Origin of the sequence: Variovorax sp. ZS18.2.2 (genome assembly GCF_024701975.1) — a bacterium.
GTDB lineage: Bacteria > Pseudomonadota > Gammaproteobacteria > Burkholderiales > Burkholderiaceae_C > Variovorax.
The window spans coordinates 340622-396978 of the sequence record NZ_JANLNM010000005.1 but is presented as its reverse complement, the minus strand read 5'-3'; the positions used below and the strand labels follow the sequence as shown (position 1 = coordinate 396978).

Here is a 56357-nt window from a genome sequence, read left to right as displayed (position 1 = left end):
GCACGGCCGTTGCCCAGGTCGACCAGGTAGCGTGCGCCGATGTCGAAGCGGGTCCAGCCCGGAATCTGCTGCGTGTTGGTGGCGTTGGCGTACTGCTTGGAGGTGTAGAGCAGGCGCGCATTCAGCGACAGGTTGCGCACGCCGGTCACGTCCCATTCGGCGCCGAGGTTGAGCTGCTGCTTGGCCACGCCGATGGCGGTCAGGCCGTCGGTGGCGCCGCCTTGGGTGTTCTTCTGCTTGGCGTCGAGCAGCGTCAGGCCGCCGAGCAGGCGCAGGCCCTTCACGGGCTGCCCGAACACCGAGAACTCGAGGCCCTGGTTGCGCTGCTTGCCGTAGAGGCCGTAGGTCTGGCCCTGGTAGTAATAAGTGGGCTGGTCGGTGGTGAAGAACGCGGCGCTGGCGCCGAGCGTGCCGCCGTCGTACTTGACTCCGATTTCCTTCTGCTTGGCCTGGTACGGCGCGAACACGTCACCGGCATTGGTGACCGGACGGTTGTTCACCGTGCCGGGCGCCACGTTGCCCTTGACGAGGGCTTCGATGTAGTTGGCGTAGGCCGACACGGTCGGCGTGATCTTGAACACGACGCCGGCCACCGGCGTGGTCTTGCTCTTGTCGTAGGCGCTGGTTTGCTTGATCGTGTTGTAGGCGAAGCTGGTCTGCTTGATGGTCTGGCGGCGCGCGCCGAGGGTGACCAGCAGGCGGTCTTCCATGAAGGACATGGTGTCGGCGACGGCGATGCTCGACGTGTCGATCTTGTCGGTCAGGCGCGGATCGTCCAGTCGATTGCCCACGAAGCCGCCGGTGCCGTTGGCGACGGGATAGGGCGAAAAGAAAGGCGCATAGATGTTGTTGCGCACGCTGCCCGAGGAGATCGCGTAGGCGTTGTCGCGGTCGTTGCTGTACGTGGCGGCCGAGGCCACCACCGTGTGCTTCACGGGGCCGGTGGAGAAGTTGCCGCGCACGCCGATCTCGGCGGTGCCGATGCGGTCCTTGCGGGTGTTGCTGAAACGCGTGTTGCTGGTGTTGCCGAACGAGTTGACGAGGGTCGGGTTCGACAGCACGTTGTCTTCGTCGCTGCGGCGCACGCCGCCGGCGGCCCAGGCCGTGATGTTGTCGGTGATGTCGACTTCGCCGCGGAAGGTCGCGAACTTGTCCTTTTCCTTGGAGTAGGTCCAGGCCTGGGCGAAGTTGGACTTGGCATCGGGCACACGCGGAATCGGCAGCGTCGAGGAGGGCGTGAGGCTCGGGCGGCCGTCCTTCAGGTCGTAGTCCTGGTAGCCGAAGTCGGCCGACAGGCGCACGCTGCGGCTGTGCCAGTCGAGGCCGACGCCGAAGGCGCTGAGCTGCTGGCTCTCTTTGAACACACCCGTGCCGCCTTCGCGGCGCACGGCGTTCACGCGAACGCCCAGGCTGTCGTCGGGACCGAAGCGGCGTGCCAGGTCGAGGTTCACGAAGCCCTGGCCGCCGCTCTGCACGCCGAAGCCGACGCGGGTGAGCGGCTCGTTGGGCGCGCGCTTGGGCAGCAGGTTGATCGCGCCGCCGATGCCGCTGCCGCCGGGGGCCGCGCCGTTCAGGAAGGTGTTGGCGCCGCGGAACACTTCCACACGCTCGAAGAATTCGGAAGCGATGTACTGGCGCGGCAGCATGCCGTAGAGGCCGTTGTAGGAGACGTCGTCCGAGTACACGGGGAAGCCGCGCACCACGTAGAGCTCCTGGAAGTTGCCGAAGCCGCGCGCCTGGCGCACCGAAGGATCGTTGAGCAGCACGTCGGCGACGCTCTTGGCCTGCTGGTCCTGGATCAGTTCGTTGGTGTAGTTGGTGCTCGAGAACGGCGTGCTCATCATGTCCTGGTTGCCCAGGATCCCGACCCGCCCACCGCGCGCCACCTGGCCGCCGGCGTAGGGCTTGGTCAGCCCTTCGGCCGAGGCGTCGGCGCTGGCCTCGACGTTGACGGTGGCCAGGGTGCCGCTCGATGCTGCAGGCTCGGCAGCCGGGGTCTGCGCCATGGCGCCGAGAGCGTGGAGGGCAAGGAGCGAGGCCGCCACGGTCGGGCGAAGGCGAAGAGGGAAAACTGCGGGCATGAACGGTCCGATACGGTGCAAATGAGAACCGTTATTATTCTCCCGTGCAGACCCGCCATCGATACTTTCTTGCACTGTTGCAAAAAAGTGTCAGTCAAAAGGTTGCGTTGAAGCCTCAGCCGACCGACCTCTGCCCGTCCACGAACACATGCAGTTCGCCCGGCGCAAACGGCGTCCAGGTTTCGTTCGTGGTGAGCGGCGTGGTCACCACCACCGCCACGCGATCGGTCGGGGTGGTGTGCTGGGCGAAGTCGATTTCCAGGTCTTCGTCGGACAGGTGCGCCGTCACGAACGGATGCCGCCGCTCCACATACCAGAGATTGGTCGATGCATGCGCCCACAGCGCCTGTCCGTTCGACAGCATGAAGTTGAAGGTGCCGTGGCTCGCAAGCTGCGGCGCCAGTTCGCGCAGGGTGAGCGTCAGCTCCTCGATGCTCGGCACGCCCGCATGCGACTTCGCCAGCTCCTGCATCAGCCAGCAGAAAGCATGCTCGCTGTCGGTGTTGCCCACCGGGTGAAAGTTGCCATGCAGGCGCGGCCGAAAGTCTTTCAGGTCACCGTTGTGCGCAAACACCCAGTAGCGCCCCCACAGCTCCCGCACGAACGGATGGCAGTTCTGCAGGTTCACCTCGCCCTGCGTCGCCTTGCGGATGTGCGCGATGACGTTGCGGCTCTGGATCGGATAGCGCCGGATCAACTCCGCCACCGGCGACTCGCTGGCCGGCTGGTGGTCGACGAAATGGCGGAGGCCCCGGTCTTCGAAGAACGCGATGCCCCAGCCGTCGGCGTGGTGGTCGGTGCGGCCACCGCGCTGCGCGAACCCCGTGAAGCTGAAGGTCACGTCGGTCGGCGTGTTGCAGTTCATCCCTAGCAATTGACACATGTTGCCGATTAGACCGCGATTCCCGCCGGCCTCCGCCCGCCGCGCCGCTTACCCGACCGTGCGACTGTTGTTGCAGCTAGCGGATGAATTTGCCTTCCTTGGTCACGCGCACCATCTCGATGAAGCGCGAGCCCGTGTTGCTCGCGCCGGTGAAGTCGATCTCCATGCCGCCGATGCGCAGCTTCATCGCCTTCAGCGCGGCGTGCAGCTTCGCGCGCGTCAGGTCGCGGCCGGTGCGGCGCAGGCCCTCGATCATCACGAGCGCATTCACATAACCCTCGTAGCTCAGGTAACCCAAGTCCACCTTGGCGCGCTCGGCCAGCTGGCGGAATTCGCGCGCGGTGGCGTCGACCTCGCTCCACGGGTACGGCACGATCTGCGAGATCGCCAGCCCGCTGGTCTTGTCGCCCACGAGCTTGGCGGTGACGTCGCCCGGCACGATCGACATGCCGTAGTACATCTGGCGCCCGCCGGCCGCCCAGGCGGCTTTCATCACCTCGCCGCCGATGCCGCCGCCCAGATACATGATCACGGCCTGCGCCTTGCTGTCCGCCAGCGCCTTGCCGGCCGCCTCGTTGGTCGTGCCGTCGCCCTTGACCGCCACCGCGGCCTCGGGCTTCAACTTGAGCGTGTCCAGCGCGGCTTCGACCAACTTGGCGACTTCCGCGCCGCCGGGGTTGTCGAGGTACGCCACGGCGATGCGCGAAACGCCGATGGTCGTCAGGTGCTGTACCAGCGCCTGGGCCTCGCGCGCGAAGGTGGCGCGCACGAAGTAACCGGCACCACCCATCTTCTCGCGGGCCGAATCCGACACCGCATAGCCGCCCACCGTCGGCGCGCCGCTCTGGTTCACGACCTTGGCGCCCGCGGCGGTGGTGCCCGAGCCCACGCAGCCGAAGAAGGCGAAGACGCGATGCTCCGCCAGCAGCTTCTCGTAGTTGGCGAGGGCCTTCTCGGGCTTGAGTTCGTCGTCGAGCGAAACCAGCCGGATCTTGCGACCCGACAACCCGCCCTGCGCATTGACCGCGTCGAAGGCCAGCCCGGCCCCGGCCATCACCACCTTGACCGGCACGCCGAGCGGGCCGCTCAGGATGCCGGTGTGGCCGAGGACGATTTCGCTGTCGGTGACGCCGCTCTCGGCGGCAAAGGCTGGAAAGGAAAGAGGGCCGAGTCCGGCCGCTGCCGCAGCCGAGGCGGCGATGAAATTTCTGCGATGCATGGAACCGTTTCGTTATCAGATACAACTGATAACAATTGAAAGCGAAAGCGCCTTCCGGGTCCGCCGGTGTTTACCCCGTGTTGCGCGCCGTCCCGTCGGCCTGTTTCGGTCCTTCGCGCAACTGCCAAGCCGCACAGATTGCCAGCGCGCACAGCCCCGCCAGCATCGCGAACACCTCGTCGAAGGCCGCCAGCCGGGCCGGACTGCTCACCGGGTTGGCCAGCGAATCGCCGTGCGCGGCAAGACGCCACTCCAGCACGATCGCGCACAGGCTCACACCGGCGGCGCCGCCCAGCATGCGCACGAAGTTGATCGCGCTCGCGCCCTGCGGAATCAGCGGCTTGGCCAGCGGCCGCATCGAACCCAGGTTGAGCGACGGCAAAATGAACCCCAGCCCGATGCGCCCGATGATCGCGAACGCCACCAGCAGCCACAGCGCACTGTCGAGCCGCAGCACCATCATCAGCGCGAACGAAGCCGCCAGCAGCGCGAGGCCCACGGTCACCAGCACCCAGGTCGGATGCCGGTCGGCCAGTCGGCCGACGCCCGCGATGGTCACGGCCAGCACGATGCCGGCCGGCAGAAGAATGGTGCCCACGTGCGATGCCGACAGGCTCAGCCCCACCTGCATGTACACCGGCAGCAGGTAGGTCGAGCCGAACAGCGCCGTGCCGTAGATGAAGGCGACCACGCTGCCCATCGCGAACTGCCGGTACTTGAAGAGCGCGAGGTTCATCAACGGTGTGCCCCCCGAGGCCGCGAGCCGGCGCTGCCACCACACGAAGGCGACGAAGGACGCCAGCGCACCGGCCAGCAGCAACGCGGCCTGCAGCGGTGAATCCCCGCGCAGCTCGACCAGCCCGTTCAACAGGCACAGCGTGCCGACCGTGCCCAGCGCGAGGCCGCGCGCATCGAGCCCGCCGCCGCGCACGGCGGCCACGCCGCCCGGAGCCGTTTGGGGCACGAACTTGTAGGCCAGCCAGATCGAGGCCAGGCAGAACGGCACCACCATGAAGAAGATCGAGCGCCAGCCGAACAGGTCGACCAGCACCCCGCCGATGCTCGGCCCGATGGCTGGCGCCAGCACCACGCCCATGCCGAAGATGCCGCTCGCGCGCCCCTGCTCGTGCGGCTCGAAGGCGCGCAGGATGATGATGGCCGGAATGGGCTGCACCACGCCCGCCGCGAGCCCTTCGGCCACGCGCGCGAACAGCACAAGCGAGAAGTTGTTGGCCAGCCCGCCCGCGATGCCGCCCACGAGCAGCAGCAGCATCGTGCCGACGTAGGTGCGGCGATAGCCGTAGCGCGACAGCAGCCACGGCGTGGTGAGCATCGAGACGGTCATCGCGACCATGAAGCCCGAGCTCACCCACTGCGCGCGCTCCTGTCCGAGCGAGAAGTGATGGCTCATGCCGGGGATCGCCACGTTCACGATGGTCGACGACATGATCGAGGCCATCGTCCCCACCATCACCGACAGCAGCAGATACCAGCGATAGCGCTCGCCGTAGCGTTCGCGCAAGGTGCCCATGGAGGGCGGAGCCGGCGTGGGCGCGGCTTCGGGCGTGTGTGGGGAGGTCATGGGGCGGCGGAATGTCTCGGGGTCCGTCGTCCTACAAGCATATCGGTGTTTGCGCGGTGAAGGTCGTGGCGGGCGGTCGCACAATGCAGCGGCTGTCCCCATCGCGTCAAGCGCAAGAAGAGCACTCCATGGACTCCCCGATCAACGACCCCGTCAACGAACAGGCCGCCCCCACGCTCGCGACCGAACTCGCCGCGCCGACCGTGAGCCGTGCCTACCGCTGCCAGTGCGGCCGCCCCGTGTTCCTGCGCAACAGCGAGTGCCTGGCCTGCCACACGCCGCTCGGCTATGTGATCGATCGCCTCGGCGTCATGCCGCTGGCGCCGGCCGAAGGTGGCGGCGCGCTGCCCGACACCTTCACCGTCTTCGGCGATCCGCACGGCAAGACCTACCACCGTTGCGCGAACCTCATGACCCCGGCCGCCTGCAGCTGGATGGTGGCGGTGCCGCGTGAGGGCGAGACCATTCCCGCCGACACGCAGGGCCTCGCGCCCGGCTACTGTCTTGCGTGCAGCGTCACCCGCACCATTCCCGACCTCTCGATGGAGACCAACGGCGAACTCTGGCGCAAGCTCGAGACGGCCAAGCGCCGGCTCGTCTCGCAACTGCTGGCGCTTGGCCTGCCGGTGGTAAGCCGCCACGCCGATCCGGTGCATGGCCTGGCCTTCGATTTCCTCAGCAACATGCCCGGTGGCCCGCACGTGATGACCGGCCATGACGACGGCGTGATCACCCTCAACGCCGAGGAGGCCGAAGACGCGGTGCGCGAACGCATCCGTGCCGAAATGCGCGAGCCCTACCGCACGCTGCTGGGCCACTTCCGCCACGAGATCGGCCACTACTACTGGGACCTGCTGGTGCTGCCCACGCCGTGGATCGACGACTTCCGCGCGCTCTTCGGCGACGACCGCGCCGACTACGCCGCCGCATTGCAGACCCACTACGAGCAGGGCCCGCCGCCCGACTGGGCCGATCGCTTCGTGAGCAGCTACGCGAGCACGCATCCGTGGGAAGACTGGGCCGAGACCTGGGCCCACTACCTGCACATGGCCGACACCGCGGACACGGCGATGAGCTTCGGCGTCGATGCGACCACCGTCGAGCTGACGAGCGACCTCTTCACCACCGCCGACCTCTGGCAGCCCGACCATCCCGACGCCGCGACGTTTCTCGACTTCATCAATGGCTGGGTGCTGCTCACCAACGTGCTCAACGAGCTGTCGCGCAGCATGGGGCAGCCCGACTACTACCCCTTCGTGCTGCCGCGCGCGGCGGTGGGCAAGCTGCAGTTCATCCACCGCGTGATCACCGAGCAGCGGCCCGGGTCGGCGCCGACGATGGTGGTGGCTGGCGATGTGGCGGCGCTCGAGCCCGTCGAGGCTGCACCCGAGCAGGTGCAGTCGCAGACGCAATCTCAATCGCAATCCCAGGGCGGCGCTCAGTCCTGAGGCGGCGTCCCTGCCGCGCAACGCGCGCAGATACAGGCGAGGCCGCGCATCGACTCCGGCAGTCTGGCGAGTGGCGCGTTGCTGAAGTCGACCTGCATGCACCAGCACGGCGGTTGCGCCTCGCCCGTCTCGCGTTCGATCTCCATTGCGCAGCGGTTCGACTCGCCGCACAACGGGCAGCGCGAGACGTCGATGACCGCGGCGGTGGTCGTCATGCGAGTTCGAAGGCCGGCAGCTTCTTCGCCACCGCGACGTTCTGCAGCGTCACGTACACCGGCAAGCCGTCGCGGTACGCGGGGTAGTCCTCGCCCTCGATCAGCGGCAGCAGATAGCGCCTGCATTTCTCGGTGATGCCGTAGCCGTCGTCCGAGATGAAATCGCGCGGCATCGGCTTCTCGACGTTGGCCACCGATTCGAGCGGCGCGCTGCCGAGGGTGTACGCATACGGCACGTCGGAAGTGCGTTCGATCGTCGGCATCACCGCGTTGCGACCTTCGAGCGCGAGCTCGACCGCGCGCTGCCCGAGTTCGTAGGCCTGCTTCACGTCGGTGGCCGAGGCGATGTGCCGCGCCGCGCGCTGCAGGTAGTCGGCCACCGCCCAGTGGAACTTGTGGCCGTGCGCGTCCTTGATCATCTGCGCCACCACCGGCGCGGCGCCACCGAGCTGCGCGTGGCCGAACGCATCGCGCGTGCCCTGTTCCGCGAGGAAGGTGCCGTCGGGGTAATGGCAGCCCTCGGACACCACGACCGAGCAGTAGCCGTGCTGCTTCACCAGCGCATCGACGCGCGCGAGAAAACGCGCCTTGTCGAATTCGATCTCCGGGAACAGCACCACCACCGGAATGCCCTGGTCCGCAGCAAGCCCGCCGGCCGCGGCGATCCATCCCGCATGCCGCCCCATCACCTCGAGCACGAACACCTTGGTCGAGGTGGCGGCCATCGAGCGCACGTCGAACGAGGCTTCGAGCGTGGACACCGCCACGTACTTCGCGACCGAGCCGAAGCCCGGGCAGCAGTCGGTCAGCGGCAGGTCGTTGTCGATGGTCTTGGGCACATGGATCGCCTGCAGCGGATAGCCAAGCGACTGCGACAGCTGGCTCACCTTGAAGCAGGTGTCGGCCGAATCGCCGCCGCCGTTGTAGAAGAAATAGCCGATGCCGTGCGCCTTGAACACCTCGATCAGCCGCTCGTATTCGCGACGGTTCTTCTCGAGCGACTTGAGCTTGTAGCGGCACGAACCGAATGCGCCCGAAGGCGTGGTGCGCAAGGCCGCAATGGCTTCGGCGGATTCGGCGCCCGTGTCGATCAGTTCTTCCGTCAGCGCGCCGATGATGCCGTTGCGTCCGGCGTAGAGCTTGCCGATGCGGTCCGGGTGTTTTCGTGCCGTCTCGATCACGCCGCAGGCCGACGCATTGATGACCGAAGTGACGCCGCCCGACTGGGCGTAGAAGGCGTTGAGGATGGGCATGCGGGCATTCTCCCGCAGCCCCATGTCAGGCGCCAGTGCCCGCGTTTCGGGGTGTCAGCGGCTCTCGAACGCGGGTGGCCGCTTCTGCAGGAACGCGCTCACGCCTTCGCGGAAGGTCGGGCGATCGATCAGCTCGCGCTGGCGTTCGCTTTCGTAGTGCAGTTGTTCTTTCAGCGTGTGGCGCTCGGAGGCCTCGAAGGCTTCGCGCGCTTCGATCACCGCATGTGCGGGCAGACGTGCGAGGCGCTGCGCGATGGCGCGCGCATCGTCCATCAGTTGCTCGTCGTCGGCGCAGGCCCAGATCAGGCCCCACTGCACCGCGCGGCCGGCGCTCAGGCGTTCGTCGAGCAATGCCATGCCCATCGCGCGCGCCTTGCCGGCACGGCGCGGAATCGCCCAGGTGCAACCCAGGTCCGGCACGATGCCGAGCTTCGGGAGAAAGGGCAGATAGAAGTACGCGCTGCGTGCCGCGATCGTCACGTCCGCCGCGAGCGCCAGCCCGACGCCCGCACCGGCGGCCGGCCCGTTCACTGCAGCGACCACAGGAACAGGCAGCGTGCGCAGCGTCTCGATCAGCGGATTGCTCAGCGACTGCATCCACTCGGCCGTCTGCGTGCCGAGCGACTTGCCTACTTCGCCGGGCGCCATCGCGCTCAGGTCAGCGCCCACGCAAAACGCTTTGCCCGCGCCCGTCAGGATCACGGCGCGCACCGCGCGGTCATTGCGGATGCGCTCCAGCGTGTCGCGCAGTTCGATCTGCAGGTCGCGCGCGATGGGGTTCAGCTTGGCCGGCAGGTTCAGCGTGAGCGTCGCAATGCCGTCGGCCAGTTCGTAGAGGATCAGTGCTTGGGAGTCCATGGCATCGAGGTTCGATGCCGATGGCACCGGGGTCAAGCCGGGGACAACCCGTGGGGCCGAAGTCGCCAAGGCGACCATCCGCGCGCCGGCCGCGCAAGGGGCATCGCAGCGGGCTGCGCATCCGACACGGTGATGCACGACGCGGTCAGCGCCGACACCAGGATGCGCCGGTGCTCGGTGCCATCGAAGCGGTCGCCGGGCTCCAGCACGATGTCGCGCGGATCGCGGTCCAGCGTGACCCAGACCGTGCCGCTGCGGCATTCGATGCCCACGCCGGCGCCATCGGGCACCGAGAAGACGGCACGGGTCGGCAGGCTGACGTCGAAGCGGGAGGAGGAAGAAGACGGTTGGGTGCTCATGGCAAGCTCCATTGCATTCGGGGTACGAATGAATATAGTGAGTAGCTCTCCTCCTTACACGCGGTCATTCGGAACTCGTTGCATGCCTGTAGAGAATGCGAAAACCCCCAGAACCCCGAGCGGCGAGCTCCCGCCGCTGGATTTGCTGCGCAGTTTCGAGGCCGCCGCGCGCCAGCTCAGCTTCACGCTGGCGGCCGGCGAGCTGCACCTCACGCAGTCGGCCGTGAGCCGGCAGATCCAGCAGCTCGAAGCCAGCCTGGGCGTGCTGCTGTTCGAGCGCCGCCACCGCGCGCTGGCGCTCACCGAGGCCGGCGGCGTGCTGCAGCGCGCGGTCACCGACAGCCTGGAGCGGCTGCGCGACGCCACGGCCCGCGTGCGCGCCAGCGCCGCGCCGCGGCAGGTGGCGATCACCTGCACGCCGGGTTTTGCGTCGCTCTGGCTCATTCCGAAACTGGCGCGCTTCACCGGCACGCATCCGCAGGTCGATGTGCGCCTGTCGGCCACGCTCGACGTGCTCGACCTGGACGTGAGCCGCCTCGATCTCGCGGTGCGCTTCGTGCCCATCGGCCGTGGTGTCGGGCCGGCGCTGTTCGAGGAATCGGTGATCCCGCTGTGCGCGCCGCAGGTCGCCGCGTCGCTGCGCGAGCTGTCGGACTTTTCCAGACTCACGCTGCTCACCATCGAATACCCGGACCACAGCGAAGCCCCGACCGCCGACTGGGAGCCGTGGCTCAAGGTGATGGGGCTGGAAGACCTGCGCGTGAAGAGCACGCTGCGCTTCACGCAGTACGCCGATGCGGTGGCCGCCGCGGTGGCGGGGCAGGGCGTGGTGATCGGGCGCTTGCCGTTGCTGCGCGAACTGGTGCGCGACGGCCGGCTCGTGGCGCCGCTCGGCGAGGGCGCGGCATCGCACCGCGGCTACTTCATCGAGATGTCGAAGCGCGCCGCGAGCAACCGCGACGCGCAGGACTTCGCGCAATGGCTGCGCGACGAGGCCGAGGCGGCGCAACGGACCTGACGAAGGCCCGCCGCGCGGAGAACCATCAACCCGGCAGCAGCACCTTGTTCACGACGTGGATCACGCCGTTCGACTGGTACACGTTGGCGATCGTCACGGTCGCGGTGCCGCCCTTGGCATCGGTCACCAACACGTTGCTGCCGCTCATCGTGGCCGTGAGCGTGCCGCCGCTCGCGGTCTTCAGCACGGCCTTGCCGCCGCCTGCGTTGATCGCGCTCATGAGCGCGGGGCCGTCCATCTTGCCGGGCACTACGTGGTAGGTCAGCACCTTGGTCAGCGTGGGCTTGTTTTCGGGCTTGAGCAGCGTGTCGACCGTGCCGGCCGGCAGGGCCGCGAAGGCCGCGTTGGTCGGTGCGAAAACGGTGAACGGGCCCGCACTCTTGAGCGTGCCGACCAGGTCCGCGGCCTTGACGGCGGCGACCAGCGTCGTGTGGTCCTTCGAATTCACGGCGTTGTCGACGATGTCCTTCGTCGGGTACATCGCGGCGCCGCCGACCATCGGGTTCGATGCGCCGCTGCCGCTCATGCCCATGCCGCCCGCGCAAGCGCCGAGCAGGACCGAAACGCCGACTGCGATCACGAGTTTTTTCATGGAAGTCTCCTGGAAAGAAATGGTTGTCGAGGTTCTCTGTGGAAACCGCCAACAGCTCGGAGGCGCGATGCGCTTGAGATCAATACGGAGGGCGGATGCAACTGGATTCGTAGGACGACACCGCGGCGGTCTTGCGTCGGCTTTGCGCCACAGCGTTGCAAGCGGCGCTTGCGCATCGCGCATGGGCTCGACAGAATCCGCCCTTCGTTTTTCAGCAACAGTTTTTCCCCAACGCGCCTGGCGACTTGCAACCTCCCGGGCGACCAACCAATTCAATGAGCCGTTTCCTGAACACCTGACCCGCACACCGACCGCCCCGGCCGGATGTGCATCCATGCACCTGCCGAGGCCCGTCGACAAAGGCCCCGCGCAGCCATTCGCCGGGGCCTTTTTGTTTTTGGAGTGTGCGCACATGAGTGCTCAACGAAAGGCCCGCGACGACGAGAAACGTCTGGGCCGGTTTTACTTTTCGGTGCCGTCCACGGCACCTCGCAATCCCGTGGTGGCCGCGATGGCGCGCCGCGAATCGAGCCAGGGCGCAGGGCGGCACCTGCGCACGCACCGCGCGGAGCGGCGTGCGCAGAAGGTCGCGTTGCAGAAGGCTGCGCGCAGCCTCGGGCGGGAGGACTGACGATGCGCGAAGACATGGACAAGGTCATCGTCGAACGCCCGCGCCGCGGCGGTGGTGTGCAGGGCGAGGGGCGGGCCTTTCGCAACAGCAGGGACCGCGGTTCGCACCTCGGCATGAAGCGTGGCTACGACCGTCCGAAGGGGCTCAACGAAAACCTCGCACCGCTCAAGCGCTGGTTGCAGAAGCAGGTGCATCGGCCGTGGGACAAGGTGTATGCGGAACTCTGCAGCGGCATCGACCGGCGCAGCACGGTGCAGGCGCACATCTTCCTGCACATCGACGATTTCGTGGAGCGCCGTGCCGAGCTGCGGGACGGCGAGGTGTGCGTTCCGCCGCATCGTTGGGGCACGCATCGCAGCGTGCCGTTGCGCGAAGCGCCGAACGTCGAGCTGTTCGTGCATCCGGTCACCGGCATCCTGCTGCCCAACCGGCGGCTGGCCGAAGCAAAGGCAGCGCGAAGGGCTACTCGCAAGACGTGGGCCGAACAGCGCGGCGACAAGCCCTACGCGGTCTATCACGTGATCGACGAGAGCACACAGTGGCACCGCGTCGACGGCTGCTGGTTCGAGATCACGCTCGCGAAGTTTCCCGAGAGAGCGTGTGCGACGCAGGCGGAAGAGAAGCGCTACGACGTGCTGCGTCGTTGCCTGGTTACCCGCAGTGGCGCCGCCCAGCGCCCTGCGCCTGACCTGCCCACCCACCGTGCCATGTACGGTCGCAACGACGTCTACGCGGTCGCCAAGCGGCAACTGGGCCGTCGCGAAGTGCGGGCGCGTCTGGGCGACGACGCCTGAGCGATGCGTCCGTGGCCTTCCGCGCGCTCAGGACGGGCGTGCAGGCACCGGCGCACGCGGCAGCAGGGCGAACGCGAGCGTGCCCGCGGCCAGCATCCCTGCCACGGTAAGAAACACCGCACGGAACGGCTCGACGCCATGCGCCACGCCCCACGATGCAGCCACGCCGGTCGTCCATTGCATCAGCGACACGCCGAGGAACATCGCCATGTTCATCAGCGCCAGCGCGCGCCCCGTCATGGCGGCCGGGTAGGCGTTCTTGGTGTACGCGTACTGCAGCACGCTGTAGCCGGAGAGAAGGCCATAGATGATCGGCAGGCCGATGTCCACCGCGCGCGAATGCGTGAGCGCCATCGCACCGAACATCAGTGCGCCGATGGACGCGCACCCCATCATCCAGCGGGCGCGCCGCGCGCCGCCCGGGTCCATCCGGCCGAACAGCATCGGGCTGATCATGCCGGTGACGGTCATCACCAGCGCCACGTTGCCGCTTGCCACGAGCGAGAGGCCGTGCCGCTCGTGCAGCACCGGCCCCAGCCACAGGCCGCGCAGCGTGATGAAGGCCGCGTACGACACGCAGGCGAAGCACAAGAGGCCGAGCGTGTGGGGCATCGCGAACAGCGGCAGCAACTCGCGCACGGCCTTGCGCAACGACTGGCGTTCGGCCGGCTCCACCTGATCCACCGCACGCATCGGCTCACGCACGCGCCAGAAGATGACGATCCACGACAGCACAGCGAACGCGGCCAGCACCGCATAGCCGGCGCGCCACGAAGCGGCCTCGATCAGCAGCGCCAGCGGCGTGCCGGTGAACACGATGCCCAGGCCGGCCATGCTCATCACCAGCCCCGACATCGCGGTGAAGCGCGCGGCATCGAAATGCCGCGCGATGAACACCGTGCACGCGAGGAATGCCGGTGCGCAGCCGACGCCGATCAGCGCCTGCCCGAGCAGCAGCATGTGAAAGCTCGATGCCACCGCGCACAGCGCCGCGCCCGCGATGGCGAGCGGAAAAGCGGTGAGCACCGTGCGGCGCACGCCGAACATGTCGATCGACACGCCCATCGCGAGCTGCATGATCCCGAACATGAAATGGAAGGTGCCCGCCCATGTGCCCAGTTGCTGGGGCGAGAGGCCGAAGTGGCCGCTGAGCGGCGTGGCCATCATGGCGCCGACGGTGCGGAAGGCTTGGCTCAGCGCGAAGGCCGAGGCCAGTGCCACGAGCATGGCGGCCGCGGAGGTCGACCAGCGCGGCGGGAGCGGCGAGGCCGCGTTCGTGTTCATCGAGAAGGGAAGGGCTGAAGGAAGAAGGGAGCGGCACGAATGCTAATGGCATGCCGCCCCAGATGCAGAACGGCGCCCGAGGGCGCCGTCCGTTAGCTCAAGTCCGCAGTGCCGGACGCACGCCGATCAAGCTTCGCCCTTGACCTTCAAACGCCATGCATGCAGCAGCGGCTCCGTGTAGCCACTCGGCTGCTCGATGCCCTTGAACACCAGGTCCTGCGCCGCCTTGTACGCGGCCGAGGTCGCGAAGTTGCCGGCCATCGGCTGGTAGAGCGCGTCGCCCGCGTTCTGCTCGTCGACCACCTTGGCCATGCGCTGGAAGGTCTCGTCGACCTGCGCCTTGGTCACCACGCCGTGCAGCAGCCAGTTGGCGATGTGCTGGCTCGAGATGCGCAGCGTCGCGCGGTCTTCCATCAGGCCCACGTTGTGGATGTCGGGCACCTTGGAGCAGCCCACGCCCTGGTCGATCCAGCGCACCACGTAGCCGAGGATGCCCTGCACGTTGTTGTCGATTTCCTGCTGGCGCTCTTCGGCGGTCCACTTGGCTTCGGGTGCGATGGGCACCTGCAGCAGCGCGTTCAGGATGTTGTCGCGCTCGGCGTCGGCGTCGATCTTTTCCAGCTCCTGCTGCACCGCGGTCACGCTCACCTGGTGGTAGTGCAGCGCATGCAGCGTGGCGGCGGTGGGCGAGGGCACCCAGGCGGTGTTGGCGCCGGCCTTGGGGTGGCCGATCTTCTGTTCGAGCATCGCGGCCATGAGGTCGGGCATGGCCCACATGCCCTTGCCGATCTGCGCCTTGCCGCGCAGGCCGCACGAGAGGCCGACCAGCACGTTGTTCTTTTCGTAGGCGCCGATCCATGCGCTGGACTTCATGTCGCCCTTGCGGATCATCGGGCCGCCCTGCATGGCGGTGTGCATCTCGTCGCCGGTGCGGTCCAGGAAGCCGGTGTTGATGAAGGCCACGCGTGCGGCGGCTTCGGCGATGCAGGCCTTCAGGTTCACGCTGGTGCGGCGCTCCTCGTCCATGATGCCCAGCTTCACCGTGTTGGCGGGCAGACCCAGCAGTTGCTCGACGCGGCCGAACAGCTCGCTCGCGAAGGCCACTTCGGCCGGGCCGTGCATCTTGGGCTTGACGATGTAGATGCTGCCGGTGCGCGAGTTGCCCTTGCGCTTGAGGTCGATGGTGGCGATGGTGGTGGTCACCACGGCATCGAGGATGCCTTCCGGAATCTCCTTGCCGCCGGCATACAGGATGGCCGGGTTGGTCATCAGGTGGCCCACATTGCGCAGGAACATCAGCGAGCGGCCGTGCAGCTTGATAGTCTGGCTGCCATCGGGGGCGGTGTATTCGCGGTCAGGATTGAGGCCGCGCGTGAAAGTTTTGCCGCCCTTGGCGACTTCCTCGGTCAACGAGCCTTCGACGATGCCGAGCCAGTTCGAATAAGCGACGACCTTGTCGGCCGCGTCGACCACGGCCACCGAGTCTTCGAGATCGAGGATGGTCGAGAGCGCGGCTTCGAGCACCACGTCGCTGATGCCCGCGGGGTCGCTCTTGCCGATGGTGGTGTTGCGATCGATCCGGATGTCGATGTGAATACCGTTGTGCTTGAGCAAAATGGACGTGAACGTTTCGGCGTCGCAGTCATACCCGACAAACTGTGAAGGGTCGGCCAGGCCCGTGCTGCTGCTCTGCAGCGCAACGACCAGCTTGCCGTCCTTCACGCTGTAGCCGGTCGCCATCTTGTGCGAGCCGTTGGCCAGCGGTGCGGCCTGGTCGAGCACGTTGCGTGCGAATTCGATGACCTTGGCGCCGCGCACCGGGTTGTAGCCCTTGCCCTTTTCAGCGCCGCCGGCTTCGGAGATGGCGTCGGTGCCGTAGAGCGCGTCGTACAGCGAGCCCCAGCGCGCGTTGGCGGCGTTGAGCGCGTAGCGTGCGTTGAGGATCGGCACCACCAGCTGCGGGCCGGCCTGCAGCGCGAGTTCGGAGTCGACGTTCGCGGTCGTGGCCTTCGCGCCCTTGGGCTGCGGCAGCAGGTAGCCGATTTTTTCGAGGAAGGCGCGGTAGGCCGGCATGTCGGCGATCGGCCCGGGGTTCTTCTTGTGCCAGGCGTCGAGCTCGCTCTGCAGGCGGTCGCGCTCGGTGAGCAGCGCGATGTTCTTGGGCGCGAGGTCGCTCACGATGGCGTCGAAGCCCTTCCAGAAGACGTCGCTGGCGACGCCGGTGGCGGGCAGGACTTTTTCTTCGATGAAGCGGTGGAGCTCGGTCGCGACCTGGAGTCCGTGGGCGGTGGTGCGGGCGGTCATTTTTCTCTCCTGGAAATCGAAATACGGCGGAATACGGAATCGAAAGACGTGGGTGTCGCAATGACGTAGGTCAACTTTATTCGATACTTTACGAAGGAGTAAGAGCCGAAAGCGAGATTTATCAATGACAAAAATGAGGGTAATGGCGGTTCGGCGCCGCTTTTTACGCAAAGGGTAGGCACTGATGGAGGCGCTGCGGGCGCGGGATATATTTAATTTCTTAAATAAATCCAGCACGCGCCGAAATGATCCTCCTGGCTTCCAACGAAAACCCGCTCGGCATGCCCGAGTCGGCCCGCCGCGCCGCGGCCGCCGCCCTCGAAGGCGCAGGCAACTACCCCGACAGCAACGGCACCGCGCTCAAGAATGCACTGGCCGCCCGGCTCGACGTGTCGCCCGAGTGGCTCACGCTCGGCAGCGGATCGAGCGAAATCCTCGAACTCGCCGCACAGGTGAGCCTGAAACCGGGCGAGAACGTCGTCTATTCGCAGTACGGCTTCATCGTCTACGCGCAGGCCACGGCGCACGCCCACGCGCGCGCCACCGTCGTGCCCTCGCAAGATTTCGGCCACGACCTCGACGCGATGCGCGCCGCCATCGCCGAGGACACGAAGCTGGTCTTCGTCGCCAACCCGAACAACCCCACGGGCACCTTCATCGATGCTGCGCGGCTACTGGCCTTCCTGCAATCGGTGCCAGCGGATGTGACGGTGCTGCTCGACGAGGCGTACACCGAGTACCTCTCGCCTGCGCAGCGCTATGACAGCATCGAATGGGTGCGGCGCCTGCCGAACCTCATCGTGGCGCGCACCTTCTCCAAGGCCTTCGGCCTCGCCGGGATGCGCATCGGCTACGGCGTGTCGCAGCCGCCGCTGACTTCGCGCATGAACGCGCAGCGCCCGCGCTTCAACGTGACGACACCAGCCCAGCACGCGGCGGTGGCCGCGCTTGGCGACACGGAATTTCTTGCGCGCACCTACGAGCTCAATACCGCCGGACGCGACCAGCTCGCCGCGGGTTTCACCGAACTGGGTCTTGCGCACATCCCCTCGTCGGGCAACTTCGTGATGGTGCAGGTCGGCGATGCGCAGGCCGTGCACGCGCGCCTGCTGGCGGCCGGCATCGAGGTTTCGCTGCTCGGTCCCTACGGTCTGCCTCAATGGCTGCGCGTGAGCGTCGGCCTGCCCGAACAGAACAAGGCCCTGCTCGCCGCGCTGCGCTGAGCGCGATCCCGATTCCAACCACGACCCCCGAGGAGCCAGAAGCATGAAACGCCGCCAGTTCGCAGCGCAGGCCGCTGCCGTCATTGCCGCCGCGGCCACCGCGCCGATGGCCTTTGCGCAGGAGCGCACCACGCGCATCCTGGTCGGGTTTCCGCCGGGCGGATCGGCGGACGTGGTGGCGCGCCTCCTGGCCGACAAGATGCGTGTCTCGCTCGGGCAGAACGTCATCATCGACAACAAGCCCGGCGCGGCAGGGCGACTTGCGCTGGGCGAACTCAAGCGCTCGCCGCCCGACGGCAGCGTGTTGGTCTTCTCGCCGAGCGGCGCGATGGTGATTCACCCATGGCTCTATTCGAACCTCGGCTACGACCCGGCGAAGGACTTCACGCCGATCGCGCTCGGCAGCACCTTCGACTTTGCAGTGACCGCCGGCCCGGGCGCGCCGCCCGGCGACCTGAAGACGGTGCTGGCCTGGATGAAGGCCAACCCCGCCAAGGCCAACTACGCGACCTCGGGCGCGGGCACGGTGCCGCACTTCGCCGGACAGTTGCTGGCGCAGGCGGCAGGCGTGCCGATGACGCACGTCGCCTACCGCGGCGGCGCACCGGCCGCGCAGGACCTGATCGGTGGCCAGGTGCCGCTGATGGTCGACACCGCATCCGAAACCATCGAGCACCACCGCGCCGGCAAGGTGCGCATCCTCGCGGTGACGGGCGAGCAGCGCAGCCGCGCGCTGCCCGATGTGCCGACGTTGAAGGAGGCCGGCATCAACGTGACCGCCGATGCATTCTTCGGGCTCTACGGCCCGCCGGGGATGTCGCCCGAAGTCGTCGCGCGGATCGACAAGGCCGTGGCCGATGCGCTGCGCATGCCCGATGTGCAGGACAGGATCTACGCGCTGGGGCTCGTGCCGGCGCATGCGGGGCCGGCAGAACTGGCCGCGATCCAGGCGGCGCATCTGAAGCGCTGGGAGATGCCGATCAAGAACTCGGGCTTCAAAGCCGAGTCCTGAAGGACCCGTATTTCTCCCTCCCCTTTCGGGGGAGGGCCGGGGTGAGGGCACGCGGCCGTCGATCAGGCGTCGCGATATTGCAAACGCCGCTTGCCCCCATCCCAACCTTCCCCCGGGAGGGGAAGGAGCAAGACCCTCAGGTCACACCTGCCCGCTGAGTTCCTTCGCTGCCGCACGCACGGGCTCGATGTAGCCCTCGTCGTAGCGGTGCGTCGGCATCGTCAGCGTGACTGCCGCGGCGAGGCTGCCGTCCGCATGGAACACCGGCGCCGAGATGCCCGCGAGCTCGGCCGTGCGGTCGCCCACCAACGCACAGAAGCCCTGCGCGCGGATCGCGTCGTAGAGCTTGCGTTCCTTCGCGCCGCGAGGCCGCTCGGCTTCGGGCCCGAAGGCGATCAGCACGCGCGCACCGGCGCCGCGGTCGTTGGGCAAGAGGTCGCCCGCGCGCACGTGGTCGCGCACCACATGCGATGAGTCGACGCGGAACTGGCACAGGCGCGCCCAGCTCTCGCCCTGGTCCTGCCGCACGTGGTACGCCGCGCTTTCGCCGGTGGCGGCGACCAGCGCGCGCAGCACCGGCAACACGATGCGGTCGAGCGATTGCGACGCGGCGTAGAGCCCGTGCAGCCGCGCGATCTCCATGCCCAGCGCGTAGCGGCCGTCGTCCTGCCGGCGGATCAACCGCGCGTGTTCGAGCGACGCCAGGAGGCGCAGCACCGTGCTCTTGTAGAGCTGCGTGCGCTCGGCGAATTGCGCGAGCGACAGCGCCTCGTCCCCCGGCTGGAACGCCGACAGCAGGCTCAGCGCGCGATCGACCGCGGCGGCACCGCCAGGTGCGGCGTTGAGGTCGGAAACCGATTCGGTCTGGGCTTTGCGGGGCATGGGCGTGACTTGACAGGGAAAGTCGATCGGCGGTCTAATTCTGTTTAACGGAATTTAGTTCTGTCTAATAGAACTGTCAAGCGATCCGCCCCAGATCGCTCCAAGGAGACGAAGTCGATGACACCCCCCGACGTCCTCATCAGCGAGGTCGGCCCGCGCGACGGCCTGCAATCGGTCCGGGCCACCATGCCGACGGCAGACAAGCTGCGCTGGATCGACGCGCTCTACGCTGCCGGCGTGCGCGAGATTGAGGTCGCTTCCTTCGTGCCCGCGAAGCTGCTGCCCCAGATGGCCGATGCCGCCGACGTGGTGCGCCATGCGATCACGCTGCCCGGCCTCACCGTGATGGCGCTGGTGCCCAACCGAAAGGGCGCGGAGGCCGCGCTCGAAGCGGGCGTGCACAAGCTCACGATGCCGGTGTCGGCGAGCGTGGCGCATTCGCTCGCCAATGTGCGCAAGACGCCGACGGAAATGGTCGAGGAGGTGCGCGCCATCTCCGACCTGCGCCGCGCGATCGCGCCGCAAGTGAAGCTCGAAGCCGGCATCTCCACGGCTTTCGGCTGCACGCTGCAGGGGCTGGTGCCGGAAGACGACGTGATCCGCCTTGCCGCGCAATGCATCGAAGCCGGTGCTGATGAGTCGGGGCTTTCCGACACCGTGGGCTACGCCAATCCCGCACAGGTGCGCCGTCTCTTCAAGCGCCTGCGCGCGGAGCTCGGCATGCACGCCGGCGCGGCCCACATGCACAACACGCGCGGTCTCGGCATCGCGAACTGCCTGGCTGCGTGGGACGAGGGCGTGCGCACCTTCGACGCCTCGCTCGGCGGCCTCGGCGGCTGCCCCTACGCGCCCGGCGCCTCGGGCAATGCCGTGACTGAAGACCTCGTCTTCATGTTCGAGGCCATGGGCGTCCGCACCGGCATCGACATCGAGAAACTCATCGCGGCGCGCGCGCCGCTCATGGCCGGCCTGCCCGGCGAACCCGTCTACGGCATGACGCCCGAAGCCGGTTTGCCCAAGGGCTTTGTCCAGGAACACATCGCACATGTCTGAAGCCAATCCTCTGCCGTATGCCGGCATCCGCGTCGTCGAGTTCACCCACATGGTCATGGGCCCGACCTGCGGCCTGCTGCTGGCCGACCTCGGCGCAGAGGTCATCAAGGTCGAGCCCATCGAGGGTGACAACACGCGCCGGCTGCTCGGCTCGGGCTCGGGCTTCTTCCCGACCTTCAACCGCAACAAGAAGAGCATCGCGCTCGACCTGAAGCAGCCCGAAGGCGTGGAGGCCGCGCTGCGCCTGATCGCCACCGCCGACATCGTGAGCGAGAACTTCAAGCCCGGCACGATGAAGAAGCTGGGGCTCGACTACGACACGCTTTCCAAGCTCAACCCACGCCTCATCTATGTGAGCCACAAGGGCTTCCTGCCCGGCCCGTACGACCACCGCACTGCGCTGGACGAAGTGGTGCAGATGATGGGCGGCCTCGCCTACATGACCGGCCGCTCGGGCGACCCGCTGCGCGCGGGCACCAGCGTGAACGACATCATGGGCGGCATGTTCGGCGCCATCGGCGCGATGGCCGCGCTGCGCCAGCGCGACGCGACCGGCAAGGGCTGCGAGGTGCAGGCGGCGCTCTTCGAGAACAACGTGTTCCTCGTCGCGCAGCACATGATGCAGTTCGCCGCCACCGGCAAGGCGGCCGACCCGATGCCCAGCCGCATCTCGGCCTGGGCCGTGTACGACGTCTTCACCGTGAAGGACGGCGAGCAGATCTTCCTGGCAGCCGTCAGCGACAAGCAGTGGGCCATCTTCTGCAAGGCCTTCGGCCTCGAAGACATGCTGGCCGATCCGCGCCTGAAGACCAACAACGACCGCGTGCGCGCGCGCGAATGGATGATGCCGATCCTGCGTTCGCACCTGGCCGACCGCAGCGCGGCGGAGCTGGCCGCGGTGTTCGAGCAGAACGAGCTGCCCTTCGCGCCCATCACCAAGCCGCAGGAGCTGTTCGACGATCCGCACCTGAACGCCACCGGCGGCCTCGCGCCCGTGCGCATGAACGACGGCCACATGGCCAAGGTGCCGCTCGCGCCGTTCACGCTGGGCGGCCAGCGCCCCGGCATCCGGTTGCAGCCGCCGCACATCGGCGAGCATGGCGACGAACTTCTGCGGGAAGTGGGCTATGGCGATGCGGAAATCGCTGCGCTCCGGACGCGGGGCGTCACGGGCGGCGGCTGATCGATTCCAGGCGGCAGTCGCTATCTATATAGTTCCCGCCCCATGGACCGCCTGAAGCAACTCGAATCCTTCGTCTCGGTCGCTGCGCGCGGCAGCCTCACGGCCGCGGCCAAGGCCGAGGGCGTGGCGCCCGCGATCATGGGGCGGCGGCTCGATGCGCTGGAGGAGCGGCTGGGCGTCAAGCTGCTGGTGCGCACCACGCGGCGCATCACGCTCACGCACGAGGGCAGCGCGTTTCTCGAAGACTGCCAGCGGCTGCTTACGGAATTCCAGAACGCCGAGGCCAGCGTGAGCGCGGGCGGCGTCAAGGCGAGCGGGCACCTGCGCGTGACGGCGCCGGCCGGCTTCGGGCGCCGGCACGTCGCGCCGCTGGTGCCGCGCTTTCATGCAATGCACCCGGAAGTGACGATCTCGCTCAACCTCAGCGACCGCGTGGTCGACGTGACCGGCGAGAGCTTCGATTGCGCGGTGCGCGTGGGCGACCTCCCCGATTCATCGCTCGTGAGCGTGCGGCTTGCCGACAACCGCCGCCGCTGCGTGGCGACGCCCGATTTCCTGCGTCGCCACGGCACACCGAAGCACCCTGGCGATCTGTCGCGCTTTGCCTGCCTCACGCTGTCGAGCGATGCCTCGCAGACGCGCGGCTGGGCCTTTCGCATCACCACCGAGGCCGGCGTGGAAGAACTGATCCACCTGCGCCCGAGTGGCCCGCTCGATTGCTCGGACGGGCAGGTGCTGCACGACTGGTGCCTGGCCGGCCACGGCATCGCCTGGCGCAGCACCTGGGAGGTCGAGGCCGAGATCGACGCGGGCCTCCTGGTGGCGGTGCTCGATGAATTCGCCGCGCCGCCCAACGGCATCTACGCGGTGTTCGCGGGCGCCAAGCACCTGCCGCTGCGGGTGCGACTGTGGCTTGATTTCCTCAAGGACCAGTACGGACAACCGGAATTCTGGGGACGAACGGCCTGAAGAGGCAGGAGCGGGGTCACAATCAGTTTGCATTTGCTACCCCACTGAGAAGAAAGCCATCGATGACGCTCGAAGCCATCCTCGCCTACCTGCACTTGTTGGCCATCCTCACGATGGTGGTGTTCATTTCCAGTGAAGCGGCGCTGTGCCGCGTGCAGTGGCTCAACGCCGCCGTCGTCGAACGGCTCGCCAAGGTCGACATGGTCTACGGCATCGCGGCCATCGCGGTGCTCGCGACCGGCATCGCGCGCACCTGGTGGGGCGTGAAGGGCACGGCCTGGTACTGGACCAACCCGCTGCTGCATGTGAAGCTGGGGCTCTTCATCATCGTGGGCGTGCTCTCGATCTTTCCGACGCTCACCTATTTCCGCTGGCGCAAGACGCTGCGTTCCACCGGCAAGCTGCCGGTCGAGGACGACATCAGGAAGACGCGCAAGCTGGTGATGGTGCAGGCCCACCTGATCGCGCTGATTCCGCTGGTCGCCGTGTTCCTCGCGCGCGGCTTCGGCAAGTAAGCAAGCCGGCATGGGACCCGCCGGCATCCAGCTTCTGTTTGCCGGCACGATCTTCAGCAGCGCATTCCTGCTGTTCTTGGTCCAGCCGCTCATCGCCAAGCAGATCCTGCCGTGGTTCGGCGGCTCGGCCGCGGTGTGGTCGATCTGCATGGTGTTCTTCCAGGTCGTGCTGCTCGCGGGCTACGCGTATTCGGACTGGATCACGCGCCATCTGCGGGTGCGCGCCCAGGCGGCGCTGCACATTGTGCTGCTGCTCGCGAGCCTGGCTTTCCTGCCGATCGTGACCAGTGCGCGCTGGAAGCCGACCGGCGCCGAAGACCCGACGCTGTGGATTCTGGGCCTCCTGCTCGGCACCATCGGCCTGCCGTACTTCCTGCTCTCGACCACCGGGCCGCTGGTGCAGTCGTGGGTGGCGCGCACGCCGTGGGGTGCGCAGGTGTACCGCTATTTCTCGCTGTCGAACCTGGCGTCGCTGCTGTCGCTGCTGAGCTATCCGGTGCTGATCGAGCCGCGCAGTTCGCTGCTGCAGCAGGCGCACGGATGGTCGTGGGGCTATGGGGCGTTCGTGGCGCTGTGCTGCGGCACCACGCTGTATGTGGCGCGCCGCTGGGCCGACGTGCCGCTGCAGCAAGCTTCCGGCGATACGGCTGCGGTTCCCGAGAAACCGCCGCGCACCGCCGACTATCTGCTGTGGCTCGCACTGCCCGCGCTGGGCTCCTGGCTGCTGCTGGCCGTGACCAACCACATCACCCAGAACGTGGCGGCCGTTCCCTTCCTGTGGGTGCTGCCGCTCTCCCTCTACCTGCTGACCTTCGTGCTGTGCTTCGAGAGCGACCGCTGGTACCGCCGCGGCGTGTTCCTGACGCTCGCGGCCGCGATGCTGCTGCTGTGCGCCTTCGGGCTGCAGGACCGCATCGGCGTCTACGTCAAGACCGCGCTGCCGATCTATGTGATCGGGCTCTTCGCCCTGTGCATGTTCCTGCACGGCGAGATGGCCCGGCTGCGGCCCGGGCCGCGCTATCTCACGCGCTTCTACCTGATGCTGTCACTCGGCGGCGCGCTGGGCGGCGTCGCGGTGGGGCTGGTCGCGCCGCATGTGCTGCCCGCCTACTACGAGCTGGGCATCGGCCTGGTGCTGACGGCGCTGGTGGCCGCGGTCGTGCTGCGCGGGCGGCGCTGGCTGTCGGTGGCCAGCGTGGCGGTTGCGGGTTGCTGCGCGTGGTTCCTGCTGCTGCAGGTGCGCGACGACACGGTCGATGCACGCACCCTGCAGCGCAACTTCTACGGCACGCTGGTCACGCTCGATCGGCAGAAAGACGACCCGGCCGACAGCGTGCGGCGCATGTTCCACGGCTCGGTGAAGCACGGCGAGCAGTTCCTCTTGCCGGCGCGCCGCAGCGAGCCGACGTCGTACTACGGCCGCACCTCTGGCATCGGCCGCGCGATCGCCGCTGCGCCCGCGGGGCCGCGCCGCGTCGGGCTGATCGGGCTGGGCGCGGGAACGCTCGCAGGCTACGGGCGGGCCGGCGACGTCTACCGGGTCTACGAGATCAATCCGCAGGTGTTCGATCTGGCCGACACCGAATTCAGCTTCCTGCGCGACAGCCCGGCCCGCATCGAGCGCGTGCTGGGCGACGCGCGCCTCGCGCTGGAGCGCGAGCCCGCGCAGGGTTTCGACGTGCTGGCTGTCGACGCGTTTTCGGGCGACTCGGTGCCGATCCACCTGGTCACCGCCGAGGCGATGGAGGTCTACCTGCGGCATCTGCGGCCGGGCGGCATCGTCGCCTTCCATGTGACCAACCGCTTCCTGGCGCTGGCCCCGGTGGTCGCGAAGATCGCCGAATCGAAGGGGCTGCACGCGGTGCTGGTGCACGACGACACGGCCGACACCGCGTGGCTCCTGGACACCGACTGGGTGCTGGTCGCACGCGAGGCCGAGGCCCTGGCGCGCGAACCGGTGGGCGCTGCCGCATCCGCCATTGCGCCAGTGGCCGGCGCCCGGCCCTGGACCGACGACTTCAACAACCTGCTGGGCATACTGAAGTAGCACCGGCGGCCGCGCCATGAAAAAAGCCCGCACGCGGCGGGCTCTTCTTTTCTTGCGCTGTTCTCTTCTATCAGCGCGACGCGGGCCTCATCAGGCCTTGGCGTCCTTCTCGCACTTCTTGATGAAGCTGTTCTTGGCGGCGCCGGCCAGCGGCTTGCCGTTCTTGTCGATGGCCTTGGCGGCGCAAGCAGGGGCGGCAGCGGCCTTGGTGTCCTTTTCGCACTTCTTGATGGAGCTGGCCTTGGCGGCGCCGGCCAGGGGCTTGCCATTCTTGTCGATGGCCTTGGCATCGCAGGTGGCGCCGGCGGCGGGTGCTGCTGCAGCGGGAGCGGCGGCGGCCGGGGCGACAGCAGGCGCGGGGGCCTTGTCTTGTGCCTGTGCGGCGCCGAAGGAAAGGCAGGCGCCCAGGGCGACCAGGGAAAGGAACTTCTTCATGGTGATATGTCCTTGCAAGGTTGGGTTGTGACAGGTGCCCCGCCCCGGGGCCGCCCATCCTAACGGCCGGAGGCAACGATCGGATGACGATGGTCAACTGCGTCGGGGTTTGCCCCCGGTAAAATTCACAGATGCTATTGGTCAAACAGGAGCTGCTCGCGGCGCTCGCGAACACGCTCGAATCCCTCTCCCCCGGCGCTGGCGCCAAAGCCGCGTTCGAATCGCCCAAGGTGGCCGCGCATGGCGATTTCGCCAGCACGGCCGCCATGCAGCTGGCCAAACCGCTCGCGAAGAAGCCCCGCGAACTGGCCGAGCAACTGAGCGCTGCGCTGCTCGCCACCCCCGCTTTCGGCCAATGGGTCGAGGCCATCGAGATCGCCGGGCCCGGCTTCCTCAACATCCGCCTGAAGACCGCCGCCAAGCAGCAGATCGTGCGCGAAGTGCTGTCCGCAGGTAACACTTTCGGCCAGCAGCCCGCCACCGGCGAGAAGGTGCTGGTCGAATTCGTCTCGGCCAACCCGACCGGCCCGCTGCACGTCGGCCACGGCCGCCAGGCGGCGCTGGGCGATGCCATCTGCAACCTGCGCGCCTCGCAGGGCGACAGCGTCTGGCGCGAGTTCTATTACAACGACGCCGGCGTGCAGATCCAGACGCTGGCCAACAGCACGCAGCTGCGTGCCCGCGGCTTCAAGCCCGGCGACGCCGAATGGCCGAGCGGCGAAAAGGCTCCGGCCTACAACGGCGACTACATCGCCGACATCGCCGAGGACTTCAAGGCGAAGAAGACCGTCAAGTCGGATGACCGCGAATACACCGCGAGCGGCGACATCGACGACATCGACTCGATCCGCGAATTCGCCGTGGCGTACCTGCGCCGCGAACAGGACCTGGACCTGCAGGCCTTCCGCGTGCGTTTCGACAACTACTACCTGGAGTCCAGCCTGTACACCAGCGGCCGCGTCGAAGCCGCCGTGGGCAAGCTCGTGGCCGCCGGCAAGACCTACGAGGAAGACGGCGCGCTCTGGCTCAAGTCGACCGACTACGGCGACGACAAGGACCGGGTGATGAAGAAGAAGGACGGCACGTACACGTACTTCGTGCCCGACGTCGCCTATCACATCGCCAAGTGGGAGCGCGGCTTTCACAAGGTGGTGAACATCCAGGGCACCGACCACCACGGCACGATCGCGCGGGTGCGCGCCGGGCTGCAGGCGGCGGGCGAAGGCATTCCCGAGGGCTATCCGGACTACGTGCTGCACACCATGGTGCGCGTGATGAAGGGCGGCGAAGAGGTCAAGATCAGCAAGCGCGCCGGCAGCTACGTCACGCTGCGCGACCTGATCGAGTGGACCAGCACCGATGCCGTGCGCTTCTTCCTCCTGAGCCGCAAGCCCGACACCGAGTACACCTTCGACGTCGACCTCGCGGTGACGAAAAACAACGACAACCCGGTCTATTACGTGCAGTACGCGCATGCGCGCATCTGCTCGGTGCTGGCCGGCTGGGGTGGCGACGCCGCCACGCTGAAGGATGTGGACCTGTCGCCGCTCGAGAGCCCGGCAGCGCAGGCGCTGATGCTGCTGCTGGCCAGGTACCCGGCCATGCTCACGGCGGCGTCCAAGGATTTCGCGCCGCACGACGTCACTTTCTACCTGCGCGAACTGGCCGCCAGCTACCACAGCTACTACGACGCCGAGCGCATTTTGGTGGACGACGAAAAGGTCAAGCTGGCCCGCCTGGCGCTTGTCGCCGCGACCGCGCAGGTGCTGCACAATGGCCTCGCGATTCTCGGCGTCAGTGCGCCGAACAAGATGTGAACCTCACTCCCATGAAGAAGACAACCAGACAACGCGGCAACATCGTCATCGGCCTGATCATCGGGCTGGTGATCGGCCTGGGCGTGGCGCTGGGCATCGCGGTCTACGTGACCAAGGTGCCGATCCCGTTCGTGACCAAGACACAGAAGGGCGGCGCCGAGCAGGACGAAGCCGAAGCCCGCAAGAACCGCGACTGGGACCCCAACGCACCGCTGGCCGGCAAGGCCGGCGCCGCCAGGCCGACGCCGCCGGCCGCCACCGGTCCGGTCAACCCGGTCACCGGCGAACCCGCCACCAGCACCACCGCCGTCGCACCCGGCACGCCGCCCCCGGCCACCGCGCCGGTGCCCGTCGTGGTCGCGCCCAAGCCGACGCGCGCCGCGCCGGTGCCGGCCGAGGCCAATGCGCTGCCCGCATCGAACGATCCGCTGGGCGACCTCGCCCGCGCGCGAGCGGGTTCCAGTTCGGGCAGCACGACTGTGGCATCCGCCGCGCCGAGCAGCAACAACAACGCCGCAGCGGCATCCTCGGGCGCCGACCCGTTCATGTACTTCGTGCAGGCCGGCGCCTTCCGCACCACCGACGACGCCGAGGCGCAGCGCGCCAAGCTGTCGCTGATGGGCGTCGAGGCCCGGGTCACCGAGCGCGAACAGGCCGGCCGCACGGTCTACCGCGTGCGCGCCGGTCCGTTCAACAAGAAGGACGACGCCGACCGCCTCAAGGAGCGGCTCGACGGCGGCGGCCTCGAATCGGCCCTGGTCCGCGTGCAGCGCTGACCGGCTGCGGCTGCCACAAATAGCCTTTAAGCTTCGCCGCGCGGCGTTTGCCGCCACCATTCAGCGCCCCGGGCGTGCCGTGTGACCGCTTGCGAGGAACTCCTCGCCGCGCCCCGGCTCAGTCTGCCGTACCAACAGGAGAACCCTTTCAATGAAACGTCGTGACTTTTCGCTGGCCGCCACTTCGCTCGGGCTGCTTTCGCTGGCCGCCAACCCTGCCCACGCCCAGGCCAAGGTGCCCCAGGCCGGCTCCCAGTACCTTGTGCTCGACAAGCGCGTGCCGGTCGATGCACCGGCCGGCAAGGTCGAGGTGGTCGAGTTCTTCTCGTACAACTGCCCCCATTGCAACGACTTCGAGCCGTCGCTCGAAGCCTGGGCCAAGACGGCACCGAAGGACGTGGTTCTGCGCCGCATCCCCGTGCCTTTCGTGGGCAACGACGTCGAAGCCAAGCAGCGCCTGTACTACGCGCTCGAGGCGATGGGCAAGGTCGACGAGTTCCAGCCGAAGGTCTTCAACGCGATCCACAAGCAGCGCCAGAACGTGAATGGCGATGCCAACATCATTGCCTGGGTCGGGGCCAACGGCATCGACGGCGCCAAGTTCAAGGAAGTCTTCACCTCGTTCGGCGTGGCCAGCAAGGCCAAGCGCGCCTCGCAGATGACCGATGCCTACAAGGTGGCCGGCGTGCCGGCGATGGCCGTGGCCGGCCGCTGGTATGTGGATGGCGAGACCGCCGGCAACATGACCAATGTGCTGCAGGTCGTCAATTTCCTGGTCGGCGAAGCAAAGAAGGGCTGAACCCCCCAGGCTGCGCGGCACTTCGTGTCCGCTGCGCCTTCCCCCTTGCAGGGGCGACACCTGCGGCCCGGCGGAGCCGGTTCCGCGGTGTCTCCCCGAGGGAACACTGGCCCGCTTCGGCGGGCCTTTTTCATCGGGCTTGGTAACTGATGTTAATCCGCCGCATACAATGGTTCAGAGCAAGTTTCGTGCCTCTATGACATTGCCCTCCTACCCAAACAACACCCCCCTCATTCGTCGCATCGGCCGCCTGGCCATCGGCGCGCTGTTGCTGGCCGGCCTCGCCTCGGGCGCCCTGGCCGAGACCGCCGACCGCAGCAAGCCGATGAACATCGAGTCGGACGCCATGCGCTACGACGACCTGAAACAGACCAGCGTGTTCACCGGCAACGTGCTCGTCACGAAGGGCACGATCATCATCCGCGGCGCGCGCCTCGATGTGCGCCAGGATGCCGAGGGCTACCAGTACGGCGTGGTCACCGCCGCACCCGGCAAGCGTGCCTATTACAAGCAGAAGCGCAATGCGCCCGACGAGTGGATCGAGGGCGAATCCGAAGTCATCGAGTACGACAGCCGCGCCGACAACGTCAAGTTCATCCGCAACGCCACCATGCGCCGCCTGCTCGGCGCCACGCCGAACGACGAAAGCCAGGGCGCGCTGATCGTGTACGACCAGAGCAACGACACCTACACCGTCAACGGCTCCACCGTGCCGCCGAACACCGCCGTGAACGCGTCGACCCCCTCGGGCCGCGTCAAGACCATCCTCACCCCGAAGGCCGCCACCGCGCCGAAGCCCGGTGCCTCGGCCCCGGCCGGCGCGAAGCCAGCGCCACCGGCTCCCACCCCTGCGCCCGGCACCGGCCTGCGCCCGACCACCACGCTGAGTGGAGAGGGAGAAGGGCGCAAGTGATCGAAACCGCCGGAATCCAGGAAGCCAACAACGTCCCGGGCAGCCGCCTGGTCGCGCGCGGCCTGCAGAAAAGCTATGGCAGCCGCACCGTCGTGAAGGACGTCTCGCTCGACGTGCAGAAGGGCGAAGTCGTCGGTCTGCTCGGCCCCAACGGCGCCGGCAAGACCACGTCGTTCTACATGATCGTCGGGCTGGTGCGTGCCGACGCGGGCGAGATCACCATCGACGGCGAGCCGATCGCCCACATGCCGATCCACCGCCGCGCGCGCATGGGCCTGAGCTACCTGCCGCAGGAAGCGTCGATCTTCCGCAAGCTCACGGTCGAGGAAAACGTGCGCGCCGTGCTCGAGCTGCAGCGCGAGCCCGACGAGAACGGCAAGGTGGTGGCGCTGTCCAAGAAGCACATCGAGGAGCGCCTGTCCGAACTGCTGACCGACCTGCGCGTGGATCACCTGCGCGATTCGCCCGCGCTCGCCCTCTCGGGTGGCGAGCGCCGCCGCGTCGAAATTGCACGTGCGCTGGCGACCCAGCCGCGCTTCATCCTGCTGGACGAGCCCTTCGCCGGTATCGACCCGATCGCGGTGATCGAGATCCAGCGGATCATCAGTTTCCTGAAGGAACGTGGCATCGGCGTGCTCATCACCGACCACAACGTGCGTGAAACGCTGGGCATCTGCGATCACGCTTTCATCATCAGCGACGGGCACGTGCTGGCACAAGGCACACCCTCGGAGATCGTCGACAACGCCGAGGTACGCAGGGTGTACTTGGGCGAACACTTTCGGATGTGATCGTGCCGCGAGGGTCAAGGATGGACGTGGCCTTCATCCGCGCGGAGTTCCTTCGCGGGGGCCGCCGCGCACGGCCGCCCGAAGCGGTCGGCCCGCCCCCGGCAGGGGGTAGGCGAAGCGCGCAGCGCGCGGCCTGGGGGGGAGCCGTTTTTTCATGAAGCAAGGGCTGTCCCTTCGCGTCTCGCAGCATCTGGCGCTCACGCCACAGCTGCAGCAGTCGATCCGCCTGCTGCAGCTCTCCACGCTCGAACTGAGCCAGGAGGTCGAGCAGATGCTGGACGAGAACCCGTTCCTCGAGCGCACCGCGGAAGAAGCCGCGCGCGAGGAATTCGGGCTCGACGCCGTCGACACGCCTGTGCCGCGCGACGATGGTGGCGAAACCGGCGAAGGTGATTTCGCCCCGGTCCCGACCAGCAGCGCGACGACCACGACCGAGACCTCCTCGACCCCCGACACCGACGGCCCCGCCGCCGAGATCGCCGAGCGCGAGCCCGACTGGGAAGGCGACGGCACCGTCGACATGGCGCCCGACGACAGCGAGTGGGGCAGCGACGCGCCCGCGCGCCAGAACAACCTGGGCGACGACGAACGCGCCGACGCCACCGAGCTCGCGCGCAGCCAGGAGTCGCTGCAATCGTTCCTGCACCGCCAGGCGCTGAGCCTGCGCCTGAACGAGAACGACTGCGCCGCGCTGCGCTTTTTGATCGAATCGCTCAACGACGACGGCTATCTCGAAGACTCGCTGCCCGCGCTGGCTTCGGGCCTCGCGGGCGACGACAACGACCAGTTCGACGAGCTCGTGCACCACTTCCAGGTGGCGCTCGGCCTGCTGCAGAGCCTGGAGCCTGCCGGCGTCGGGGCGCGCGACCTGGGCGAGTGCCTGGGCATCCAGCTGCGTGCGCTCGCCAGCGAAGACGAGACCGACGAAGCGGAGCTCATCCGCAAGACCGCCATCGCGATCTGCAAGCAGCCGATGGAGCTGCTCGCGCGGCGCGACTTCAAGCGCCTGGCCACGCTCACGCGCACCAACGAAGAGCTGGTGCGCTCGGCGCTGCAGATCATTGCGCGCCTGGAGCCCAAGCCGGGCCGCCGTTTTGTCGACGTCGAACGCAACATCGTCATTCCCGACGTGATCGTCACCAAGACCGGGCGCGGCACCAACATCAAGTTCCGCGTCATGCTCAACCCCGAGGTGATGCCGCGCCTGCGCGTGCACGACATCTACGCCGGTGCGCTCAAGGCGCACAAGGGCGAGGGCAGCCAGGCGCTGTCGCAGCGGCTGCAGGAGGCGCGCTGGTTCATCAAGAACATCCAGCAGCGCTTCGACACCATCCTGCGCGTGAGCAACGCCATCGTCGAGCGGCAGAAGAGCTACTTCGTGCACGGCGAGCTCGCGATGCGTCCGCTGGTGCTGCGCGAGATCGCCGACGAGCTGGGCCTGCACGAGTCGACCATCTCGCGCGTGACCACCGCCAAGTACATGTCCACGCCGTTCGGCACGGTCGAACTCAAGTACTTCTTTGGCTCGGCACTCGGCACCGAGACGGGCGGCAACGCATCGAGCACCGCGGTGCGCGCGCTCATCAAGCAGTTCGTGAGTTCCGAGAGCATCAAGAAGCCGCTGTCGGACAGCCAGATCTCCGAGATGCTCAAGGAGCAGGGCATCGAGTGCGCACGCCGCACCGTGGCCAAGTACCGCGAGGCGCTGCGCATCGCGCCCGCCAACCTGCGCAAGGCCCTCTAGAAAGCCCCGATGACCCGTCGCCTGCTGTCGCGCTGTGGGCATTGGGTCTTCGTCATGGCGGCGGTGCTGCTGTTCGCCGGCTGCGCCACTCTGCCCGACGAAGCGCCGCGCCCGCCCACCAAGGCCATCGCCGTCTCGGCCGACACCGCGCTCGGCAGGATCGCGCTGGCCTCTCAGCCCGACGCCGACCTCAGCGGTTTCCGCCTGATGCCCGGCGGCGACTTCGCCTTCGACACCCGCATCCAGCTCGCGCGTCGCGCCCAGCGCACGCTCGACGTGCAGTACTACCAGATCGAGAACGACGAGACCGGCCGCTACCTGCTGCGCACCCTGCGCGATGCAGCCCAGCGCGGCGTGCGCGTGCGCCTCTTGATGGACGACCTGTACACGTCCGGCGAAGACGAGCTGCTGCTCGGCCTGGCCGCCACGCCGAACGTCGAGCTGCGCCTCTTCAATCCGTTCCCGGCCGGACGCGGCAGTTTGCTCAAGCGCTTTGCCGCCTCGCTCTTCGACTTCAGCCGCGTCAACCGCCGCATGCACAACAAGCTCTTCATCGCCGACGGAGCGATGGCGGTGGCGGGCGGCCGCAACATCGGCAACCAGTACTTCACACGGACCTCGGGCGAGAACTTCATCGACCTCGACACCTTCGTCGCCGGCGCGCTGATCCCGCGCCTGGGCGTGCTGTTCGACCAGTACTGGAACAGCGTCTACGTGCGGCCGGTCCAGTCGATCATCGCGAGCGACCTCTCGCGCGAAGAACTGCAGAAGCGCTTCGATGCCGCCACTGGCCCCGACACCACACCCCCGCCGCCGAAGCCCGCGCCCAACGACCTGCTCGGCTACAGCCCGATCGCCGACGACCTGAACGCCGGCAAGCTCGGCCTGATCTGGACCCTTGCCGAGGCCTATGCCGATTCACCCGACCGCGTGATCGGCAAGACCGCGTCGTACGGCGGCGTGCCGCTGCTCGACGTCGACAGCGTGCGCTACAACGTGGTCGAGCAAATGCGCCGCGCGCGCAGCGAGGTGACCATCGTCTCGCCTTACCTCATCCCGGGCGCCGCGGGGCTCGAGGTGATGAAGGAGATCCGCCAGCGCAACGTGAAGATCAGCGTGGTCACCAACTCGCTCGCCGCCACCGACGAGCCGCTGGTGCACACCGCCTACCGCCGTTACCGGCCCGAGATGCTCAAGCTCGGCGCCGATCTCTACGAGCTGAGCACCACGCGCACGCGGCGCAGCGTGCGGCTCGGGTTGTTCGGCACCTCGGTGGGCCGGTTGCATGCCAAGTCGGCGGTGATCGACCGGAGCATCCTCTTCGTCGGCTCGATGAATTTCGATCCGCGCTCGGAGACCTACAACACCGAGATCGGCCTCTTCATCCGCAGCCCCGAGATGGCGCAGCAAGCGCTCAAGCTCATCGATGTGCTGAAGCAGCAGGGCGCCTACCGGCTGCGCTTCGTCGAAGGCAGCGGCGAATCGCACATCGAGTGGATCAGCGAGGACGCAGGCAAGACCACGGTGCTGAACGAGGAGCCCGACTCCGGTTTCTGGGACCGCACGATGCTCGAACTGCTGGCGCCGCTGACGCCGGAGAGCCTGCTCTAGACGCTCAGTTGCCGCGCACGGCCGACCACACGAGCCGCAGCCCGAGCAGCCCCATCACGCCACCCGCCGCGCGATCAATCCAGGTCTTGTAGCGCAGGTAGGCCGAACGCGGCGCCGCCGACGACAGCGCGAGCGCGACGATCGCGTACCACCCCGTCTCGATGCAGAAGATGACCACCGGCACCGCGAGCGCCAGCACCAGCGGCACCTCGCGAGGGAGGAACGCCGCGAAGATGCTCGCGTACACCACGGCAGTCTTCGGGTTGCTGACCTGCGTCGCCAACCCGAGCAGGAAGGTGCGCCCGCCGCGGCCCTGTTGCCGGGGCGATGCATCCGTGTCCTGCGTCATCGCGAGCGGCTGCCGCGCACCGCGCCAGATGCGAAAGCCCAGGTAGATCAGGTACGCGCCGCCGAAGCCCTTGATCGCGAGGTAGAGCCCCGGCACCGCAAGGAACGCCGCCTGCAACCCGGCCAGCGCCGCAATCGCGAACACGAGGCCGCCCGCGCCCATGCCCAGCGCCGCCGCCAGGCCGTCGCTGCGCGAAGCCACGGCCGTGCGCGCGACCATGACGAAGCTCGGGCCGGGGCTCATCGCGCCGACCGTCATGGCACCGGCAATGCCGAGCAGGGAGAGTGTGGTGTCCATCATTTCCTGGTTCCTTGCGTCGTCATTGCTGCACGTTCACCGCTTCGACCTGCACCAGCAGCTTCACCTTGTTCTCGAAGCCGAAATTCAGCCCCCAGTTGATGCCCCAGTCGCTGCGCTGCACGGTGGTTTCGAAGTCGCCGCCGCAGACCTGGCGGTTGATCAGCGGGTTCAGGTAGCAGTTGAAGCGCACGGCCTTCAGCGTCACCGGCTTGGTCTGGCCCATCAGCGTGAGAGTGCCCGGCACGTCGACCACCTTGTCGCCGCTGAAGTCGATGCGGTCGGCCACGAAGCGGCCGGTCGGGAATTCGGCGACGTTGAAGAAGTCCTTGCTCTGCACGTGGCGGTTGAGCAGGTCGACACCGGTGTTGATGGTGCCGATGTCCATCGTGATGTCGACCTTGCCGCTGGCGCCCGTGCCGTCGATCTGCACCGAGCCGTCCTTGGTGCTGAAGCGGCCGCGGTTGGTGGTGGTGCCGTAGTGGCCCATCTCGTACATGACGAAGGTGTGCGTGGGGTCGATCACGTAGTTGCCATTCTTCACGGGGCCGCCCGCGGGCTTGGCGGCCACTGCGGGGGCCGTGTATTCCTGCGCGATGGCGGCGAACGGGAGTGCCGTGGCCGACAGCGCTGTGGCGAGGAGGAGCTTCTTCATGGCTGTAGGAATGAGGGACATGGGATGCAATCGAAAAAAGAGAGCGGACTCAGAGCGGCCCGAGGCCCGCGAGCGTGAGCTTGAAGCGCACCTGCACGTCGTTGCCGACCACCGAGGTGTCGGTCCATTCGCCGTCGCCCACCTTGTAGTCGAGCCGCTGGATGGTGAAGTAGCCGGTGGCCACCGCGTAGTTGCCGCCGGCCGGCGCGATGGTGACGGGCACCGTCACGTACTTCGACGTGCCCTTGATGGTGAGCTTGCCCGCCATCTCGAACTTGCCGTCGCCCAGCGCCTTGATGGCGCTCGACTGGAAGCTCGCCTGCGGAAACTTCGCGGCGTCGAACCACGGCGCCTTGGGCAGCTCGGCATCGCTCATCGGCACGCCGAAGCCGGCGCTCGCGGTGTCGATCTGCAGCGCGACGCTGCCGCCTTCGGGCTTCTTCGGATCGAAGGCGATCTGCGCGTCGAACTTCTTGAAGGCGCCTTCCATCGGCACGCCCATCTGCTTGCTGACGAAGGCGATCTGGCTCTTGTCGGCCACCAGCCTCGCGGCGGGGTCGGCCGCGGCGGGCATTGCGGCAGCAAGGGTCAGCAGGATCGGGAGAAAGAGACGCGGCATCCGGCAGATTCCTTCAGTGGCGTGGGTGGCGAGGCTCGCGGGGTTCGGGCCACATGCGTTTCAAGAGACCGTCGCGGTCGATCCAGTGGTGCTTCAGGGCGGCCGCCACGTGCAGCAGCGCAATCGCCGCCAGCGTAAAGGCGCTGCCCTTGTGCAGCGGCTTGAGTATGGCTTCGGCAAGGTCCTTGTCGACCGGCATGAAGTCGGGCAGCGGCAGCACGCCGAACCACACGACCGGAATGCCCAGTGCCGAGGTGTAGGCCCAGCCGAACAGCGGCACCGCGAAGAACAGCAGGTACATCGCCGCATGGCTGGCCCGGTAGCCGGCGATCTGCCAGCGCGGCATGGCGGCCAGCACCTGCGCCGGCATGGCGGGCGGGCGGTGCGCAAGCCGCCACAGGAGCCGCAGCGCCGACAGCAGCAGGATCGTGACGCCGGCCCACTTGTGCCAGTTGTAGAGCTTGATGCGCTGCGGCGAGAACGGCAGGCCCGTCATGTAGAGCCCCACGCCGAGCGAGCCGACGATCATGGCCGCGAGCAGCCAGTGCAGCACGATGGCCACGGTGCCATAGCGCTGGCCGTGCGGGATGGCGGCAGGGGGATGAAGAGGGGTGTCGGCAGACATCGGGGGCAGGGCGGGCGGCCTGTGCGCGGAGCATATCCCGGAAGGCGTGGCCTCCGGTGATGCATGGGTCGTGCCAGTCGGCCGCTCAGGAACGCTGCCGGGCCCGCAGCAGCACGCCACGCAGCTCGTCCGGCTGCACGGGCTTGCGCAGCGCATGCCAGCCGCGCTCGGTGGCCAGGCGCTGGGTGGCCTCGTTGATGTCGGCCGAGATCAGCGCGATGGTGAGCGCGGGGTTCTGCTGCTGCAGCCGTTCCGCCAGCGCGATGCCGTCGAGCGCGCCCGGCAGGCGGATGTCGCACAGCGCCACGTCGAGCGCCTGCAAGTCGGCCAGCGCGAGCGCCTCGGCGGCGCTCGCATAGACGCGCGGCGCCGCCTCCCACTGCCGCAGCAGCGCGAACAGGCTGTCGGCCACCACCGCGTTGTCTTCCACCACCAGCACCGCGAGCCCCGGCCGCAGCGCGGGCGCGGCGCCCGGCGTGACCAACGGCGCGGGGGCGGCCTGCGTGGCCGCGGCCCCATAGCCCAAGGCCGCGGGCAGCTCGAAGCTGAACACCGAGCCCCGGCCCGGCGCCGAGCGCAGCGACACCTCGATGCCCAGCTGCGCCGCCAGCCGCCGCACGATCGCAAGGCCCAGGCCATGCCCGTGCTGCAGGTTGCGCTCGACATTGCCGATCTGCTCGAAGTCGTTGAACACGCGCTGCTGCGCATCCGCTGCGATGCCGATGCCGCTGTCGCGCACCTCGACGCGCCAGGCCCGTTCCGTGCCCCGGCGCCGCGTCCGCACCGCCAGCAGCACGCGGCCGCGCGGCGTGAACTTGACGGCGTTGTCGACCAGGTTGGCCAGCACCCGGCGCAGCGACACCGCATCGGTCCACGCGACGGCCCCGGCCGGGCAGCGCACCGTCACGCGGCCGTCGCCGGCCTGGCGTGCCAGGTCCTGCAGCAACGGCGCCAGCGCCACCGCCACGGGCCGCAGTGGATCGACGGCCGCTTCGATGCGGCCGATTTCGAGCAACTGGTTGGTGAGCCCTTCGAGCGCCTGCTGCGCCCGCGCGAGCGAGACCACGGTGTGCTGGACGGCAGCGGTGTCCGCACCGGTGTCCAGCTGCTGGCGCAGCACCTCCGCCTGCAGGCCAATGGCCATCACCGGCTGGCGCAGGTCGTGGTTGGCGGCCGAGAAGAAGCGCAAGCGTTCGGCCTGCGCATGCTCGGAGGCCCGCAGGCCCGCGAGCGCCTGTTCGCGCAGCGTGCGCTCGTTCAGGCGCAGGCCGATGTTCTCCTCGAGCTGGCGCGAGCGCTCGGCCACCAGCTTCCACATCATGGCCGTGAGGCCGATGCCGATCACCGAGACGGCCATCATGGTCGGCGCACCCAGCGTGAGGCCGGTCACGATCACCGGCGCGAGCAGCAGCGTGATCGCCAGCTGCGTGGCCGGCGTGTAGAACGACACCGAGAACGCCGACGACAGCGTCATGCCCATCAGCATCAGGCCGAGCAGCAGTTGCTGGTCGGGCCGTTCGGGGTTGAAGAGCAGCACGCCGGCCAGGCCGTGCGCCAGTTCCCAGACGGCCGTGCGCAGCGTGTGCACGCGCTGGGCGTGGCGCAGGCTCCCGGGCGTGAAGGGATCGGGCAGCGGCTGGGGGAAGAAGCCGCGCATCACCGTCACCCCGGTGATGAGCGCGATCCACACCAGCGCGCGAGAGAGCGAGTACTGCCAGGCGAAGAGCGCCGCCACGCCGCAATTGAGCAGGTATTGCACCAGCAGCACCGGCCCGATGGGCCGGATCGAGAGCCGCAGCACCTCGCACTGGATCGCGAAGCGGTCGCTGCTGGCGTCGGCGGCCGGGGCGACCGAAGGTGCGGGGGTGGGAGTCATCGGCAAATCGACTATATAGAGAAGGTTCGTGACGCGGCGACAATGGAGTCCCCTAGTCGGGCTTCCCGATGGCCAACTTTCCGTGAACGATCTTTCCTTTTTCCTGCCTTGCGCCGCCGGCGTCGAGGAATTCCTCGCTCAAGAGGTGCACGCCTTGACGGGCCGCGTCGGGCAAGACCTGCTCACGCTGCGCGGCGGCGTGCGGGTGCGCGCCGACTGGCGCGACGCCCTGAAGCTCAACCTGCACAGCCGCCTTGCGCAGCGCGTGCTGGTCGAGTTGGCCCATGCGCCCTACCGCAACGAGAACGACCTCTACGCCATCGCGAGCGGCGTGGCCTGGGAGATCTGGTTCACGCCCAAGCAGACCTTCAAGATCGAGACCACCGCCCAGCACAGCCCGCTGCAGAGCCTGAACTTCGCCACCTTGCGCATCAAGGACGCGATTGCCGACCGCTTCCGCGCCAAGGCCAACGGCGTGCGCCCGAGCATCGAGACCCAGTGGCCCGACACCCGCGTGTTCGCCCACCTGACCACCGACAGCTGCACCCTCTACATCGACACTTCGGGCGAGCCGCTCTTCAAGCGCGGCTGGCGCCAGGACAAGGGCGATGCCCCGCTGAAGGAAACCCTGGCCGCCGCCATGCTGGCCGCCAGCGGCTGGTGGAACCCCGAGACCGGCACCGTGTCGGAGCAGTCGCTGTACGACCCCTGCTGCGGCAGCGGCACCATCCCCATCGAGGCGGCGCAGATCGCGCGCGGCATCGCGGCCGGATCGCTGCGCCGCTTCGGCTTCGAGAAGCTGCTGCCGTTCCAGGCGCACGTGTGGGATGCGATCAAGAAGGAATCGGAATCGGCCGTGAAACCGGGCAGCGTCGCGATCTTCGGCTCGGACGTGTCGCACCGCATGGTCGACTTTGCCGAGCGCAACGCGGAGCGCGCCGGTGTGGCCGATGCCATCGAGTTCCGCGGTGGTGATGCGCTGCAGCGCATGCCGCCGGCCGAGGGTGGGGTGGTCATGCTCAATCCGCCCTATGGCGAACGGATCGAAGTCGGTGGCGTGGCTGGTACGGGACGTGCCGGGGCGCGCGAATCCGCGCAGACCGAAGAGGGCGATGGCAGCGAGTTCTTCCCCCAACTGGCCACCCACTGGAAGAAGAACTATGCCGGGTGGACGGCCTGGGTCCTCACGCCGGACCTGAAGCTGCCCAAGCAGATGCGGCTGAAGGAATCGCGCCGCGTGCCGATGTGGAACGGTCCTATCGAGTGCCGGCTCTTCCGCTTCGACATGGTCGCAGGCTCCGCACGAAAGTAGGGCCGTCGTTCAGGACGGCACCCGCCCCGAATGAACCAGCCTGCCCAGCGCAACACTTGGCCTAGTCATTTAGACAAATAGACGCGCCCTCCCGCGAGTTTCACCATGCGTCCCGCGGCCCGTCACGGCCGCATGAAGGGGAAGGCATGGACATCCTGATGAGCAAAGGCAGCGTCGGCGAAGACGTCGAACGCCTGCGCAAGGCCCTCGCAACGGCACTCGGCACCGACGCGGATCTGTTCGCGTCGCTCCATCAATCCGGCACACCGATCGACGACGACTTCGACGCCGCCATCCGCCGATGGCAGGCCGGCGTGGGGCTCATCGGCGATGGCGTCGTCGGGCCGCGCTGCCAGGTGCTGCTCGAGCTCATCGCACTGGACAAGCGCGATTTCGAACTGGCGCTCGACGTGGCGCATGTGAGCAAGCTGTTCCCCGCCACCAAGGCGGCGAACATCGCGCGCTACCTGCCGTACATCGAGGCCGCGCTCGGCGTTGCGAAGCTCACCGACCGGTCGATGATCCTCGGCGCGCTCGGCACCATCCGGTCCGAGACCGAGGGCTTCGTGCCGATTGCCGAAGGCATCTCCAAATTCAACACGCCACCCGGCGGTGCGCCCTTCAGCCTCTACGACACGCGCACGGACCTGGGCAACGGCCAGCCCGGCGACGGCGAACGCTACCGCGGCCGGGGCTTCGTGCAGCTGACCGGCAAGGACAACTACCGGCGCTACGGCCAGCGCGTGGGCCTGCCGCTCGAGGCGACGCCCGACCGCGCGAATGCGCCGGAGATCGCGGCGGTGCTGCTTGCGCTGTTCCTCGCCGACAAGGCGGTCAAGTTCCGCGACGCGATCCGCAACGACGGCGTCGGCGGGCGCGATGGCCTGCGCGAAGCACGCCGGCTGGTCAACGGCGGCGCGCACGGCCTCGACCGGTTCCGCGATGTGTTCGAGCGCGCGAAGACGGTGTGGAGCGATGTCCCTGTGGTCGCACGCGCCGGCGCCGCAGCAGCGGCCAAGCCGAAGGCCCCCGCGCGCCGCACCACCGACCTGCGCACCCGCAAGGACGCCGCCGACCTGCGCGACCGCCTCTACCTGCCCGCCGCGATCAGCCTGCCCGACGAATACCCGCCGGTGGAGGAAATGCGCAAGTACCTGCCCGCCTACGACAAGGCCGGGCTCATCCTCGACCAGGGCCAGGAGGGCGCGTGCACCGGCTTTGGCCTCAGCTGCGTCGTCAACTACCTGCGTTGGGTCAAGTCGGGCCTGCCCGCGAAGATGGACTCGGTGAGCCCGCGCATGCTCTACACGCTGGCGCGCCGGCATGACGAGTACGAGGGCGAGAACTACGAAGGCTCCAGTTGTCGCGGCGCGCTCAAGGGCTGGTTCAACAACGGCGTGTGCCTCGAACCCGACTGGCCCTATTCGAGCGAGAAGTCGAGCGCCGCGACCTACGGCTTCGCCGCGCGCGCGGCGAACGTCACCCTCGGCGTGTACTACCGCATCGAGACCTCGTCGATCACCGACATGCAGGCTGCGATCGCGCAGCACCGCGCGGTGTTCGTCTCCTCTTTCACGCACGCGGGCTGGAGCGCGGTGAAGCTCTCGAAAACGCCGAAGACGCATGCCGACCTTCCGCTCATTCCGTTCGACGGCCGGCGTTCGGAAGAAGGCGGCCATGCCTTCGCGCTCATCGGCTTCAACGCGCAGGGCTTCATCCTGCAGAACTCCTGGGGCAACCGGTGGGGCGCGGGCGGCTTCGCGGTGATCGGGTATCTCGACTGGCTGGCGCACGCGATGGACGCCTGGGTGGTCTCGCTCGGCGTGCCGGGCGTGGTGGCCGGCCGGCTCGCGGTGAACGGCGCCGCCGCCACCGAGGCGCGCGGCAGCGCATCGGCCGCGGACCGCAACAAGTGGTGGGACACGGGCCTGGCCTACCAGCACAGCGTGGTGCTGGGCAACGACGGCCGCGTGAGCCGCTACCTCACCGAGGACGAGCAGCCGCGCAAGCTGCAGCAGCAGGCCTGCGTGCTGCCCGACGACTGGTTCCGCCGCCAGCCTTCGTCGCAGCGCAAGCGCCTGGTGATCTATGTGCACGGCGGCCTCAACAGCGAAGACAAGGCCATCGAGCGCGCCTCTGCCATGGGGCGCTACTTCGTGGGCAATGGCTGCTATCCGCTGTTCCTGGTGTGGAAGACGGGGCTCTTCGAATCGATCGGCGGAATCATCTCGGGCAAGCTGCCGTCGTTGCCCGCGGGCGGCGGCATTGGAGAGCGGATCACCGACAAGACCGACCTGCTGATCGAAAAAGGCATCGGCCGCCCGCTCGCGCGCCCGATCTGGAGCGAGATGAAGGAGAACGCCGAGCTCGCCTTCGCCGACCGCCGCGGCGGCGACCTGCTGCTCGATGCGATCCAGGCGCTGGCCTCCAACTGGAAGGACCAGTTCGAGCTGCACCTGGTCGGCCATTCGGCGGGCTCGATCGCCATCGGTCATCTGCTGAGCGCATTGAGCGCACGCAAGCGCGCCGGGCGCGATGGCGGCCTGAGCGAGCGGCTCGCCTCGGTGAATCTCTATGCGCCTGCCTGCACCGTCGCCTTCGCGAACCGCCATTACGCGAGCAACGCGGCCGTGATGGAGCGCCTGCATCTGGACGTGCTCTCGGAAAAGATCGAGTCCGACGACAACGTCGGCAAGGTCTACCGCAAGTCGCTGCTCTACCTCGTGTCGAACGCGCTGGAGGCCGACCTGCACACGCCCATCCTCGGCCTGGACCGGGTGAACGACGAGGCCTATTCGGGATGGGATGGCTCGTCGGACACCGGCGAGGCGCTCTCCGTCTGGCGCAGTTCGGCCAAGGCCTCGAAGCTGGACAGGCGCACCCAGCGGGTGAAGGACGACCGCATCCTGGTCGCGCTCGACGCCAATGGCAAGCCGGTCATGGACGTGGCGGGGCACGGCGGTTTCGACAACGACATCGGCGTCATCGGCCGCACGCTGGAGCGCATCACGGGAGCGAGCCTCGCGCTGCCGGTGGACGACCTGCGCGGGTTCTGACTATTTGCTGCTGCCGACGCTGCAGGCCGCGTTGACGGTGCGCGCGGCCAGCTCGGGCGGGGCGCCGGGCAGCGTCATGGGGCGGATGTCGTCGTCTTCGAACTGCTTGACCGCCACCGGCTCGCCGACGAAGTTCGGTTGGCCGTAGTAAATAGCGCTCACATAGCGCGCGGTGCGCGCCTCGCAATCGACGGTGGCCCGGGCCTCGAATGAGCGCAGCTTGAATCCATCCTTGCCGATCACGTCCTGCGCCAGGCTCATGCGCAGGGTCACGCCGCGGCGCGCGCCGTCGATCTCGATGCGGGTCGGGTCGACCTGCACGTAGCTGCCGGCCGCATCGCCGGGCGTGCCGCTCAGGGTCAGCCATTCGGCCCGCGCGACCGCGCAGGCGAGCAGGGCGAGGCACAGCAGCGGGAGTCGTTTCATGAGAGAGGAGGGCGGCGTGACTGGAAGAGCGCGCGGTGCGCGCCGCAGCATTGTGGGGCGTCGCGCCCGACCCACGGCTGACCAGGGTCGCGCATGGTGCAACATCGGCGCTCATCTCTTCGCCGCCATGACCCTTCCAGAACCCGGCCCTGTCGTCATCGACACCAACATCGCGCTCGACCTGCTCGTGTTCGACAACCCCGACTGCCTGCCACTGGCCGCCGCGCTCGCGTCCGGCGAACTGCGCTGGATCGCCACCGCGCCGATGCGCACCGAACTCGCGCGGGTGCTCGGCTATCCGCTGATCGCGCGGCGACTGGGCCAGCGGCAGATGGAAGCGGCCCGCGTGCTCGAGGCCTTCGATGCACGCGTGCAACTTTTGGCTGACACGCCGCCGCGCGCGCCCTGCGTGTGCAAGGACCCCGACGACCAGGTCTTCATCGACCTCGCGGTGGCGCAGCGCGCGCGCCTCTTCAGCAAGGACCAGGCGGTGCTGACGATGCGCAAACGTTTGGCAGCGCAAGGCGTGGTCGTGGCGACGGTGCTGGCCGCGGCCTGAGGGCCTGAAGGCCGTCTGGCTAGACAGGCATCCCGATCAACCGCCTGGGCGATGGCCGCACTGGCGCGCCAGCGTGGAAAGCGGTTGTCTAGACAGCACTGGCGACATGAATCCGGCGCTTGCCGTGCGCGCATACGAATCTTCGTAGTCCGCATAGGGTCTGGCAATTGCAAGGCCCAACCAATATCTTCCGCCCCGCGAACCCGGTCCCTGCGCTCGCCGTGACGTGCCAGCGCGCCGCAGACCTGTTTGCCCCCGAAGATGCCACTTCATCGCCGCGTCGCCCGCGAACCTCAGGATCGCAGGCGTGTTGTCTCCTGTCAGCCCAACAAAAAGCCATGACGAGTTCCAGCCAACGATCCCCGCGCCAATTGCTCCCCGAACTGGAGGTCGAGCGCAACCGTTCGACCGAGCTCGGCTACGAGCCATCGACCGAGGTGGGGCTGGTGCGCTGCCTCGAGCACGGCTTTCCCACGCCGCTTGCGCGCTGGCATTGCCACGAGGAGTACGAGCTGCACCTGATCGTCGCCACCTCGGGCCAGGCCTTCGTGGGCGACTGGATCGGCTCGTTCGAGCCGGGGCACCTCGTGCTGTGCGGCCCGAAGCTGCCGCACAACTGGATCTCGCTCGACGTGCCGCCCGAAGGCGTGCCGCAGCGCGACCTGGTGATCCAGTTCCTGCACGACCCGATCTTCGAAGCGGCCGAGCGCATTCCCGAACTGCAGGAGGCGGTGCGCATGCTGGAGCGCGCGCGCTACGGCATCGAGTTCTTCGGCATGGCGGCCAGCGCCGAGGCGCACTGGCACCGCGTGAAGGACGCGCGCGGCCTCAAGCGCTTCAGCCTGTTCTGCGACTTTCTCGCCGACCTGGCGCTGTGCACCGACTACCGACTGCTGTCAGGCATGCAGACCGACGGCGACCACGGCATCGAGGCCATCAACGACGTGGTGACGCGCATCACCAACGAACCCGCGAAGGACATCAGCGCGGCCGACATCGCGGCCGAACTCGGCATGAACGCGGGGCGCTTCAGCCGGCTCTTCCGGCGCGCCACGGGCCACAGTTTTCTGGGCTATGTGAACGAGGTGCGGGTCAACAAGGCGTGCCTTCTGCTGATGCAGAGCGAGCGCTACGTCACCTCGATTTGTTACGAAGTTGGTTTCAATAACGTCTCGAATTTCAATCGCCGGTTTCTCGAGATCAAAGGCGTGACGCCGACCGAATTTCGCAGGCAAAGCCAGCTGCGTTTCGAAGGTGCGGGCAGTTTGGAGAACTAAAGAATTCCGACTGTTTTGCGATCTTTTTACGAATGTTAATTTGTATCAGGATTCGCAAAAAGTGTATCGAACACGCGACGGATGCGTCCCTACGATCCGCCTGTTCTTTCAGCCACCTTTCAGGAACTTCTCCCATGCAAATCCATCGTCTGACCCAGCTGAGCCGCCAACTTGCCTCGAAGATCAAGATCCGCGGGCAAGGCATGACCGAGTACCTCGTGATCCTGGGCCTGATCGCCATCGCCGCGATCGCCGTGTTCAGCTTCTTCGGCCAGACCATGCGCAACCAAGTCGCCGGCATGGCCAAGGAAGTGGGCGGCCAGTCGGGCGCCACCGAAGTCACGAACGCGCAGACCGCCGCCGGCAAGGCCTCGACCAACGCCCAGGTCAACATGAACATGAGCACCTACACCAAGGGCGGTGCCGAGGCCACGAAGTAAGGCTTTCCTCGACGTCTTGACGGCCTGACCGACATCGCGTGATGCCTCCAGCCGCCGCCGCTTCGCTCCCCCTGGCCACTGCCGGCGCATCCGTGCGCCGGCGCCAGTCGGGCCAGGCGATCGTGTACCTGGTGGCGATGCTGCCGATCATCTTTCTGAGCGTGCTGGTGGTCTACAACACCGCCATCGCGGCACGCGAGAAGATGAAGCTGCAGAACACGGCCGACGCGACCACCTACAGCGCCAGCGTGCTCACGGCACGCGCCCTCAACTACGTGGCCTACACCAACCGCGCGATGGCGGCCAACGAGTCGGGCATCGCGACGATCGCGAGCGCACAGACCACGATGGGCGCGCTCCTCACAAGCGCGGCCAACATCAAGGAAGGCCAAGTCGTCGTCGAGGGTTTCAAGGCCATACGCAATCTCAGGAACATGCGCATCCCGGTGATCGGCCTGATCGTCTACGGGCCGATGTACCTGAAGAACATCGACGATGCCCGCAAGGCCCAGGAGACCGCCGACAACCTGGCCGACGCCGTCGAGAAGGTCGCCAAGCCGATGCAGGTGTTCGTCGACGCAATGCGCGTGTTCAACCAGGGCATTTCGGCCAGCCAGGCCTTGATGCTTGCGGGCACCGTGGCGCAGATCCCGCAGGTCGTCAAGGACGTGCTCAACTCGAACGATGCCGACGTGTCGGTGCCGCCGGGCGAAACCGCGATCTTCGTCACCAAGTTCGTGGCCGATATCGGGCTCTACCTCAAGAGCTACCACCAGTCGGGCAGCGTCTCGTTCGACGACGAGGAATTCAACGAGGTGTTGCGCTTCGCGCACTCCGCGCAGGCCATGCGCGACGACTGGACCAAGAAACGCCGCTTCCTGCCCGACTGGGCCAGCATGATCGGCTCGTCCGTGGCCGGCGTCGTCAAGGGCCTGGCCACCGAAGCGCCTGTCACGCCGCCCGGTTTCTCCGAAATCGCCGGCGACATCATGGGCGGCCTGGCCGAATGGAAGGGCGGCACCGAACTCGTCGCGGTCGAAACCGGTGACGAGACCGGGCGCATCCGCTGGCAGTCGGCCGATGCGATCGACATCAAGCTGCCGCTCGGTCCGCTGTTCACCGCCTTCATCGCGAGCGCCGAGGACACGGGGCACGCCCGCTTCGGCCTGGGCGCCGGGGCCGCCGCGGCGGGCGGGCCCAACCGTGCGAGCAGCTGGCGCGGCCAGCGCCTCGCGCTGGGCAGCTATTCGCGCGAAGCCCGCACCTACGGCGGCCTGAACGACGACGTGAACGACCGCGGCGTGATCACGCGCGGGTCTTTCCGGCAGGCCGCCAATAACACCAACTGGGGCATCCTGGGTCTTCTGCCCGGCGCGATACCGGTGTTCCAGTTCAACGCCAAGCTGCACTACGGCCCGCGCACCGACATCGGCACGAGCGTCACGAAGAACTGGGTGATGCCCCGCTTCATCGACATCAAGGACCACCCGCCGATGGTGGCCAACGAGTCGGACAACTGGCTCGCGGAAAACGGCTTCAAGGGCGGCAACCCGCTCAAGTGGGGCAAGAACACCGACAAGGGCCCGGCCTTCACGCTCGTGGTGCAAAAGGGCGGCGACAAGGTGCGCACGGGCGAGGTCGCCGGCTTCGGCAACTCCGCGGCCGACGGCAAGGCGGGCCTGCGCGACAACTTCCAGGGCCGCGAGATCAAGGCGGTGTCCACCTCGCAGATCTACTTCCGCCGTCCGCAGGACCGCTGGGCGCGGCGCGACTTCTCGGCCGACGATCCGCCGCAGATCGGCAAGTACAACGTCGGCTTCGCCGGCGGCTACATCGAGCACCGCAGCCTGTTCAGCCCTTACTGGCACGTGCACAACATCGAGCCCTCGCTGTGGGCGCGCGCCATCGCCATGGGCGGCGCGGCCGTCAGCGGCTCGCCCGACGAAGACAACGGCAACTGATGCCGATGGAAGGCCGCGCATGACCCCCTCGCACCGACGCCTTCCCGCACGAGCGCCTCGCGCGAACGCCGCCGGCCATGCAATGGTCGAGTCGCTGCTCATCGTGAGCTTCGCGGCCGTCACGCTGGCCGCGATTCCGGCCATTGCCGACTACGGCACCAAGCGCATGCAGGCCGTGGCCGGCGCCAAGCTGGTGGCCTGGCAGCGCACGGTGTGGATGCCCGAGGACCACGGCATCCCCACCACGGAAGCCACGGGCGCGGGCGGTGCCATCAAGAAGACCGACGCGGAGGTCACGCGGGATCTGCGCCGCCACATCTTTCGCGATCGCTCGGCGCCCGGCATCTCCATCCACGCCGCGGACATCGCCGAGTTCGAGCCGATGCTGCCGGCCATCGACCAGCGCACCACGGCGGTCACCGCATCGAGCACGGCCGCGCCCTTGCCTTCGCTGCTCAACGCCAGCGACAAGGCGTTCGACGGCATCCGCGTGGCGCAGGCCGCGATGGGAAAAAACGCGATCACCTTCGCGGCCAGCAAGTTCACCTTCGTGAGCAGCGGCTACATGCGCCACGAGGTGAAGGTGAGCCAGACCAACACCAAGTTCACGCTGGTGCCGGCGCTGGACATGAGCGAGCAGGTCACCATGCTCACCGAGGCCTGGAACGCCGGCGGCACCAACCGCGAAGAAACCAAGATCCAGGGCCTGGTGCCGCTCAAGCTTGCCGACGCCGCGTTCTACCAGCAGCTGCGAAGCGGTTTTCACCAGGCCGCCTACTCGATCAGCCAGGTCTTTCCGAGCTTCGCCAACTCGAATCTCACCTTCGGCCTCACGCCCGGCGATGCCGGCGAGAAGTCGCCGCTCGATCGCTTCGAGCGCGTGCCGCAGGGCGCGGCCGCGGGCGGCGAACCCGCCAGCGGCGCGGATGCCGTGGGCGGGAATCCGAAGGACCGGTTCCGCTACTACCGCGCCTTCCCGCCGACCCCCGTGGTCAACGTGCTGCCCTGATGAGCCTGCCCGCGCCGTTCCTGCGATGGATGCTCGCCGCCGTGTGGCTGTGCCTGTGCGGCGCTGCCGCCGCAGCACCTCCGCAGCGCGACTGGCCCGCGATTCCATCGCCCGCGGGTGCCAAGACCTTCTGGATCGCCGAGTACATCGAGCAGAACACCATTCCCATGCAGATCCGCGGCATCGAGTCCACGGATTCGATGGAGGTCGTCTCCCGCTTCTACGAAAAGTGGCTGGCCGACAAATCCGGCTACGGCGTGAGCAAGGTCGGTCTGACGCGCGTGCTCGGCGCGCGGTTCGGCCTGTACCAGGTCACGGTGCAGTTGCGCGCGCGGCCTGAGGGCACGGTGGGCCGACTGGTGGCGGCGGTGATCTACGACGAGGTCAAGAGCGAGCAGGACATGCGCGAGCGCGCCGAGCGCATCGGCAAGGGCTTCCCGCGGCCGGCCGGCTCGCAGGTGGTCTCGGACACGCTCTCCTTCGACGAGGGCCAGCGCAACCGCACCATCGTCGTCACCAACAACGTGAGCGTGGAGACCAATGCGCTCTACCTGCGAGAACAGATGATCCGCCTGGGCTGGACGCTGGTGCAGGACCGCACCCTGGAAGGCGGCATGCGCTCGGCGCTGGTGTTCCGCCGCAACAGCGAGGAGATGGTCGTGACCATCTCCAGGAACGACGGCGCCTATTTCATCGTTGCCAGCCAGACCACGCCGGAATGAGAGCGACCGCCATGCGCCCACGCCACCGCCATCCTTCTTCTTCCCGCCGCGCCCAGCGCGGCCAGGTCATCGCCGAATACGTGATCGTCGCCGGCATCCTGGCCGTGATGCTGTTCGCCACCTTCCCGGGCGCCGACCGCTCGGTGGTTGCGCTGCTCATCAAGGCCTTCCGCGATGCCTGGTCGACCTACTCGTACACCCTTTCCTATCCTTTGTAGCCAGGCATGAAATCATCTCCGGGACTCCTCAAGTTCAAGCAAAGCGTCAAACGGCTGTCCCCCCTGATCGGTGCCCTGATGCTGGGTCTGCTGGCCGCGGGCCTGGGCTGGTATTACCTCCGGGCCAGCGAGCGCGAAATCGCCGCCAGCCTCGAGAAGGACGCCGACAGCCAGCGCCGCGACGTGGTCGTGGCGAACCGGGCGCTCGGCGACGGCACCACCGTGCTGCCCAACATGGTGGCCAAGCGCTCGGTGCCCAACGAGTACGTGCACAACGACGCGCTCACGCCCGAGACCTTCGCGCAGTTCGCGGGTCGCCAGCTCTCGGTGCCGGTGGCCGCCGGCAAGCCGCTGCTGGCATCGTTCTTCTCGGCGCCGCGCAAGGTGTTCGCGCAGGAGATCGAGCAGGGCGTGCGCGCCATCACCATCCCGGTGGACGAGATCAGCTCCATCTCGGGCATGCTGCGCGCCGGCGACCGCATCGACTTCATGTACGTGGTGGAGAAGTCCGCGGCCAACGATCCCTCGGTGGTGATCCCGCTGCTGCAGGACGTGGAGGTGCGCGCCACCGGCCAGATCACCTCGGAGCAGTTCGCCGCGATGCGCAAGCGCTCCGACGTGTCGGCCGACACCGACGCCTACGCGCAGCAGCGCTACTCCACCGTCACCGTGGCGATCCAGCCGCAGGATGCGCAGAAGCTCATCCTGGCCCAGCGCCTCGGAAAGATCATCGCCACGCTGCGCAACCCCGAAGACCGGGCCACCATGACCAGCGGCGTCGACGCGCTCGACCTCGATGCCATCGTGGCCGGCTTCAGGCCGCAGCGCTCGCATGCGATGGCCGTGGCCAGCGGACCTTCGGGCCCGAGCGTCGAATACATCGTCGGCGGCAGCGGCAACCGCGGCGCTCCCCCTGCGCCCGGCCTGGGCGCCGCGTTGCCGCGCTGAAGTCCCATCGCCCTGAATGTCGCCCTGCGGGGCGTGGCCCGATTTACTGATCTCCAGAAAAGTTCGATGAACCTCAAGCGATGCACCCTGGCAGCGACGGCGCTGTGTCTTGTTTTCCAGGCCGAGGCGCAGGGTCCGTACCCTGGCGCGCCGGCGACATCGCCCGTGCCCCTGGGTACCGTGGCGCCCGCGCCGGCGTTTGCGACGCCTGGCGGGCCGGCCGCCTCACGCGCCGCTGAAAGTTCGCCGGGCATCCGACCGCCCGCGCCGCCGCCGCCCTCGCAGGCCTCCATCACCGAGGCCGAGCTGCAGCGCATCGCCGCGCGCGCCACCGTGCTGCAGCGGCTGCCCGACCTGCTCACGCTGTACGTCGGCCAGATGGCGCTGGTCAAGATGCCGGGCGTCTCGCGCGTGGCCATCGGCAACGGCAAGGTGCTGGAGGCGCGCGTGCTCGACGGCGCGAACATGCTCATCACCGCGCAGGACGCGGGCGACAGCACGCTGCATGTCTGGGACAAGAACGGCACCGTGCGCAAGCTCAAGGTGCGGGTGAACGTGGTGGACCTGGAGCGCGTTGCCGATGAGCTGCGCGAGATCACGCGCGGCATCTCGGGCGTGAACATCCGCCGCATCGGCGAACGCATCATCATGGACGGCAACAGCCTGGACCCGGCCGCCGTCGAACGCCTGAACACGGTGGCCAACCTCTATGCGCCGGCCGTGGTGTCGCTGGCCACGGCCGACCGCATCCGCGTGGACCGCATGGTCGATATCCAGGTACGCATCGTCGAGTTCAGCAAGACCGCGCTCGATGACCTGGGCGTGCGCTGGCAGAGTTCGGGCGACGGCTTCAACTTCGGCCTGTTCTCGGACATCGCCTCCAGCGGCAGCTACCGCATCCTGCCCGAGGGCTCGGCCTTCAACACCTCCACGGCCCAGGGCACGGCGCTGCTGGGCCAGAACCGGCGCATGCCCGAGGCCTACTTCGGCATTGGCCTGAGCCTCACCTCGCGCATCAACCTACTGGTGCAGCGCGGCAACGCCTTTTTGCTCGCTTCGCCGAACCTCTCCACGCGCAGCGGCGGCGAGGCCAAGTTCCTGGCCGGAGGCGAAATTCCGCTGCCCGCGCTCAGCACGCAGGGTGCGGGCTCGGTCGAGTTCAAGCCCTACGGCGTGCGGTTGAACATCAAGCCCATCGCCGACGGCGAGGGCAACGTGTCGGGCAGCATCCTGACCGAGGTGAGCAGCATCGACCGCAGCGTGGCGGTGCAGGGCATTCCGGGCCTCCTGATCCGGCGCACCGACACCGAGTTCAACGTGAAGGCCGGCGAGACCATCGTGCTGTCGGGGCTCTTGAGCCGCGAATCGACGCGTTCCAGCGACGGCGTACCGGGCCTGCGCAAGGCGCCGATCATCGGCCGCGCCTTCCGTGCCGACAACGACACCGACAAGGAGCAGGAGGTGGTGGTGTTCATCACGCCGCGCGTGGTCGTTCCGGCGGACAGCCGACAGCGCATCGAGCGCTCGCGCCAGCTCGAGCAGGACGTGGGGAGCAACTTCGGCCGGCTGACCGAAGACAAGTCGGACCCCGACGGCACGCGCCCGCCGCCCGCTGCCGCAGACATCGGCGGCATCCCGGCGGGCACGCCCGGCCAGCCCGTCGCTCCTTAAGAACCCTCGCCACCACCATGCACAAGGTCTTCGTCAATTCCCCGCAGCAGGTCGTGCGCGAGGTCCCGATCGACGTCGCGGAACTCCAGGTCGGCAAGGACGCCGGCAACCACATCGTGCTGTCGGGCTGGAACGTCGCCAAGCTGCACGCCCAGTTCGTGCTGCACGACGAGGAGGTGTTCGTGCAGGACCTGGGCAGCCTCTTCGGCACCTGGGTCGACGGCAACCGCGTGACGCGCTTCGGCCCGATGAAGGGCGGCGAGGAAATCATCATCGGCGGCCACACGCTGGTGGTGTCGCTGGACACGGCGCTCAGGCCCGCGGGCGAGGACCCGCAGGAGGCGGCCGAGGCGGCGCAGTACGCCGAGGCGGCGCTCGCCATCGAGGACCCGCTCCTGCAATGGCGCCGCTCGCTGCACCGCACGCTGCTGCAGCAGCTGGACAACCGCCGCATCGACACCGCGCAGATGAAGGACGAGGAGCTGCGCTCCAACATCCGCGCGCTGATCGCCGAGATCATCCGCGACACGCGCGACATGCCGCCCGAACTCGACCGGGCGCTCCTGAGCCAGCAACTGCTCGACGAAGCCATCGGTCTCGGCCCACTCGAGGTGCTGCTGAAGGACGAGAGCGTGACCGAAGTGATGGTCAACCGCTTCGACGAAATCTGGATCGAGCGTGCGGGCCGGCTGGAGCGCACCAACGTCGCCTTCACCAGCAACATCGCGGTGCTCGGCGCCATCGAGCGCATCGTGACGCCGCTGGGCCGGCGCATCGACGAGAGTTCGCCGATGGTGGATGCGCGGCTGAAGGACGGCTCGCGCGTGAACGCGATCATTCCGCCGCTCGCGCTGCGCGGGCCGAGCGTCACGATCCGGAAGTTTCCGAAGAACCGCATGGGCCACGAGGGGATGATCCGCACCGGCTCGATCACCGCGCAGATGGTGGACTTCATGCGCATCGCGGTGGAGGAGAAGCTCAACATCATCGTCTCGGGCGGCACGGGCACCGGCAAGACGACGCTCCTGAACATGGTGTCGAACTTCATTCCGCCGAACGAGCGCATCGTGACCATCGAGGATGCGGCCGAGCTCTCACTGGGGCAGCCCAACCTGGTGTCGCTCGAATCGCGGCCGGCCAACATCGAAGGCAAGGGCGCCATCGCGATTCGCGACCTGGTGCGCAACTCGCTGCGGATGCGGCCCGACCGCATCGTGGTGGGCGAGTGCCGCGGCGGCGAGGCGCTGGACATGCTGCAGGCCATGAACACCGGCCACGACGGCTCGCTCACCACGCTGCACAGCAACTCGCCGCGCGATGCGATGTCGCGGCTCGAAGTGCTGGTGACCATGGCGGGCATGAACATCCCGGTGTCGGCGATCCGCGAGCAGATCGCCTCGGCGGTCGACCTGATCGTGCAGCTCACGCGTTTTCCGTGCGGCAGCCGCAAGGTCACGCAGATCACCGAGATCACGGGCTTTGCCGACGGCACGATCCAGATGCAGGACGTGTATGCCTTCCGAAAGACCGGCGTGGACGACACCTTCAAGACCGTCGGCCACTTCACCGCCGCGGGCACCGTGCCCGAGTTCTTCACGCGCCTGCAGGAGCACGGCCTGAAGCTCGACCTGGAATACCTCTTCGGGGAGACCGTGCCATGAAGGGAATGATCCTCCTGGCCTCCGTGCTCTGCGGCATGGGCTTCATCACGCTGTGCGGCTACCTGCTGCTGCAGCGCTCGCCGGAGCTGGTCGGCAAGATGATGTCCAAGCTGCAGGCGAGCGGCCGGCGCTCGCTGAACCTGTCGGAGTTCCAGGCGCAGCACGCGGTGGCGTTCGCCTCGGGGCACGCCTTCCTGGTGGCGCTGTGCGGCGCGATCGGCTGGCTCATCTCGGGCAACCTGATCGGCGGCGTGGTGGCGGCGGTGGTGCTGTATCTGCTGCCCGCGCGCTGGTTCGCGTGGCAGCGCAAGAAGCGCCGCCAGCAGATCGAATCGGAGCTGCCCGATGCGCTGCTCTTCATTGCCAGCGCGCTGCGCGCCGGCAGCGCGCTCTCGGTCGCCATCCAGGTGCTGGTGCGCGACCAGGTGGGCCCGCTCGGCCAGGAGTTCGGCCTGGTGCTCAAGGAGCAGCGCCTGGGCGTGAGCTTCGACGATGCGATCCAGAAGATGTCGCAGCGCCTGGGCATTCCCGACTTCGTGCTGGTGGTGGTGGCGCTGCGCGTATCGAAGGAAGTGGGCGGCAATCTCTCGGAGCCGCTGCAGGTGCTGGCCGAGACGCTGCGGCGCAAGGCCATTCTCGAAGGCCGCATCAAGGCGCTGACGGCGCAGGGGCGTATCCAGGGCCTGGTGATGACGCTCTTTCCGCTGTTGCTGATGGGCGTGCTGTACCTGATGCAGCCGACCATGGGTTTGCTGTTCTCCACGACGATCGGCTGGGTCGTGCTGACCGTGATCGCCATCATGCTGATGCTGGGCTACGCCATGATCCGCAAGATCGTGGCGATCGACATTTAAAGATCCGAGATTGCCATGCGCTCGCTGATCCTCCTGGCCATCATCTTCCTGTGCGCGACCACGGGCGTGATCCTGCTGCTCTACATGATCTCGCTGATCCGGAAGGCGAGGCCTTCGGAGCGCACGCACATGGATCCGCTGCCGCGCATGTTGCGGCTGGTGTGGCCGGTGGTGAACATCCTGCAGTTCCATGTGTCGGAGATCGCGCCCACCTCGATGCTGGTCAAGCGCAAGCGCCAGCTGCAACTGGCGGGCCTGGAGTTCGTGCTCAAGGCCGAGGAGTTCATCGCGGTGCAGTGCGTGTCGATGCTCATCGTGGCCGCGCTCGGCCTCTGGACGGCCGGCCTGCTCGATGCGATGGCGGGCACCAAGGTGTGGGTGACGCTGGCGTCCTGCGTGACGGGGTGGCTCTACCCGGTGATGTGGATGCGCGACCGCCGCAAGCGCCGCGAGAAAGATATCTTGCGCACGCTGCCCGGCTACCTGGACATGATCACGCTGTGCTGCCAGGCGGGCCTGAGCCTCACCGGCGCGATCGCGCAGGCGGTGCAGAAGGGCCCGGGCGGCGCGCTCGGCCAGGAGTTCGACCGGATGATGCGCGAGATGCGCACCGGCGCGAGCCGCATGGACGCGCTCAACGCGCTGGCCGATCGCCTCGACAACAAGCACATCAAGAGCCTGGTGTCGAACCTCACGCAGGCCGAGTCGCTGGGCGCGAGCCTGGCCGACACGCTCTCGGCCATTTCGGACCAGCGCCGCACCGAGCGCTTTCAGATGGCCGAGAAGCTCGCGATGGAGGCGCCCGTGAAGATGATCGGGCCGCTGGTGATCTTCATCTTCCCCGTGACCTTCATCATCATTTTTTTCCCGCTGGTGATGCAGTTCCTCGAAACCCAGAACCACTGACACCACTGAAATCGCCGACACCACCGATGCGCATCGTCTCCCTCCGCTCCCCCCAGGCCCAGCCCTTCGGCCCCGTGCGCGTGGCCGAGCGCGGCTGGGACCGTACGCGCGGGCTGCTCGGCCGACCGCGGCTGGCCGCGAGCGAGGGCCTTCTGATCATGCGCTGCAGCTCGGTGCACACGGTGGGCATGCGCTATCCGATCGACGTCGTCTTTCTCGACCGGCACGGCGGCATCGCGCGCGTGGTCGAGAGCCTGCGCCCGATGCGCATGGCCATGTGCCTGCGCGCGGCCAACGTGCTCGAGCTGGCCGCGGGCCAGGCGCGGCGGCTCGCGCTGCGTCCGGGGTTGAAGTTGTCGGGCTGGTAACCACACACAGAGGAGAACAGCAATGCATTCCACTCTTCAAGGCAAGCGCCGCCAGCGCGGCGTCTCCATGACCGAGACCATGATCGCGCTGCCGGTGCTGATCCTGTTCGTGATGTGCGTGGTGCAGTTCGGCCTCATCTATCGCGCGCGCCTCACGCTGGAGTACGCCGCGCACGAAGCCGCGCGCGCGGGCTCGCTCAACAACGGCATGCCGCTGCCCTTCATCTTTCGCATGGGCAACTCGACCGTGCCGGGCC

At 67.8% G+C, this 56357-nt stretch carries 53 protein-coding genes (2 of these 53 running past the window's edge); 34 read left to right on the top strand and 19 right to left on the bottom strand.

All coding sequences use genetic code 11. The features are described from left to right. From NU688_RS21125 to NU688_RS21110, 4 genes are all read right to left on the bottom strand, one after another. A protein-coding gene (locus NU688_RS21125) for a TonB-dependent receptor (RefSeq protein ID WP_374684667.1) crosses the window boundary here: on the bottom strand, positions 1-2081 show its 5' portion. The gene continues 136 nt to the left of window position 1, outside the view; 2081 of the gene's 2217 nt are visible here — the first part of the coding sequence; the start codon lies at positions 2079-2081; the stop codon falls past the left edge of the window. Between the two features lie 115 nt (positions 2082-2196). Next, positions 2197-2964 (bottom strand): class II glutamine amidotransferase, encoded by a 768-nt coding sequence (locus NU688_RS21120; RefSeq protein ID WP_257862756.1) that lies wholly within the window; start codon positions 2962-2964, stop codon positions 2197-2199. Between the two features lie 76 nt (positions 2965-3040). Next, positions 3041-4183 (bottom strand): ABC transporter substrate-binding protein, encoded by a 1143-nt coding sequence (locus NU688_RS21115; protein WP_257862755.1) that lies wholly within the window; start codon positions 4181-4183, stop codon positions 3041-3043. Between the two features lie 70 nt (positions 4184-4253). After that, positions 4254-5765, bottom strand: coding sequence for a DHA2 family efflux MFS transporter permease subunit (locus NU688_RS21110; protein WP_257862754.1), 1512 nt, complete (start codon positions 5763-5765; stop codon positions 4254-4256). A 128-nt stretch (positions 5766-5893) separates the two neighbouring features. Between NU688_RS21110 and NU688_RS21105 the strand changes: the two genes are divergently transcribed. Further along, entirely contained in the window at positions 5894-7213 is a 1320-nt protein-coding gene (locus tag NU688_RS21105) for a putative zinc-binding metallopeptidase (RefSeq protein ID WP_257862753.1), read from the top strand. On the opposite strand, the gene NU688_RS21100 is transcribed toward NU688_RS21105, so the two are convergent. Genes NU688_RS21100 through NU688_RS21085 form a run of 4 tightly spaced genes read right to left on the bottom strand, consistent with a single transcriptional unit; the run spans position 7204 to position 9898 of the window. Further along, complete coding sequence (locus NU688_RS21100; RefSeq protein WP_257862752.1) at positions 7204-7428, bottom strand: cysteine-rich CWC family protein; 225 nt, start codon at positions 7426-7428, stop codon at positions 7204-7206. The two genes, NU688_RS21105 and NU688_RS21100, sit on opposite strands and share 10 nt — an antisense overlap. Next, positions 7425-8681, bottom strand: coding sequence for a 6-phosphofructokinase (locus NU688_RS21095; protein ID WP_257862751.1), 1257 nt, complete (start codon positions 8679-8681; stop codon positions 7425-7427). Before NU688_RS21095 ends, NU688_RS21100 begins: the two co-directional genes overlap by 4 nt. 54 nt (positions 8682-8735) lie before the next feature. Further along, positions 8736-9539: an enoyl-CoA hydratase-related protein gene (locus NU688_RS21090; RefSeq protein ID WP_257862750.1), complete on the bottom strand. Its 804-nt coding sequence runs from the start codon at positions 9537-9539 to the stop codon at positions 8736-8738. A 32-nt stretch (positions 9540-9571) separates the two neighbouring features. Next, a complete protein-coding gene (locus tag NU688_RS21085) occupies positions 9572-9898 on the bottom strand; it encodes a DUF2917 domain-containing protein (protein ID WP_257862749.1) in 327 nt (108 codons plus the stop codon). A gap of 82 nt (positions 9899-9980) precedes the next feature. On the opposite strand from NU688_RS21085, the gene NU688_RS21080 reads away from it, so the two are divergent. Then, positions 9981-10916: a LysR substrate-binding domain-containing protein gene (locus tag NU688_RS21080; protein WP_257862748.1), complete on the top strand. Its 936-nt coding sequence runs from the start codon at positions 9981-9983 to the stop codon at positions 10914-10916. 25 nt (positions 10917-10941) lie between these two features. Here the strand turns inward: NU688_RS21080 and NU688_RS21075 are convergent, their stop codons facing one another. Next, positions 10942-11448: a fasciclin domain-containing protein gene (locus tag NU688_RS21075; protein WP_374684673.1), complete on the bottom strand. Its 507-nt coding sequence runs from the start codon at positions 11446-11448 to the stop codon at positions 10942-10944. 472 nt (positions 11449-11920) lie between these two features. Here NU688_RS21075 and NU688_RS21070 point away from each other — a divergent pair, with 472 nt between their 5' ends. Next, on the top strand, positions 11921-12139 hold the full coding sequence (locus tag NU688_RS21070) for a hypothetical protein (RefSeq protein ID WP_257862746.1): 219 nt from the start codon (positions 11921-11923) through the stop codon (positions 12137-12139). A gap of 2 nt (positions 12140-12141) precedes the next feature. Further along, on the top strand, positions 12142-12933 hold the full coding sequence (locus NU688_RS21065) for a hypothetical protein (protein ID WP_257862745.1): 792 nt from the start codon (positions 12142-12144) through the stop codon (positions 12931-12933). A 27-nt stretch (positions 12934-12960) separates the two neighbouring features. Here NU688_RS21065 and NU688_RS21060 read toward each other — a convergent pair whose 3' ends face one another. Beyond that, a complete protein-coding gene (locus tag NU688_RS21060) occupies positions 12961-14217 on the bottom strand; it encodes an MFS transporter (protein ID WP_257862744.1) in 1257 nt (418 codons plus the stop codon). 126 nt (positions 14218-14343) lie between these two features. Beyond that, a complete protein-coding gene (locus tag NU688_RS21055) occupies positions 14344-16521 on the bottom strand; it encodes a malate synthase G (protein WP_257862743.1) in 2178 nt (725 codons plus the stop codon). A gap of 245 nt (positions 16522-16766) precedes the next feature. Here NU688_RS21055 and hisC point away from each other — a divergent pair, with 245 nt between their 5' ends. Both hisC and NU688_RS21045 read left to right on the top strand, forming a co-directional pair. Then, a complete protein-coding gene (hisC, locus tag NU688_RS21050; RefSeq protein WP_257862742.1) occupies positions 16767-17744 on the top strand; it encodes a histidinol-phosphate transaminase in 978 nt (325 codons plus the stop codon). Positions 17745-17787: 43 nt separating this feature from the next. Beyond that, the gene (locus NU688_RS21045) at positions 17788-18756 is read left to right on the top strand and encodes a Bug family tripartite tricarboxylate transporter substrate binding protein (RefSeq protein WP_257862741.1); all 969 of its coding nucleotides are present in this window, start codon (positions 17788-17790) and stop codon (positions 18754-18756) included. A 141-nt stretch (positions 18757-18897) separates the two neighbouring features. Here the strand turns inward: NU688_RS21045 and NU688_RS21040 are convergent, their stop codons facing one another. Next, positions 18898-19638 carry an IclR family transcriptional regulator gene (locus NU688_RS21040; protein ID WP_257862740.1) on the bottom strand — a complete coding sequence of 247 codons (741 nt, stop codon included), beginning with the start codon at positions 19636-19638 and terminating at the stop codon, positions 18898-18900. A 117-nt stretch (positions 19639-19755) separates the two neighbouring features. Between NU688_RS21040 and NU688_RS21035 the strand changes: the two genes are divergently transcribed. From NU688_RS21035 to NU688_RS21015, 5 genes are all read left to right on the top strand, one after another. Beyond that, positions 19756-20691, top strand: a complete 936-nt coding sequence (locus NU688_RS21035) for a hydroxymethylglutaryl-CoA lyase (protein WP_257862739.1) — start codon at positions 19756-19758, stop codon at positions 20689-20691. After that, on the top strand, positions 20684-21874 hold the full coding sequence (locus NU688_RS21030) for a CaiB/BaiF CoA-transferase family protein (protein WP_257862738.1): 1191 nt from the start codon (positions 20684-20686) through the stop codon (positions 21872-21874). The genes NU688_RS21035 and NU688_RS21030 overlap by 8 nt, the downstream gene beginning before the upstream one ends. Positions 21875-21916: 42 nt before the next feature. Continuing rightward, positions 21917-22843, top strand: coding sequence for a LysR family transcriptional regulator (locus tag NU688_RS21025; RefSeq protein WP_257862737.1), 927 nt, complete (start codon positions 21917-21919; stop codon positions 22841-22843). A 62-nt stretch (positions 22844-22905) separates the two neighbouring features. Continuing rightward, on the top strand, positions 22906-23358 hold the full coding sequence (locus tag NU688_RS21020; protein ID WP_257862736.1) for a DUF2214 family protein: 453 nt from the start codon (positions 22906-22908) through the stop codon (positions 23356-23358). A 10-nt stretch (positions 23359-23368) separates the two neighbouring features. Further along, complete coding sequence (locus NU688_RS21015) at positions 23369-25405, top strand: spermidine synthase (RefSeq protein WP_257862735.1); 2037 nt, start codon at positions 23369-23371, stop codon at positions 25403-25405. A 90-nt stretch (positions 25406-25495) separates the two neighbouring features. Here the strand turns inward: NU688_RS21015 and NU688_RS21010 are convergent, their stop codons facing one another. Then, positions 25496-25840, bottom strand: a complete 345-nt coding sequence (locus NU688_RS21010; RefSeq protein ID WP_257862734.1) for a hypothetical protein — start codon at positions 25838-25840, stop codon at positions 25496-25498. A 131-nt stretch (positions 25841-25971) separates the two neighbouring features. Here NU688_RS21010 and argS point away from each other — a divergent pair, with 131 nt between their 5' ends. The 7 genes from argS (at position 25972) to NU688_RS20975 (ending at position 34291) form a co-directional block, all read left to right on the top strand. After that, entirely contained in the window at positions 25972-27657 is a 1686-nt protein-coding gene (gene argS / locus NU688_RS21005) for an arginine--tRNA ligase (RefSeq protein ID WP_257862733.1), read from the top strand. 11 nt (positions 27658-27668) lie between these two features. Next, entirely contained in the window at positions 27669-28433 is a 765-nt protein-coding gene (locus tag NU688_RS21000) for an SPOR domain-containing protein (protein WP_257862732.1), read from the top strand. A gap of 151 nt (positions 28434-28584) precedes the next feature. After that, the gene (locus tag NU688_RS20995; protein WP_257862731.1) at positions 28585-29232 is read left to right on the top strand and encodes a thiol:disulfide interchange protein DsbA/DsbL; all 648 of its coding nucleotides are present in this window, start codon (positions 28585-28587) and stop codon (positions 29230-29232) included. Between the two features lie 196 nt (positions 29233-29428). Then, positions 29429-30145 carry a lipopolysaccharide transport periplasmic protein LptA gene (gene lptA, locus NU688_RS20990; protein WP_257862730.1) on the top strand — a complete coding sequence of 239 codons (717 nt, stop codon included), beginning with the start codon at positions 29429-29431 and terminating at the stop codon, positions 30143-30145. Further along, positions 30142-30936 carry an LPS export ABC transporter ATP-binding protein gene (gene lptB / locus NU688_RS20985; RefSeq protein ID WP_257862729.1) on the top strand — a complete coding sequence of 265 codons (795 nt, stop codon included), beginning with the start codon at positions 30142-30144 and terminating at the stop codon, positions 30934-30936. Before lptA ends, lptB begins: the two co-directional genes overlap by 4 nt. Before the next feature lie 154 nt (positions 30937-31090). After that, positions 31091-32680 (top strand): RNA polymerase factor sigma-54, encoded by a 1590-nt coding sequence (gene rpoN / locus NU688_RS20980; RefSeq protein WP_257862728.1) that lies wholly within the window; start codon positions 31091-31093, stop codon positions 32678-32680. Between the two features lie 9 nt (positions 32681-32689). After that, positions 32690-34291, top strand: coding sequence for a phospholipase D family protein (locus tag NU688_RS20975; protein WP_257862727.1), 1602 nt, complete (start codon positions 32690-32692; stop codon positions 34289-34291). A gap of 4 nt (positions 34292-34295) precedes the next feature. Here the strand turns inward: NU688_RS20975 and NU688_RS20970 are convergent, their stop codons facing one another. The 5 genes from NU688_RS20970 to NU688_RS20950 all read right to left on the bottom strand — a co-directional run bounded on the left by NU688_RS20970 (position 34296) and on the right by NU688_RS20950 (position 38712). Continuing rightward, positions 34296-34940 carry a LysE family translocator gene (locus NU688_RS20970; protein ID WP_257862726.1) on the bottom strand — a complete coding sequence of 215 codons (645 nt, stop codon included), beginning with the start codon at positions 34938-34940 and terminating at the stop codon, positions 34296-34298. A gap of 19 nt (positions 34941-34959) precedes the next feature. Continuing rightward, positions 34960-35592 (bottom strand): YceI family protein, encoded by a 633-nt coding sequence (locus tag NU688_RS20965; RefSeq protein ID WP_257862725.1) that lies wholly within the window; start codon positions 35590-35592, stop codon positions 34960-34962. 49 nt (positions 35593-35641) lie between these two features. Then, positions 35642-36211, bottom strand: a complete 570-nt coding sequence (locus tag NU688_RS20960; protein WP_257862724.1) for a YceI family protein — start codon at positions 36209-36211, stop codon at positions 35642-35644. Between the two features lie 13 nt (positions 36212-36224). Further along, complete coding sequence (locus NU688_RS20955) at positions 36225-36836, bottom strand: cytochrome b (protein WP_257862723.1); 612 nt, start codon at positions 36834-36836, stop codon at positions 36225-36227. A gap of 85 nt (positions 36837-36921) precedes the next feature. After that, positions 36922-38712 (bottom strand): ATP-binding protein, encoded by a 1791-nt coding sequence (locus tag NU688_RS20950; protein WP_257862722.1) that lies wholly within the window; start codon positions 38710-38712, stop codon positions 36922-36924. Positions 38713-38794: 82 nt separating this feature from the next. Between NU688_RS20950 and NU688_RS20945 the strand changes: the two genes are divergently transcribed. Both NU688_RS20945 and NU688_RS20940 read left to right on the top strand, forming a co-directional pair. Then, entirely contained in the window at positions 38795-40024 is a 1230-nt protein-coding gene (locus tag NU688_RS20945; protein ID WP_257862721.1) for a class I SAM-dependent RNA methyltransferase, read from the top strand. Between the two features lie 146 nt (positions 40025-40170). Then, on the top strand, positions 40171-43080 hold the full coding sequence (locus tag NU688_RS20940) for a C1 family peptidase (protein ID WP_257862720.1): 2910 nt from the start codon (positions 40171-40173) through the stop codon (positions 43078-43080). On the opposite strand, the gene NU688_RS20935 is transcribed toward NU688_RS20940, so the two are convergent. After that, positions 43081-43506: a surface-adhesin E family protein gene (locus tag NU688_RS20935; protein WP_257862719.1), complete on the bottom strand. Its 426-nt coding sequence runs from the start codon at positions 43504-43506 to the stop codon at positions 43081-43083. A gap of 127 nt (positions 43507-43633) precedes the next feature. Here NU688_RS20935 and NU688_RS20930 point away from each other — a divergent pair, with 127 nt between their 5' ends. The 14 genes from NU688_RS20930 to NU688_RS20865 form a co-directional block, all read left to right on the top strand. After that, positions 43634-44065, top strand: a complete 432-nt coding sequence (locus NU688_RS20930) for a putative toxin-antitoxin system toxin component, PIN family (protein ID WP_257862718.1) — start codon at positions 43634-43636, stop codon at positions 44063-44065. Between the two features lie 338 nt (positions 44066-44403). Beyond that, positions 44404-45342 carry an AraC family transcriptional regulator gene (locus NU688_RS20925; protein WP_257862717.1) on the top strand — a complete coding sequence of 313 codons (939 nt, stop codon included), beginning with the start codon at positions 44404-44406 and terminating at the stop codon, positions 45340-45342. 134 nt (positions 45343-45476) lie between these two features. Further along, the gene (locus NU688_RS20920) at positions 45477-45782 is read left to right on the top strand and encodes a Flp family type IVb pilin (RefSeq protein WP_013538963.1); all 306 of its coding nucleotides are present in this window, start codon (positions 45477-45479) and stop codon (positions 45780-45782) included. Between the two features lie 41 nt (positions 45783-45823). Beyond that, on the top strand, positions 45824-47743 hold the full coding sequence (locus NU688_RS20915) for a TadE/TadG family type IV pilus assembly protein (RefSeq protein WP_257862716.1): 1920 nt from the start codon (positions 45824-45826) through the stop codon (positions 47741-47743). A 19-nt stretch (positions 47744-47762) separates the two neighbouring features. Further along, positions 47763-48752 carry a hypothetical protein gene (locus NU688_RS20910; protein WP_257862715.1) on the top strand — a complete coding sequence of 330 codons (990 nt, stop codon included), beginning with the start codon at positions 47763-47765 and terminating at the stop codon, positions 48750-48752. Further along, on the top strand, positions 48752-49474 hold the full coding sequence (locus NU688_RS20905; protein WP_257862714.1) for a hypothetical protein: 723 nt from the start codon (positions 48752-48754) through the stop codon (positions 49472-49474). Before NU688_RS20910 ends, NU688_RS20905 begins: the two co-directional genes overlap by 1 nt. A gap of 11 nt (positions 49475-49485) precedes the next feature. Beyond that, a complete protein-coding gene (locus NU688_RS20900) occupies positions 49486-49692 on the top strand; it encodes a hypothetical protein (protein ID WP_257862713.1) in 207 nt (68 codons plus the stop codon). Positions 49693-49698: 6 nt separating this feature from the next. Beyond that, positions 49699-50640 carry a Flp pilus assembly protein CpaB gene (cpaB, locus tag NU688_RS20895; protein WP_257862712.1) on the top strand — a complete coding sequence of 314 codons (942 nt, stop codon included), beginning with the start codon at positions 49699-49701 and terminating at the stop codon, positions 50638-50640. 66 nt (positions 50641-50706) lie between these two features. Next, a complete protein-coding gene (locus tag NU688_RS20890; protein ID WP_257862711.1) occupies positions 50707-52311 on the top strand; it encodes a type II and III secretion system protein family protein in 1605 nt (534 codons plus the stop codon). Positions 52312-52328: 17 nt separating this feature from the next. Next, entirely contained in the window at positions 52329-53972 is a 1644-nt protein-coding gene (locus tag NU688_RS20885) for an ATPase, T2SS/T4P/T4SS family (protein WP_257862710.1), read from the top strand. Then, a complete protein-coding gene (locus NU688_RS20880) occupies positions 53969-54826 on the top strand; it encodes a type II secretion system F family protein (RefSeq protein ID WP_257862709.1) in 858 nt (285 codons plus the stop codon). The genes NU688_RS20885 and NU688_RS20880 overlap by 4 nt, the downstream gene beginning before the upstream one ends. 15 nt (positions 54827-54841) lie before the next feature. After that, positions 54842-55732, top strand: coding sequence for a type II secretion system F family protein (locus tag NU688_RS20875; RefSeq protein WP_206176921.1), 891 nt, complete (start codon positions 54842-54844; stop codon positions 55730-55732). A 26-nt stretch (positions 55733-55758) separates the two neighbouring features. Then, a complete protein-coding gene (locus NU688_RS20870) occupies positions 55759-56100 on the top strand; it encodes a DUF192 domain-containing protein (RefSeq protein ID WP_257862708.1) in 342 nt (113 codons plus the stop codon). Positions 56101-56122: 22 nt separating this feature from the next. Further along, positions 56123-56357: the start of a TadE/TadG family type IV pilus assembly protein gene (locus NU688_RS20865; RefSeq protein WP_257862707.1), read on the top strand. Its footprint extends 947 nt past the window's final position; only the first 235 of its 1182 coding nucleotides appear in the window; it begins with the start codon at positions 56123-56125; its stop codon lies off the right edge, out of view.

What these genes read in the sequence shown, in the direction of transcription:
- NU688_RS21090 (WP_257862750.1), bottom strand. Translation starts at nt 9,539, where the DNA reads ATGGACTCCCAAGCACTGATCCTCTACGAACTGGCCGACGGCATTGCG.
- NU688_RS21010 (WP_257862734.1), bottom strand. Translation starts at nt 25,840, where the DNA reads ATGAAGAAGTTCCTTTCCCTGGTCGCCCTGGGCGCCTGCCTTTCCTTC.
- NU688_RS20885 (WP_257862710.1), top strand. Translation starts at nt 52,329, where the DNA reads ATGCACAAGGTCTTCGTCAATTCCCCGCAGCAGGTCGTGCGCGAGGTC.
- argS (WP_257862733.1), top strand. Translation starts at nt 25,972, where the DNA reads ATGCTATTGGTCAAACAGGAGCTGCTCGCGGCGCTCGCGAACACGCTC.
- NU688_RS21070 (WP_257862746.1), top strand. Translation starts at nt 11,921, where the DNA reads ATGAGTGCTCAACGAAAGGCCCGCGACGACGAGAAACGTCTGGGCCGG.
- NU688_RS20920 (WP_013538963.1), top strand. Translation starts at nt 45,477, where the DNA reads ATGCAAATCCATCGTCTGACCCAGCTGAGCCGCCAACTTGCCTCGAAG.
- hisC (WP_257862742.1), top strand. Translation starts at nt 16,767, where the DNA reads ATGATCCTCCTGGCTTCCAACGAAAACCCGCTCGGCATGCCCGAGTCG.
- NU688_RS20955 (WP_257862723.1), bottom strand. Translation starts at nt 36,836, where the DNA reads ATGTCTGCCGACACCCCTCTTCATCCCCCTGCCGCCATCCCGCACGGC.
- NU688_RS21045 (WP_257862741.1), top strand. Translation starts at nt 17,788, where the DNA reads ATGAAACGCCGCCAGTTCGCAGCGCAGGCCGCTGCCGTCATTGCCGCC.
- NU688_RS20995 (WP_257862731.1), top strand. Translation starts at nt 28,585, where the DNA reads ATGAAACGTCGTGACTTTTCGCTGGCCGCCACTTCGCTCGGGCTGCTT.
- NU688_RS20970 (WP_257862726.1), bottom strand. Translation starts at nt 34,940, where the DNA reads ATGATGGACACCACACTCTCCCTGCTCGGCATTGCCGGTGCCATGACG.
- NU688_RS21100 (WP_257862752.1), bottom strand. Translation starts at nt 7,428, where the DNA reads ATGACGACCACCGCCGCGGTCATCGACGTCTCGCGCTGCCCGTTGTGC.
- NU688_RS21095 (WP_257862751.1), bottom strand. Translation starts at nt 8,681, where the DNA reads ATGCCCATCCTCAACGCCTTCTACGCCCAGTCGGGCGGCGTCACTTCG.
- NU688_RS21020 (WP_257862736.1), top strand. Translation starts at nt 22,906, where the DNA reads ATGACGCTCGAAGCCATCCTCGCCTACCTGCACTTGTTGGCCATCCTC.
- NU688_RS21085 (WP_257862749.1), bottom strand. Translation starts at nt 9,898, where the DNA reads ATGAGCACCCAACCGTCTTCTTCCTCCTCCCGCTTCGACGTCAGCCTG.
- NU688_RS21105 (WP_257862753.1), top strand. Translation starts at nt 5,894, where the DNA reads ATGGACTCCCCGATCAACGACCCCGTCAACGAACAGGCCGCCCCCACG.
- NU688_RS20925 (WP_257862717.1), top strand. Translation starts at nt 44,404, where the DNA reads ATGACGAGTTCCAGCCAACGATCCCCGCGCCAATTGCTCCCCGAACTG.
- NU688_RS20880 (WP_257862709.1), top strand. Translation starts at nt 53,969, where the DNA reads ATGAAGGGAATGATCCTCCTGGCCTCCGTGCTCTGCGGCATGGGCTTC.
- NU688_RS21025 (WP_257862737.1), top strand. Translation starts at nt 21,917, where the DNA reads ATGGACCGCCTGAAGCAACTCGAATCCTTCGTCTCGGTCGCTGCGCGC.
- NU688_RS21040 (WP_257862740.1), bottom strand. Translation starts at nt 19,638, where the DNA reads ATGCCCCGCAAAGCCCAGACCGAATCGGTTTCCGACCTCAACGCCGCA.
- NU688_RS20960 (WP_257862724.1), bottom strand. Translation starts at nt 36,211, where the DNA reads ATGCCGCGTCTCTTTCTCCCGATCCTGCTGACCCTTGCTGCCGCAATG.
- NU688_RS21115 (WP_257862755.1), bottom strand. Translation starts at nt 4,183, where the DNA reads ATGCATCGCAGAAATTTCATCGCCGCCTCGGCTGCGGCAGCGGCCGGA.
- NU688_RS20890 (WP_257862711.1), top strand. Translation starts at nt 50,707, where the DNA reads ATGAACCTCAAGCGATGCACCCTGGCAGCGACGGCGCTGTGTCTTGTT.
- NU688_RS20870 (WP_257862708.1), top strand. Translation starts at nt 55,759, where the DNA reads ATGCGCATCGTCTCCCTCCGCTCCCCCCAGGCCCAGCCCTTCGGCCCC.
- NU688_RS21075 (WP_374684673.1), bottom strand. Translation starts at nt 11,448, where the DNA reads ATGGGCATGAGCGGCAGCGGCGCATCGAACCCGATGGTCGGCGGCGCC.
- NU688_RS21015 (WP_257862735.1), top strand. Translation starts at nt 23,369, where the DNA reads ATGGGACCCGCCGGCATCCAGCTTCTGTTTGCCGGCACGATCTTCAGC.
- NU688_RS20875 (WP_206176921.1), top strand. Translation starts at nt 54,842, where the DNA reads ATGCGCTCGCTGATCCTCCTGGCCATCATCTTCCTGTGCGCGACCACG.
- NU688_RS20930 (WP_257862718.1), top strand. Translation starts at nt 43,634, where the DNA reads ATGACCCTTCCAGAACCCGGCCCTGTCGTCATCGACACCAACATCGCG.
- NU688_RS21120 (WP_257862756.1), bottom strand. Translation starts at nt 2,964, where the DNA reads ATGTGTCAATTGCTAGGGATGAACTGCAACACGCCGACCGACGTGACC.
- NU688_RS20975 (WP_257862727.1), top strand. Translation starts at nt 32,690, where the DNA reads ATGACCCGTCGCCTGCTGTCGCGCTGTGGGCATTGGGTCTTCGTCATG.
- rpoN (WP_257862728.1), top strand. Translation starts at nt 31,091, where the DNA reads ATGAAGCAAGGGCTGTCCCTTCGCGTCTCGCAGCATCTGGCGCTCACG.
- NU688_RS21065 (WP_257862745.1), top strand. Translation starts at nt 12,142, where the DNA reads ATGCGCGAAGACATGGACAAGGTCATCGTCGAACGCCCGCGCCGCGGC.
- NU688_RS21055 (WP_257862743.1), bottom strand. Translation starts at nt 16,521, where the DNA reads ATGACCGCCCGCACCACCGCCCACGGACTCCAGGTCGCGACCGAGCTC.
- NU688_RS20915 (WP_257862716.1), top strand. Translation starts at nt 45,824, where the DNA reads ATGCCTCCAGCCGCCGCCGCTTCGCTCCCCCTGGCCACTGCCGGCGCA.
- NU688_RS20950 (WP_257862722.1), bottom strand. Translation starts at nt 38,712, where the DNA reads ATGACTCCCACCCCCGCACCTTCGGTCGCCCCGGCCGCCGACGCCAGC.
- NU688_RS21000 (WP_257862732.1), top strand. Translation starts at nt 27,669, where the DNA reads ATGAAGAAGACAACCAGACAACGCGGCAACATCGTCATCGGCCTGATC.
- NU688_RS20905 (WP_257862714.1), top strand. Translation starts at nt 48,752, where the DNA reads ATGAGCCTGCCCGCGCCGTTCCTGCGATGGATGCTCGCCGCCGTGTGG.
- NU688_RS21035 (WP_257862739.1), top strand. Translation starts at nt 19,756, where the DNA reads ATGACACCCCCCGACGTCCTCATCAGCGAGGTCGGCCCGCGCGACGGC.
- NU688_RS21030 (WP_257862738.1), top strand. Translation starts at nt 20,684, where the DNA reads ATGTCTGAAGCCAATCCTCTGCCGTATGCCGGCATCCGCGTCGTCGAG.
- NU688_RS20965 (WP_257862725.1), bottom strand. Translation starts at nt 35,592, where the DNA reads ATGAAGAAGCTCCTCCTCGCCACAGCGCTGTCGGCCACGGCACTCCCG.
- NU688_RS20910 (WP_257862715.1), top strand. Translation starts at nt 47,763, where the DNA reads ATGACCCCCTCGCACCGACGCCTTCCCGCACGAGCGCCTCGCGCGAAC.
- NU688_RS20900 (WP_257862713.1), top strand. Translation starts at nt 49,486, where the DNA reads ATGCGCCCACGCCACCGCCATCCTTCTTCTTCCCGCCGCGCCCAGCGC.
- lptA (WP_257862730.1), top strand. Translation starts at nt 29,429, where the DNA reads ATGACATTGCCCTCCTACCCAAACAACACCCCCCTCATTCGTCGCATC.
- NU688_RS20940 (WP_257862720.1), top strand. Translation starts at nt 40,171, where the DNA reads ATGGACATCCTGATGAGCAAAGGCAGCGTCGGCGAAGACGTCGAACGC.
- NU688_RS21080 (WP_257862748.1), top strand. Translation starts at nt 9,981, where the DNA reads ATGCCTGTAGAGAATGCGAAAACCCCCAGAACCCCGAGCGGCGAGCTC.
- cpaB (WP_257862712.1), top strand. Translation starts at nt 49,699, where the DNA reads ATGAAATCATCTCCGGGACTCCTCAAGTTCAAGCAAAGCGTCAAACGG.
- NU688_RS20935 (WP_257862719.1), bottom strand. Translation starts at nt 43,506, where the DNA reads ATGAAACGACTCCCGCTGCTGTGCCTCGCCCTGCTCGCCTGCGCGGTC.
- NU688_RS21060 (WP_257862744.1), bottom strand. Translation starts at nt 14,217, where the DNA reads ATGAACACGAACGCGGCCTCGCCGCTCCCGCCGCGCTGGTCGACCTCC.
- NU688_RS21110 (WP_257862754.1), bottom strand. Translation starts at nt 5,765, where the DNA reads ATGACCTCCCCACACACGCCCGAAGCCGCGCCCACGCCGGCTCCGCCC.